The organism is Sulfobacillus harzensis, from assembly GCF_012933365.1.
Lineage (GTDB): Bacteria > Bacillota > Sulfobacillia > Sulfobacillales > Sulfobacillaceae > Sulfobacillus_B > Sulfobacillus_B harzensis.
On sequence record NZ_JABBVZ010000010.1, the window covers coordinates 1 to 57278 of the forward strand.

Annotated in this window: 58 protein-coding genes and 1 tRNA gene (1 of these 59 running past the window's edge); 47 read left to right on the forward strand and 12 right to left on the reverse strand. The window is 58.3% G+C overall.

Annotated elements, in window-relative coordinates; translation table 11 throughout:
- Positions 1–95 precede the first annotated feature (95 nt).
- From HIJ39_RS04430 to HIJ39_RS04440, 3 genes are read right to left on the reverse strand one after another with little or no spacing between them, the layout of a single operon-like run.
- Positions 96–1961, reverse strand: coding sequence for a cytochrome c oxidase subunit I (locus HIJ39_RS04430; RefSeq protein ID WP_207711471.1), 1866 nt, complete (start codon positions 1959–1961; stop codon positions 96–98).
- Positions 1962–1984: 23 nt separating this feature from the next.
- Entirely contained in the window at positions 1985–2788 is an 804-nt protein-coding gene (locus HIJ39_RS04435) for a cytochrome c oxidase subunit II (RefSeq protein ID WP_169097132.1), read from the reverse strand.
- 28 nt (positions 2789–2816) lie between these two features.
- Entirely contained in the window at positions 2817–3449 is a 633-nt protein-coding gene (locus HIJ39_RS04440; RefSeq protein WP_338055073.1) for a cupredoxin domain-containing protein, read from the reverse strand.
- 153 nt (positions 3450–3602) lie between these two features.
- Here HIJ39_RS04440 and HIJ39_RS04445 point away from each other — a divergent pair, with 153 nt between their 5' ends.
- On the forward strand, positions 3603–3776 hold the full coding sequence (locus tag HIJ39_RS04445; protein WP_169097134.1) for a hypothetical protein: 174 nt from the start codon (positions 3603–3605) through the stop codon (positions 3774–3776).
- A gap of 54 nt (positions 3777–3830) precedes the next feature.
- Here HIJ39_RS04445 and HIJ39_RS04450 read toward each other — a convergent pair.
- Positions 3831–3906, reverse strand: a tRNA-Ala gene (locus tag HIJ39_RS04450).
- A gap of 326 nt (positions 3907–4232) precedes the next feature.
- Here HIJ39_RS04450 and mraZ point away from each other — a divergent pair.
- The 18 genes from mraZ to sigE all read left to right on the forward strand — a co-directional run bounded on the left by mraZ (position 4233) and on the right by sigE (position 23670).
- A complete protein-coding gene (mraZ, locus tag HIJ39_RS04455; RefSeq protein ID WP_169097136.1) occupies positions 4233–4664 on the forward strand; it encodes a division/cell wall cluster transcriptional repressor MraZ in 432 nt (143 codons plus the stop codon).
- Between the two features lie 17 nt (positions 4665–4681).
- Positions 4682–5578: a 16S rRNA (cytosine(1402)-N(4))-methyltransferase RsmH gene (rsmH, locus tag HIJ39_RS04460; RefSeq protein WP_169097255.1), complete on the forward strand. Its 897-nt coding sequence runs from the start codon at positions 4682–4684 to the stop codon at positions 5576–5578.
- 100 nt (positions 5579–5678) lie between these two features.
- The gene (locus HIJ39_RS04465) at positions 5679–6155 is read left to right on the forward strand and encodes a hypothetical protein (RefSeq protein ID WP_169097138.1); all 477 of its coding nucleotides are present in this window, start codon (positions 5679–5681) and stop codon (positions 6153–6155) included.
- The gene (locus HIJ39_RS04470) at positions 6152–7879 is read left to right on the forward strand and encodes a peptidoglycan D,D-transpeptidase FtsI family protein (protein ID WP_169097140.1); all 1728 of its coding nucleotides are present in this window, start codon (positions 6152–6154) and stop codon (positions 7877–7879) included. The genes HIJ39_RS04465 and HIJ39_RS04470 overlap by 4 nt, the downstream gene beginning before the upstream one ends.
- 81 nt (positions 7880–7960) lie before the next feature.
- Positions 7961–10057, forward strand: a complete 2097-nt coding sequence (locus HIJ39_RS04475; RefSeq protein ID WP_169097142.1) for a penicillin-binding transpeptidase domain-containing protein — start codon at positions 7961–7963, stop codon at positions 10055–10057.
- A gap of 25 nt (positions 10058–10082) precedes the next feature.
- The gene (locus HIJ39_RS04480) at positions 10083–11564 is read left to right on the forward strand and encodes a UDP-N-acetylmuramoyl-L-alanyl-D-glutamate--2,6-diaminopimelate ligase (protein WP_169097144.1); all 1482 of its coding nucleotides are present in this window, start codon (positions 10083–10085) and stop codon (positions 11562–11564) included.
- Positions 11561–12922: a UDP-N-acetylmuramoyl-tripeptide--D-alanyl-D-alanine ligase gene (locus tag HIJ39_RS04485; RefSeq protein WP_169097146.1), complete on the forward strand. Its 1362-nt coding sequence runs from the start codon at positions 11561–11563 to the stop codon at positions 12920–12922. The genes HIJ39_RS04480 and HIJ39_RS04485 overlap by 4 nt, the downstream gene beginning before the upstream one ends.
- Positions 12919–13857, forward strand: coding sequence for a phospho-N-acetylmuramoyl-pentapeptide-transferase (mraY, locus tag HIJ39_RS04490; protein ID WP_169097148.1), 939 nt, complete (start codon positions 12919–12921; stop codon positions 13855–13857). Before HIJ39_RS04485 ends, mraY begins: the two co-directional genes overlap by 4 nt.
- A 26-nt stretch (positions 13858–13883) precedes the next feature.
- Positions 13884–14981 (forward strand): putative lipid II flippase FtsW, encoded by a 1098-nt coding sequence (ftsW, locus tag HIJ39_RS04495; RefSeq protein ID WP_169097150.1) that lies wholly within the window; start codon positions 13884–13886, stop codon positions 14979–14981.
- A 70-nt stretch (positions 14982–15051) separates the two neighbouring features.
- Positions 15052–16176, forward strand: coding sequence for an undecaprenyldiphospho-muramoylpentapeptide beta-N-acetylglucosaminyltransferase (gene murG / locus HIJ39_RS04500; protein ID WP_243239343.1), 1125 nt, complete (start codon positions 15052–15054; stop codon positions 16174–16176).
- Entirely contained in the window at positions 16173–17153 is a 981-nt protein-coding gene (gene murB / locus HIJ39_RS04505; protein WP_243239344.1) for a UDP-N-acetylmuramate dehydrogenase, read from the forward strand. Before murG ends, murB begins: the two co-directional genes overlap by 4 nt.
- Complete coding sequence (gene murA / locus HIJ39_RS04510) at positions 17105–18358, forward strand: UDP-N-acetylglucosamine 1-carboxyvinyltransferase (protein WP_169097153.1); 1254 nt, start codon at positions 17105–17107, stop codon at positions 18356–18358. Before murB ends, murA begins: the two co-directional genes overlap by 49 nt.
- A gap of 38 nt (positions 18359–18396) precedes the next feature.
- A complete protein-coding gene (locus tag HIJ39_RS04515; protein WP_169097155.1) occupies positions 18397–19095 on the forward strand; it encodes a DUF881 domain-containing protein in 699 nt (232 codons plus the stop codon).
- A gap of 23 nt (positions 19096–19118) precedes the next feature.
- Complete coding sequence (locus HIJ39_RS04520; protein ID WP_169097157.1) at positions 19119–19487, forward strand: small basic family protein; 369 nt, start codon at positions 19119–19121, stop codon at positions 19485–19487.
- A gap of 68 nt (positions 19488–19555) precedes the next feature.
- Complete coding sequence (gene ftsA, locus HIJ39_RS04525) at positions 19556–20752, forward strand: cell division protein FtsA (RefSeq protein ID WP_169097159.1); 1197 nt, start codon at positions 19556–19558, stop codon at positions 20750–20752.
- 30 nt (positions 20753–20782) lie between these two features.
- Complete coding sequence (ftsZ, locus tag HIJ39_RS04530; protein WP_169097161.1) at positions 20783–21847, forward strand: cell division protein FtsZ; 1065 nt, start codon at positions 20783–20785, stop codon at positions 21845–21847.
- A gap of 198 nt (positions 21848–22045) precedes the next feature.
- Positions 22046–22927, forward strand: coding sequence for a sigma-E processing peptidase SpoIIGA (locus HIJ39_RS04535; RefSeq protein WP_169097163.1), 882 nt, complete (start codon positions 22046–22048; stop codon positions 22925–22927).
- Entirely contained in the window at positions 22924–23670 is a 747-nt protein-coding gene (sigE, locus tag HIJ39_RS04540) for an RNA polymerase sporulation sigma factor SigE (protein ID WP_169097165.1), read from the forward strand. Before HIJ39_RS04535 ends, sigE begins: the two co-directional genes overlap by 4 nt.
- A gap of 95 nt (positions 23671–23765) precedes the next feature.
- Here sigE and HIJ39_RS04545 read toward each other — a convergent pair whose 3' ends face one another.
- Together HIJ39_RS04545 and HIJ39_RS04550 are read right to left on the reverse strand one after the other, a co-directional pair.
- On the reverse strand, positions 23766–24314 hold the full coding sequence (locus tag HIJ39_RS04545) for a sulfocyanin-like copper-binding protein (RefSeq protein ID WP_169097167.1): 549 nt from the start codon (positions 24312–24314) through the stop codon (positions 23766–23768).
- A gap of 13 nt (positions 24315–24327) precedes the next feature.
- Positions 24328–25281 (reverse strand): multicopper oxidase domain-containing protein, encoded by a 954-nt coding sequence (locus HIJ39_RS04550; protein ID WP_169097169.1) that lies wholly within the window; start codon positions 25279–25281, stop codon positions 24328–24330.
- 406 nt (positions 25282–25687) lie between these two features.
- Between HIJ39_RS04550 and HIJ39_RS04555 the strand changes: the two genes are divergently transcribed.
- The 13 genes from HIJ39_RS04555 to HIJ39_RS04615 all read left to right on the forward strand — a co-directional run bounded on the left by HIJ39_RS04555 (position 25688) and on the right by HIJ39_RS04615 (position 37743).
- The gene (locus HIJ39_RS04555) at positions 25688–26950 is read left to right on the forward strand and encodes an NRAMP family divalent metal transporter (protein WP_169097170.1); all 1263 of its coding nucleotides are present in this window, start codon (positions 25688–25690) and stop codon (positions 26948–26950) included.
- A 213-nt stretch (positions 26951–27163) separates the two neighbouring features.
- Complete coding sequence (sigG, locus tag HIJ39_RS04560) at positions 27164–27937, forward strand: RNA polymerase sporulation sigma factor SigG (RefSeq protein ID WP_169097172.1); 774 nt, start codon at positions 27164–27166, stop codon at positions 27935–27937.
- The gene (spoIIR, locus tag HIJ39_RS04565) at positions 27937–28638 is read left to right on the forward strand and encodes a stage II sporulation protein R (protein WP_169097174.1); all 702 of its coding nucleotides are present in this window, start codon (positions 27937–27939) and stop codon (positions 28636–28638) included. The genes sigG and spoIIR overlap by 1 nt, the downstream gene beginning before the upstream one ends.
- A 48-nt stretch (positions 28639–28686) precedes the next feature.
- Positions 28687–28950 carry a YlmC/YmxH family sporulation protein gene (locus tag HIJ39_RS04570; RefSeq protein ID WP_169097176.1) on the forward strand — a complete coding sequence of 88 codons (264 nt, stop codon included), beginning with the start codon at positions 28687–28689 and terminating at the stop codon, positions 28948–28950.
- Positions 28951–29074: 124 nt separating this feature from the next.
- Positions 29075–30403 carry an MFS transporter gene (locus HIJ39_RS04575; protein ID WP_169097178.1) on the forward strand — a complete coding sequence of 443 codons (1329 nt, stop codon included), beginning with the start codon at positions 29075–29077 and terminating at the stop codon, positions 30401–30403.
- Positions 30404–30526: 123 nt separating this feature from the next.
- On the forward strand, positions 30527–31318 hold the full coding sequence (pgeF, locus tag HIJ39_RS04580) for a peptidoglycan editing factor PgeF (protein WP_243239345.1): 792 nt from the start codon (positions 30527–30529) through the stop codon (positions 31316–31318).
- On the forward strand, positions 31303–31989 hold the full coding sequence (locus HIJ39_RS04585; RefSeq protein WP_169097180.1) for a YggS family pyridoxal phosphate-dependent enzyme: 687 nt from the start codon (positions 31303–31305) through the stop codon (positions 31987–31989). Before pgeF ends, HIJ39_RS04585 begins: the two co-directional genes overlap by 16 nt.
- A gap of 37 nt (positions 31990–32026) precedes the next feature.
- Positions 32027–32470: a cell division protein SepF gene (locus HIJ39_RS04590; RefSeq protein WP_169097182.1), complete on the forward strand. Its 444-nt coding sequence runs from the start codon at positions 32027–32029 to the stop codon at positions 32468–32470.
- Positions 32467–32778: a YggT family protein gene (locus tag HIJ39_RS04595; RefSeq protein ID WP_338055074.1), complete on the forward strand. Its 312-nt coding sequence runs from the start codon at positions 32467–32469 to the stop codon at positions 32776–32778. The genes HIJ39_RS04590 and HIJ39_RS04595 overlap by 4 nt, the downstream gene beginning before the upstream one ends.
- 14 nt (positions 32779–32792) lie before the next feature.
- Positions 32793–33299 (forward strand): DivIVA domain-containing protein, encoded by a 507-nt coding sequence (locus HIJ39_RS04600; protein ID WP_169097184.1) that lies wholly within the window; start codon positions 32793–32795, stop codon positions 33297–33299.
- Between the two features lie 265 nt (positions 33300–33564).
- Complete coding sequence (ileS, locus tag HIJ39_RS04605; RefSeq protein ID WP_169097187.1) at positions 33565–36297, forward strand: isoleucine--tRNA ligase; 2733 nt, start codon at positions 33565–33567, stop codon at positions 36295–36297.
- Positions 36297–36767, forward strand: coding sequence for a signal peptidase II (gene lspA, locus HIJ39_RS04610; protein ID WP_169097189.1), 471 nt, complete (start codon positions 36297–36299; stop codon positions 36765–36767). Before ileS ends, lspA begins: the two co-directional genes overlap by 1 nt.
- Positions 36748–37743, forward strand: coding sequence for an RluA family pseudouridine synthase (locus HIJ39_RS04615; RefSeq protein ID WP_338055075.1), 996 nt, complete (start codon positions 36748–36750; stop codon positions 37741–37743). Before lspA ends, HIJ39_RS04615 begins: the two co-directional genes overlap by 20 nt.
- On the opposite strand, the gene HIJ39_RS04620 is transcribed toward HIJ39_RS04615, so the two are convergent.
- Together HIJ39_RS04620 and HIJ39_RS04625 are read right to left on the reverse strand one after the other, a co-directional pair.
- A complete protein-coding gene (locus HIJ39_RS04620) occupies positions 37707–38588 on the reverse strand; it encodes a mechanosensitive ion channel family protein (protein WP_169097191.1) in 882 nt (293 codons plus the stop codon). The genes HIJ39_RS04615 and HIJ39_RS04620 overlap by 37 nt on opposite strands.
- A 12-nt stretch (positions 38589–38600) precedes the next feature.
- Positions 38601–39491, reverse strand: a complete 891-nt coding sequence (locus HIJ39_RS04625) for a mechanosensitive ion channel family protein (RefSeq protein ID WP_169097193.1) — start codon at positions 39489–39491, stop codon at positions 38601–38603.
- 51 nt (positions 39492–39542) lie between these two features.
- Here HIJ39_RS04625 and HIJ39_RS04630 point away from each other — a divergent pair, with 51 nt between their 5' ends.
- The 10 genes from HIJ39_RS04630 to pyrE all read left to right on the forward strand — a co-directional run bounded on the left by HIJ39_RS04630 (position 39543) and on the right by pyrE (position 50002).
- Positions 39543–39839: a (2Fe-2S) ferredoxin domain-containing protein gene (locus tag HIJ39_RS04630; protein ID WP_169097195.1), complete on the forward strand. Its 297-nt coding sequence runs from the start codon at positions 39543–39545 to the stop codon at positions 39837–39839.
- A gap of 169 nt (positions 39840–40008) precedes the next feature.
- A complete protein-coding gene (gene pyrR, locus HIJ39_RS04635) occupies positions 40009–40539 on the forward strand; it encodes a bifunctional pyr operon transcriptional regulator/uracil phosphoribosyltransferase PyrR (protein ID WP_420824559.1) in 531 nt (176 codons plus the stop codon).
- A 13-nt stretch (positions 40540–40552) separates the two neighbouring features.
- Positions 40553–41455: an aspartate carbamoyltransferase catalytic subunit gene (locus HIJ39_RS04640; protein ID WP_207711477.1), complete on the forward strand. Its 903-nt coding sequence runs from the start codon at positions 40553–40555 to the stop codon at positions 41453–41455.
- Complete coding sequence (locus HIJ39_RS04645; protein WP_169097199.1) at positions 41445–42770, forward strand: dihydroorotase; 1326 nt, start codon at positions 41445–41447, stop codon at positions 42768–42770. The genes HIJ39_RS04640 and HIJ39_RS04645 overlap by 11 nt, the downstream gene beginning before the upstream one ends.
- Complete coding sequence (locus HIJ39_RS04650; RefSeq protein WP_169097201.1) at positions 42745–43824, forward strand: carbamoyl phosphate synthase small subunit; 1080 nt, start codon at positions 42745–42747, stop codon at positions 43822–43824. The genes HIJ39_RS04645 and HIJ39_RS04650 overlap by 26 nt, the downstream gene beginning before the upstream one ends.
- Complete coding sequence (gene carB, locus HIJ39_RS04655; protein ID WP_169097203.1) at positions 43817–47038, forward strand: carbamoyl-phosphate synthase large subunit; 3222 nt, start codon at positions 43817–43819, stop codon at positions 47036–47038. The genes HIJ39_RS04650 and carB overlap by 8 nt, the downstream gene beginning before the upstream one ends.
- On the forward strand, positions 47022–47801 hold the full coding sequence (locus tag HIJ39_RS04660; RefSeq protein ID WP_169097205.1) for a dihydroorotate dehydrogenase electron transfer subunit: 780 nt from the start codon (positions 47022–47024) through the stop codon (positions 47799–47801). Before carB ends, HIJ39_RS04660 begins: the two co-directional genes overlap by 17 nt.
- Complete coding sequence (locus HIJ39_RS04665) at positions 47801–48730, forward strand: dihydroorotate dehydrogenase (RefSeq protein ID WP_169097207.1); 930 nt, start codon at positions 47801–47803, stop codon at positions 48728–48730. The genes HIJ39_RS04660 and HIJ39_RS04665 overlap by 1 nt, the downstream gene beginning before the upstream one ends.
- Complete coding sequence (gene pyrF, locus HIJ39_RS04670) at positions 48727–49401, forward strand: orotidine-5'-phosphate decarboxylase (protein WP_169097209.1); 675 nt, start codon at positions 48727–48729, stop codon at positions 49399–49401. Before HIJ39_RS04665 ends, pyrF begins: the two co-directional genes overlap by 4 nt.
- Positions 49402–49417: 16 nt before the next feature.
- The gene (pyrE, locus tag HIJ39_RS04675) at positions 49418–50002 is read left to right on the forward strand and encodes an orotate phosphoribosyltransferase (RefSeq protein ID WP_169097211.1); all 585 of its coding nucleotides are present in this window, start codon (positions 49418–49420) and stop codon (positions 50000–50002) included.
- A 102-nt stretch (positions 50003–50104) separates the two neighbouring features.
- Here the strand turns inward: pyrE and HIJ39_RS04680 are convergent, their stop codons facing one another.
- The 4 genes from HIJ39_RS04680 to HIJ39_RS04695 form a co-directional block, all read right to left on the reverse strand.
- Positions 50105–50683 (reverse strand): DoxX family protein, encoded by a 579-nt coding sequence (locus HIJ39_RS04680; protein WP_169097213.1) that lies wholly within the window; start codon positions 50681–50683, stop codon positions 50105–50107.
- 237 nt (positions 50684–50920) lie between these two features.
- Complete coding sequence (locus HIJ39_RS04685; protein WP_169097215.1) at positions 50921–51436, reverse strand: GNAT family N-acetyltransferase; 516 nt, start codon at positions 51434–51436, stop codon at positions 50921–50923.
- A 284-nt stretch (positions 51437–51720) separates the two neighbouring features.
- Positions 51721–52455, reverse strand: coding sequence for an enoyl-CoA hydratase-related protein (locus HIJ39_RS04690; protein ID WP_169097217.1), 735 nt, complete (start codon positions 52453–52455; stop codon positions 51721–51723).
- Between the two features lie 44 nt (positions 52456–52499).
- Positions 52500–54086: an Rqc2 family fibronectin-binding protein gene (locus HIJ39_RS04695; RefSeq protein ID WP_169097219.1), complete on the reverse strand. Its 1587-nt coding sequence runs from the start codon at positions 54084–54086 to the stop codon at positions 52500–52502.
- 197 nt (positions 54087–54283) lie between these two features.
- On the opposite strand from HIJ39_RS04695, the gene HIJ39_RS04700 reads away from it, so the two are divergent.
- From HIJ39_RS04700 to trmL, 5 genes are all read left to right on the forward strand, one after another.
- Positions 54284–55789, forward strand: coding sequence for a DHA2 family efflux MFS transporter permease subunit (locus HIJ39_RS04700; protein WP_169097221.1), 1506 nt, complete (start codon positions 54284–54286; stop codon positions 55787–55789).
- Positions 55790–55892: 103 nt separating this feature from the next.
- Positions 55893–56093, forward strand: a complete 201-nt coding sequence (locus HIJ39_RS04705) for a hypothetical protein (protein ID WP_169097223.1) — start codon at positions 55893–55895, stop codon at positions 56091–56093.
- Between the two features lie 30 nt (positions 56094–56123).
- Positions 56124–56963, forward strand: coding sequence for an aminotransferase class IV (locus HIJ39_RS04710; RefSeq protein WP_169097225.1), 840 nt, complete (start codon positions 56124–56126; stop codon positions 56961–56963).
- A gap of 43 nt (positions 56964–57006) precedes the next feature.
- Positions 57007–57159, forward strand: coding sequence for a hypothetical protein (locus HIJ39_RS04715; protein WP_169097227.1), 153 nt, complete (start codon positions 57007–57009; stop codon positions 57157–57159).
- Between the two features lie 39 nt (positions 57160–57198).
- Positions 57199–57278, forward strand: partial view of a tRNA (uridine(34)/cytosine(34)/5-carboxymethylaminomethyluridine(34)-2'-O)-methyltransferase TrmL gene (gene trmL, locus HIJ39_RS04720; RefSeq protein WP_169097229.1) — the 5' portion only. 382 nt of this gene lie beyond the right edge of the window; only the first 80 of its 462 coding nucleotides appear in the window; the start codon lies at positions 57199–57201; its stop codon lies off the right edge, out of view.

The following is a 57278-nucleotide window of genomic DNA, read 5'->3' on the forward strand; positions in this document are numbered from 1 at the left end:
GGACGGTTTAGTTCAGCCTGGCTTTTCCCGGCTGTCCCGTGAGAAAAATGGATCTTGACATTTAACCGCGGGACTTATCTCAGGGATCGATGAGCCTATGACTCGGGTTGTGGCTCTACGTCGGCCAAGTTTGCCACCACGGGGCCGGCTTTTTCGCCGTAGTTGTAGAAGCCGTCAATGACTTCTGGGATTTCGCGAAAGTTGTTGTCTGGCGGTGGGGAGGAGGTCATCCACTCCAGCGTGCGACCATTCCAGGGATTGTGGGAAGCTTTCGGCCCCTTGCGCCATGCCCAGACAATGTGCACGCCATGCAGCACGAAACCGACCCCCAATGTCCATGCGGCAATCGAGATGACCAAATTCAGGGGGTGCAGATACGGTGGGTAGGTCGGTACCCAGCGGTTCATTCCTTCCAGACCCACCAGGAACATGGTGCTGAAGGCGGTGTTAAAGGCGAGGAAAATCCAGATGGAGAGAAACTTGCCCCAGAATTCGCTGTACATCCGGCCGGTAATCTTCGGCAGCCAATAGTACGTGGCTGCAATCCAACTGAACACCATGCCGCCGATGATGGTGTAATGGAAGTGGGCTACGACGAACATGGTGTCGTGGACCTGCAGGTTGATTGGCGGGTCCGCGAGATACACGCCGGTAATGCCTCCGTGCAGGAAGTTGAACATGCTCATCAAGATCAAGAGACCGGGCGTCGTCAACCGGTAGCGTGATTTCCACATGGTGCCCAGGGCTGCCATGAACGCGAACCCGGTGGGAATGGAAATCATCTCCGTGAAAAAGGAGAAGGGAAACATCTCCGAGTTGCGCATGTTGGTGAACATGTGGTGAGCCCAAACCAATCCGGACAGCATCATCACAAAGATAAGCCCGATGACCGCCCAGGATCGGGCGAAGAGGGACTTTTGCGCCATGACGGGGATGATTTCGTTCCAGAGCGCAAACGCCGGCACGACCACAATGTACACCTCAGGATGGCCAAAGAGCCAAAATAGCTCCAACTCGGCCAACACCTGCCCGGCGGCGTTGAAGAGATTCAATGGGACGATGCGGTCGAGCAGCTGCAAAATGAACGTCATCTGAATTTCCGGAAGCCAGATCAGATTCAAAATGGAGACCGTGGTGATGCCCCAGACGAACATCGGCAATCGTGCCCACGTGACGCCGGGCGCCCGGTTGAAGACAATGGTGGCCACCAGGTTGAGCGACACAATAATTGACGACATGGTTAATGCCGCCACGCCGAGGTAGTAGAAAATAATCCCGGCTGCCCCTTGGCTTCCGAGGGGCTCATAGCCACGCCAACCAGTGGTCCAATATCCCAAGAGGGGACTCATCGCAACGGTCAGCACGCCGGCCGGGATAAGCCACTGCCCCAGGCCCGAGAGGCGGGAAAAGACCGTGGTACGGGCGCCAATCATGAGCGGGACGATGTAGTTCCCCAGTCCGCCGACCAACGCCACCGTAGCGACGGAAAACATCATGATGGTTCCATGGGCGCCGACGGCCGACAAGTACTGATTGGCATACGTAAAGAAGTACATGCCGGAGGCCGCGAGTTCGATGCGCATGGCCATCGCGATCCCGCCGGCGAGAATGAACGCGCAAGCAGATGACGTCATATATTGAATGCCGACGACTTTATGGTCGGTGGCAAACGCGAAGTATCGACGCCAGTCGGTGGCTTCACCGACCCGTGGGGTGACGCCAAAGAGCGGTAGCACCATGCCTTCATAGGCCCCCACGCCCAAAAGCCAGCCGATCACAGCTCCGACCCACCCAATGGTGATGGATACTTCCGTAAAGAACGGATGTCCGTAATGGGGGGCGATGGCGGCGGTTAGGCTATTCAGCAGTACGAAGGCAATCCCAGCCCACAAAAATCCGCGCAACATGGGCGGCATGACGTGCACTTTCGCGGATGGGGTTGTTACAACATTTTGAGCCATCACGAATCCTCCAATCTAAGCGCTTATGAGCTTTGCAGCTTTTGCTGCTTGGCGATCCAGGCCTTGAACTGCGAAGCCGTTACAATCTTGAGCGGCGACTCCATCCAAGGATGTCCCGGCCCGCAAACTTCGGCGCACTGCACGCGGACTTCGGGGTTGGTTTGATAGGTGGCGGTCCGATTGGCGACGATGTATTCGTAGCGGGTTTCACCCGGAATCACGTCCTCTTTAATCCCGAACGCCGGCACCCAGAACGAATGGATGACACCCGCCTCCACGTCGTAGGTGTGGAACGGGTCATAGGACCGGAGCACAAACTCGATCTTCTTATGGGCGGGTATGACCAGCTCGTCCTGTCCATTGGCGTTCACGGTCTGGGAGAGGTGATATTGCGGATAGCTGAAAATCCACTCCCACTGCCGGGCGGTCACATCCACAATCAGATCGTTCTTTTGATGGCTGGGCAACTGGGTAGCGAACATTTGCTCTAAGTCGGCCGCTGTCGGGTGAAGCCAGAACAGCAGGTTGAGCACGATGGAGCCCAAAATCCAAATGGTTGTGAAGAGGCCATTCTTGGTGACTTGAATACGGCTTTGCTTCGGTTCGGGGCTGTCTGCATGGTAACGGAACGCCGTCCAGACCAGCCACCAAATGACGAGCAGAAATACCGGCGCCAGCATCGTGGTCAGGAAGTTAAAGGCGTGCAAGGCGATATTGCCTTGATTGGTCAATAAGAAATACATTTGGCTGCTGCCGATGCGGTGTAGAAACCACTCGCCCAGCGCGCTAATGATAATCCAGACCACGCCGAAAATCACAATGTCCATGGTTGTCGTTCCTTTCTCCGGGGGCCGGTTAGTCGCGCACGATGTTTATCACGCCACGCATGCCGGTCCGCCAGTGGATGAACTGCTGCACAAAGCAGCCGTAATGCCAGATGCCGGGCTTGTCTGGGACAGTAAAAGACAGGTGAAGGGTCCCACCAGGCTGAAGCGTGGGGCTAAAGTCGCCGCCGCTGGAAATCTGATAGGGGCCTTTGGGTCCTACATAAGTCACCTTGGCTTTATGGGGAACAAAGTTGTCCACGCCCACCGGGTCACTAAGGGTGACGGCTACCCCATCCCAGAAGTCATGCACCCAGCCGTCGGCGTTCAGCACGCCGAATGCTTGGAAATACTGCATGTTGGGGTGCGGACGGCCAATGGTCCACTCATGCCAGTGCGTGGGGCTCTGATTATGAAAGATGACCTCCATCTTGTCGCCCACGCGCCAGGTCATATAGTTTGGCACGAAGTAGTAGTCGAGCGCATACAGGTGGATCTGACCGCTAGAAACGGGCGAGCCGAAAATGTCACGAGCGGCGGTGACTATCGGCCACTTGCCAAACATGGTGATGGCGCCGGCTATACCCAAGCCGGTCAATCCTGTAATAAGTTGTCGGCGGCTCCAAGTCGGTTCTGCCGGCATATGTTCGTTTTCTTGCTCCACGTCCAAAACCTCCTTGGTTCTCCGTAACTGTGAGGCCGATGCAGGAATGGCGACAGTACTCAAATTTCCCAGCCGTTGTCCGTTTTATCGAAGCGCTGGAGTGTTAGTTATCACCAGAGGTGGGGAATGCTGGAAAAAAATGGGGATCATACGATGAATCCTATCTGGCTGGCGATCCCATTTCTGTTAGCCAGCTTTGTCCTCTGGGCATGGGTGTGGCACATGGCGCGGGAATGGGATCGGGACTCTCCGGGGGGCGGAAAATTGGGCCGGGTACTATCCTTGCGGGCCTACCGCCGGAAGAAGACCACGGATATGAAGTCGTGACATATTGCGCAAAATAAAAACACCCGCCATCCCTTTGGATGCGGGTTACAAGTTTGGTGGAGACGAGGGGAGTCGAACCCCTGACCTCTAGAGTGCGATTCTAGCGCTCTCCCAACTGAGCTACGCCCCCACGACGCTTACTGATTATATAAACTGCACCGTTCGCTGTCAATACAATGGCCATCGCGCTTTGTCCGTAAAATGTGCCAGAGTCTCCAATTAACCCACACAATTCTGCGCTTCATGGGATGCCCTGTACTTTTCACACGGATTTTCGCCATGGTCGACAGTTTCTCACAGAAGTTACATGGCATTGTGGCGGAACGGTTCGGGGAAGCTCAAATTCATCAGGAATTTGTCCATTAAAACTTTAGACCTGGCGGCAGGAATGTTAGGATGAGGGGCGAATAAGTGGAGGAAAGTGGAGCCAAGTGGGACAGATGGGGGTGATGCGGGGTGATGATGGGAGAGTATTCCCACGCACTGGACGATAAGGGCCGCATCGTCATCCCGGCTCGCTTGCGCGATGACTTGGACAACCACTTTGTGATGACCAAGGGTTTAGATGGCTGTCTCTTTCTCTATCCCATGGAGGAGTGGAGAAAGATGGAAGAACGCTTGAAGGCGCTGCCCATGACCAATGCCAGTGCGCGAGCCTTTCAAAGGCTTTTTTTGGCCGGGGCGCAAGACGTCGAAGTCGACCGCCAATTTCGGGTAACCATCCCCCCGCGACTTAGGGAATACGCGGGTGTCATTAAGGATGTCGTGCTGGTAGGGGTCTCGAGCCGCGTTGAGTTGTGGGCGCAGGAGAAGTGGCAGGCCTATCAGGCGGAGGCGCAGGACGGTTACGAGGACGTCGCCGAGAAGATGGTGGACTTCGGGTTTTAAGGCGAGGAGCAGCGATGGTGAGGTTCGAACACGAAAGCGTCATGCCGCGGGAAGTGTTGGAGCTCTTGGTGACCAACCGCCAAGGGATTTATGTGGATGCCACCTTGGGCGGTGCTGGTCATACCGTTCGGTTGCTGGAGTCCTACCCCGATATTCGCATCATCGGAATTGACCAGGATGATCAGGCGCTGGATTACGCGCGGAGCAAAATCGAGCCCTTTCAGGATCGGGCACAAGCAGTCAAGGGCAATTTCCGCTATCTGACCGAGCTTTTAGCTTCGATGGGCTTGGAGCAGGTGGATGGTGTGCTCTTTGATCTGGGCGTCTCCTCGCCGCAGTTGGATCGGGCAGAACGCGGGTTTTCGTATCAACATGAAGACGCGCCCTTGGATATGCGGATGGACTCCGATAATCCTGTCACGGCCTTTCGACTGGTGAACACCAAGTCGGAGCAGGAAATTGCCCAAGCCATTCGCACATGGGGAGAGGAGCGTTGGGCCTCGCGTATCGCCGCGTTTATTGTCAATGCGCGCAAGACTGAGCCGATTCGCACCACGGGTCAGTTGGTGGACGTCATACGAGCCGCCATTCCGGCGGCAGCCCGTCGACAGGGAGGCCATCCCGCCAGAAGAACGTTTCAGGCGCTTCGAATTTGGGTCAACGACGAAATGGGCGCCTTACAGGATGGCGTTCAGGAGGCCTGGCGGGTGTTGGCACCGGGTGGGCGCATCGCCGTGATTTCGTTTCATTCGTTAGAAGACCGGATTGTGAAGCACCAGTTTCGCGATTGGCATAATCAGCATCTGGCCCGCCTCATTACGAAGCATCCCCTGACTGCGGATGCTGCGGAATTGGACGGGAACCCACGGGCACGCTCGGCGAAGCTGCGCGTCGTGGAAAAGCTCGCAAGCTAGGGGTTGTCGATGCGAAGGGAGTCCTTTGCTCACGGTGTCGACAAAATCCCCGCCGTCAACTCATAACTCGTCACGATTCGCATACTTTGGGAGGATTATCATGGTTGAAGAGCGCACATGGCAAGTCGAGAACGAAGGCAATCTAGCCCGCACGTGGGAACAGCGGCTTCGGCCCAAAGTTTCCCCACAACCGCAGCGTCGTCGACGGATCGCGGCGCGTTGGGTACGGCCCGCAGCGTGGATTGGAGCGCTTTGGGGCGGTGCCGTGGTGGCAAGCTTTCTTGCCATCCAGGTCATGACCATGTCCTATCATTATGACCAAACGAACCAACAATATGCGGCGCTCACGCGGCAGAATCAGTCGTTGAATGTGACACTGGCGGCTCTTACCTCAACCCAGGCTTTGTCCCGTGACGCGGCCCGCCTTAAAGTGACTATGGTGGAGCCCGCCTCAGCCCTCCAAACCCCTGTGAAACATGGGACATCTAAGCCGGTTGCCGCTCCTACGGTTCAGCCTTCGGCTCTTGGCCGGGTGACCCGCTGGATGCAGAATCTTAGCCAAAGTCTCGGACAATGAAGGCGCGCATACGGAACCTAACCCGCTGGCGCGTGTTGTGGCTGACGCTCGGCATGGCCGGGTTTATGGCTTTTCTGGTGGGGCGTCTCGTCGTTATTCAAGTTGCCGACAAGTCGTTCCTGGATAACTATGAGGCATCCTTCCAGGTTAAGCACATCACCATCCCGGCCCAGCGGGGCGAAATTATCGACCGCAATGGGACGGTCTTAGCTATGGATGTTCCGCGCGACCAGGTCATTGCTGCGCCGCGCTATATTCATCATCCGGCCCAAGAGGCGGGTGTGTTGGCCAAGTATTTGCCCTTTAAGGCCAAAGTCTTGCGCCGCGTGCTGTCTAACAAATCGTGGTATGCCCTGTTGGACAACTCGGTCAGTCCAGCGGTGGCCAATAAGATCAACCGCCTGCAGCTCACCGGCATCGCCACCGTGCCGGTGACGGGGCGCGAGTACCCCAACGGCACGCTGGCTTCCCAAGTGCTCGGTATGGTTGGGTCTAATGGCCAGGGGTTAGCCGGGATTGAATACGCCGACAACAAGCTGTTGTCCGGGACGCCAGGGCATTGGACGGTGCGTGAGGATGCCTATGGCAACCCGATGTTGCAATGGCAGCAGGCCTACACTCCGCCTAAGCCCGGCGATACCGTCCAATTGACCATCGACGCCAACGTGGAAGCCCAAGCGCAGAAGTGGCTCAAGTGGGGAATTAAGCGGGCCCATGCGAAAAACGGCACCGTCATCATCATGAACGTCAAGACCGGCGGGATCGTTGCTTTGGCGAATTGGCCCAACTACAACCCCAACAACTTGGCCACCGTCACGTCCGAGAATCAGAGCGACTTCGGGGTGCAATATCTGTTCCCCCCAGGCTCAATTTTCAAGCCTGTCACGACGGCGGCAGCCCTTTCGCTGGGACTCTTTACGCCCAATAGCCTTTTCTATACGGATGGCTATAAAATTGTCGACGGCGTCCGCATCAATGACTGGAATCCCAAGGGCTGGGGATGGATTACGCTGACCCGGGGTTTGGAGGTGTCCTCAGACCAAGTCTTCATGGACGTTGCCTTGAAGCTGGGCGTCAGCGGGTTGTATCAGTTTGTGCACGCTTTTGGGCTTGATCATGCCGTCAATGTGGGGCTGCCGGGTTCCGCCTCACCCCTTTGGATTCCTAAATCGCAGGTTAACCCGGTGGATTTGGCCACGGAAGGATTCGGGCAGGGGTTTGCGACCACGGCCATGGAGATTATTGCCGCGGACGATGCCATCGCCAACAATGGCACGCTGGTGCAGCCGCACATTGTCAAGGACATCATTAGTCCCAGCGGCAAGGTGACCCCAACCAAAGTGACGGTCGAGGGGAAGCCCGTGACACCGCAAGTGGCTTTAGAAATCCAGCACATGATGACCTTGGAAGCCACCAAAGGAACCGGCGTGCCGGCACAGGTTCCCGGCTATATCATCGCTGGGAAGACGGGGACGGCGCAGAAGATTGTGAACGGCCACACCTCCAATTCCAACTTTGTGGCTTCTTATTTGGGGTATGGCCCGATGCCGCACCCTAAGTTCATCATGCTGGTGTCCATCAATCACCCGGTAGGGAGTCTCTTTTACGGGGACCAGGTCTCGGCTCCGGTGTGGAAGCACATCGCGACCTATCTCTTTAAGTACTGGAACATCAAACCGTACGCCGGACCCGACAACGGGTCCAAACCGGGGCCGATTCCCTAAAGTTCTCGGGTGGGCGTGACTGTCATAGAAATGGGGAGTAACCAGCCCGTCCTTGTCACGACGGGTAGGGGGGTCTCTCTGATGAATGACCGTCCACCGCTGATGTTAAAGCGGCGCAATTTTGTCGCCATGATAGGCTTCGGCTTGTTTGATCTGCTGATTGGAAGTCGGCTCGTGACCATTCAAACTTTAGACGCGCCTAAGCTGAAGAAGCTGGCGGACAGCATTCATTTCCGATCGGTGCCGTTGGCGCCGTTTCGGGGCAATATCACCGATCGCCATGGACGGCTGTTGGCAGGATCACACCATGCCTTTTCCGCCTATGCCATTCCGGCGCAAACAAAGTCGCGTAAGACAGAGAGCATTCTGCTGGCCGACATCCTGGACATGGAACAAAGTCGGCTCTTGCGCCGACTGTCCCGCCATCAAGGCTTTGTTTGGCTGAAGCGGCGGCTGACGCCAAAGGAGCTGGCGACCTTGAAAAGTCAGTTGGCCGCTTTGCCGGGCATCCATTTGGTGACGGAAACCGCCCGCTATTATCCTGAAGGCGAGTTGGCCGCTGGGGTGTTGGGATTTACGGGCATCGACAATCAGGGGCTGGCTGGCCTAGAGATGGTGTACGACAAGTACCTTAAGGGAGAACGGGGCGCGCTTCAGGAAGAATTCACCGCCTATGGAGAAAACATGCCGTTTGCCCGTCAACGCATTGTCCCCTCTCGGCAAGGCGATACCCTGGAGCTCAGCATCGATGAGAATATCCAGTGGATGGCGGAGCGTGCCTGTGAACATGCCATGATTGCGACCGGCGGCCGGGCGGTGATGATTACGGTGATGCATCCAAAGACCGGCGGAGTTCTAGCCATGGCGCAGCGGCCCACTTTTAACCCCAATCACTTTAAAGATTTTCCGGCGAAGAACTACCGCGAGCTGGCCGTGACGGATGCCATCCCGCCCGGATCGATTTTTAAGCCGGTCACCTTGGCGTCGGCCTTGGAAGCCGGAACGACCAATCCGGGGGCCGGATTTTTTTGTCCCGGGTTCAAAGTGGTGTTGGGGCGGCGGGTCAATTGCTGGCGGCCATCGGGTCACGGCGCTGAGTCTCTGGCGGATATTGTCAAAAACTCCTGCAACGTAGGTTTCATGGAGTTGGGTCTCGGGATGGGGGTGGATCGGTTTTACGAGTCCGTCGGCCACTTTGGCTTGATGCATCGGACGGGCATCGATCTTCCCGGAGAAGCTTTGGGCCTCTTCCCGCGCAAGGCACGTGTGACGGCTCTGGACCTGGCGATTATGGCATTCGGGCAGACCCTCACCGTAACCCCCATTGGACTGATTACGGCCATCAGCGCGATTGCCAACGGCGGCGAGTTATTAAAGCCGCACGTGGCACGGGCCATTAAGACGCCGGACGGCCAACTGGTCAGAAGTTTTGATGGCCAGCGGGTCCGCCGGGTGGTGTCGTCAGAGGTGGCCTCACTTGTTCAGCGCATGATGATTGGCGTGGTCGACAAAGGAAGTGGCAAGCTCGCCCAAGTTCCTGGCTACAAAGTGGCGGGGAAGACGGGGACAGCACAGAAGGTCATTAACGGGCGAACCGAAAAGGGGATCTATATTGCTTCATTCATCGGCTTTGCTCCGGTGCCGAATCCCGCCGCTGTCATTCTCATTTCCGTTGACGAGCCGCAAGGCGCATTCTATGGTGGGCAAGTAGCCGCTCCGGTATTTGGGCGCCTCATGCGGGATATTCTTCGCTACATGAAAATTCCGCCCACGGAGCCGATCAAAAAGCCGCGAGTCGGGGAGGCGGCGATGGTGCCCGATTTAGTGGATTTGTCGCCGGAAGTTGCCTATCAGGATGCCGCGGTGTTTGGTTTTCCGGTACAATTCAAAGGACAGGGCAAAATTGTGGTGGACCAGTCGGTGACCTACGGAGGCTATCGGCCCGCCGGCACGCTGTTGACCTTGACGCTGGGCGATCATCCCCGCGATTATTTGCAGTGGGTTACGGTGCCCAATTTTCGGAGGTTGACGGTCGCTTCCGCCCACCAACTGGCCTTTGAGCTTGGACTTAACACGGCAGTCCGGCACAACGGAGGGCATGGGCAGGTGGTGCACCAATCCATCAGCCCGGGGACACAGGTCAAATCCGGAACCACGGTTGTGCTTGATTTGGCCTAGGGGAGCCGTGAAAGTGGGGAATGTCATGACGGTTGAACAACTGGTAAAACTCATGGGGCTGGGCCGCGTGTTTGGCAATGGCAACGCGGAAATTACCGGCATTCAACATGACTCGCGGCAGGTGACGGCCGGTGATCTCTTTTGTGCCATTCCGGGGTTTCGCACCGACGGCCACCTGTATTGTACGGAGGCATATGCCCGCGGGGCGGCCGGTTTCCTAGTGGAACGCGAGGATGCCATTCCATCCGGCGCCAGCGGGATTGTGGTGGACAATGCGCGCTTAGCCCTGGCCGGTGCGGCTGATGTTTTTTACGGCCATCCCTCAGGCCGTTTGTGGATGGTCGGGGTGACGGGGACCAACGGCAAAACCACCACGACTCATTTGGTGCGGGCGGTGATGGAGGGTAGCGATGTCCCGTGCGGGTTGACGGGAACCCTGCACACGCTGATTGGCGCCGAAAGTTTTAAGGTGGTGCGAACGACACCCGAGGCTCCGGATTTGCAGCGCATTTTACGCCATATGGCCGATCGGGGCATGAAAGCGGCTGTGATGGAAGTATCATCGCATGCGCTGGCGTTATCGCGGGTCGACCATGTGGACTATGATGTGGGCGTTTTTACCAATCTGACCCAGGATCATCTTGACTTCCACAAGGATTTTGAAAGCTATTTTCGGGCCAAGGCGCTCTTGTTTGAGCGTCTCGGGCAAGGGACAGAAAAGGGACCTCGGGCCGCCATTATCAATGGCGACGATCCGTATGCACCGCGTTTGGTGGCGCTGACGCACGTTCCGGTGTTGACGTATGGGTTAAGCAACAAAAACGACCTCCGGGCGACGCAAGTCCGGGTGACCAGTCGGGGGGTGCAATTTCTCGCGCATTTCCCTTCCGGCGTGCAGCAGCCGGTGGAGTTTGGCATGCCCGGCGGCTTCAATGTGCTTAATGCCTTGGCGGCCATGGGCGTCGGTTACGTATACGGATTGGCGCCGGAGCAGATGGCGGAGGCCTTGGCCCGCTATAAAGGCGTCCCCGGGCGCTTTGAGCGTATCGACGAAGGCCAGCCCTTCAGCGTCATCGTGGACTACGCTCATACGCCCGATGGGTTGGAAAACGCCTTGAACACCGCCCGGGAGTTTGCGATGGGCAAGATTGGGGTGGTCTTTGGGGCCGGTGGTGATCGGGATCGGGGCAAACGTCCCCTGATGGGAGAGGTTGCAGGCCGCTTGGCCGACTTTACGGTCTTGACAGCAGACAATCCGCGCTCGGAGGATCCCATGGAGATCATCCATGAAATTGAGCCGGGCATCAAAAAAGTTCACGGGCAGTGGCAAGTGGAGTTGGATCGAGAGCGTGCCATTAAGCTGGCGATTTCTCAGGCACAGCCCGGGGACGTGATTCTCATTGTTGGCAAGGGACATGAAACCTACCAAATTTACCGCGATGGCACAATCCACTTTGATGACCGCGAGGTGGCCCGCCAGGTGCTAAGGGAGCTCAAGCGATCATGATTTCACTGAGGTTGGAGGATGTACGGCGCTGGACGGGCGGAGAAGTCACAAATCTGGACGTCGGCGGGGTGGTGAACAAGCTTTCCATTGACAGTCGGGAAGCAGCTCCTGGCGTCCTATTCATTGCCTTGCCGGGCTCCAATACCGACGGTCATGCGTTTGTCCAAGATGTGTGGCGTGCGGGTGGGGTGGCCATGGTGCGGCGCGACTTCCCCGACACGGATGGTCCCACGGTGCGGGTTGACTCGCCGCTGGAGGCGATGGGACAACTATTGCGGGGTTATCTGGCGTCGCGTCAGGTGACGGTTGTTGGGGTTACGGGCAGTGTCGGCAAAACCAGCGTCAAGGAGCTGACGGCGGCCGTCTTGCGTCAAAAATTTTCTACGTCCTTCTCTTTGGGCAACTACAATACCGCCATCGGGCTGCCGTTGTCCTTTTTTGCTGGGCCTGCCAACACCACCCATTTTGTGGCCGAAATGGGGATGAGCGCGCCGGGGGAAATTCGCCGGCTGACAGAAATCGCCCCGCCCGATGTGGCAGTCATTTCCACGATTGGACCGAGCCACTTGGAGAAGCTGGGGTCCATGGAGGCCATTCAGGCAGCCAAAGGGGAGATATTGGAGGGACTGAAGCCGGAGGGACTCGCGGTCTTGAACCATGACAACCATTGGGTGCGGGAATTGGGTGAAAGAACGCCGCGCCGGGTGCAATGGTTCGGCACGAGTTCGGGTTTAGCTGGCCGTGTGCTGTCCTCCGAGGTCCAAGCCGACCACACCTTAATGGTCTTAGAAATTCTGGGTCAAAAGGCGACCATTCGGCTTCCCTGGCTCGGCGCCCACCAAGCGCACAACGTGGCCGCCGCATTGTTAATCGGCCGCCATCTGGGGCTTGCGTTGGACGAGGCCGTGGCTGGGGTCGAGGCTGTGGACGCCAACCGGTCCCGCATTCGAGTGGTTTCGACCGGCTGCTGGACACTCTTAGCGGATGTGTATAATGCGAGCCCACTGTCGACTCAAGCCGCCCTCGATGTGCTGAAGAGCCGCCCGGGCCGTCATGTGGCGGTCATTGGCGACATGCTGGAGCTGGGGTCGGAAGAGATTCGGGGCCATCGGCAGGTGGGTGTCTATGCTCTGGGGCGTGCGGATGTGCTGCTGGGAGTCGGTGCTCGGGCCAGGCACGTGGTTGAGGCGGCCCAGTCCACTGGGGTGCAGGCCGAATGGGTAGCCACCCGCGATGAAGCGCTTGACTGGCTTCTTCAGCGCCTCCAGGATGGCGACGTAGTGCTGCTGAAGGCGTCGCGGGGAATGCAGTTTGAGTGGCTAGCCCACAAACTGGAAGAACGGGGGCGACGTTCGTGACCCTCGCTTTGGCCGGCGTAATTGGGCTTGTTGTCTCTTTGCTGATGGGGCCGTTGGTGATTCCCGTGCTAAGACGGCTAAAATTCGGGCAACAAATTCGCGAAGTGGGTCCTGAAGCTCATTTGAAGAAACAGGGTACCCCGACCATGGGAGGCGTCATTTTTCTGGCGTCGGTACCCATCACGGTTGCGATTTTGGATCCAACCAGCGCACGAGCTTGGGCGCTCTCTTTGCTCACCTTAGGCTTTGGACTCATCGGCTTTGCCGACGATTTTCTGAAGGTCGCACTCAAGCGGCCGTTGGGGCTGAAAGCCCGGGAGAAGTTGCTGTTGCAAGTGGTGTTGGCAGTGGCTTTCACCTGGTATGTATACCGGTACCTGCCGCCAACGGGATATGTGCTGCCCTTCCACCTGGGCCATTTAGTCTTGGGGTGGTGGTATGGCCCGATTAGTGTGCTAGCTATTTTAGGAGCGGCCAACGCGGTGAATTTGACCGATGGATTGGACGGATTGGCCGCGGGGTCATCGGTCGCGGCGTTCGCCTTTTTCGCACTGTGGGCGTTGCGGGCTAAGGACGATCCGGTTGCCGTGTTTGCGCTGGCTCTGGTGGGCGGACTGGTCGGGTTCTTGCGGGTGAATCTTCATCCGGCGCGCGTCTTTATGGGTGATACGGGCTCCTTGGCCTTGGGGGCGGGCTTGGCGGGCGCGGCGATTGTGACCGGGTCCCCCTTTTTGCTGCCCATCGTCGGCATCCTCTTCGTCGTCGAGACCCTGTCGGTCATCATCCAGGTGATAAGTTTCCGGCTGACGGGTCGGCGGGTGTTTCGCATGAGTCCGCTCCATCACCATTTTGAGTTAGGCGGCTGGTCGGAAGAGCGCGTGGTAACGGTTTTTTGGATTGTCTCGGCCTTGGGTGCGGTGTTGGCATGGTGGTAAATCAGTCAGAGACGAGGAGGCAGCCGATGGAAAAGCAAACCGGGCATTTTGATTATTTGTTGCTGTTTTCCGTGCTGGGGCTGTTAGCCATCGGCACCGTAGTGGTGTTCTCGGCCAGCGCCTCCATCGCCTATCACACCGTGGGGAACCCATACTACTACTTGGAACGCCAAATCATGTGGGCTATTTTGGGATTAATCGTGATGGCCATTGCCTCCCGTTATGATTATTGGCGTTACCAAAAATGGGCTTTGCCGTTATTTATCATAGCCGTGGTATTATTGGGGCTGGTACTTGTCCCGCACGTGGGCATTTCCATTAATGGATCGCGTCGCTGGCTGGGAGCAGGGCCGCTGCAATTGCAACCTTCGGAACTGGCCAAAATCGGTATGATCTTTCTCTTTGCGCGGCTTTTTAGCTTGCATCAAGATCAATTATCCGATTTTTGGCGGGGCATCGTCCCGCATCTGGCGATTGCGGTCGTGGTGTTCGCATTGGTGATTTTGGAACCGGACCTGGGAACGACCTTGGCGATTGCGGGAACATTTTTCGTCATGCTGTTCGTAGCCGGCGCCAGAAAACGTCACATGGGCTTTTTGCTTGGATCGGGGCTTCCGGTGTTGGGGGCGGTCATTGCATTTGAGCCCTATCGGCTGCAGCGGATTGTGGCGTTTACCGACCCTTGGAAGCATCCCTTGGGTGAAGGGTTTCACACCATCCAGGCGCTGTTGGCACTGGGTTCGGGCGGCGTGTTGGGGCTAGGTTTAGGATATACTCGACAAGCCCTGGGATTTCTCCCCGAGTCGTTTACGGACTTTATCTTTGCCGTCTTGGGAGAAGAACTGGGGCTGGTTGGAACGCTCACGGTGGTTATTTTGTTTATGCTGGTGGCGTGGCGCGGTTACCGCATCGCGATGCGGGCGCCGGATGCGTTTGCCAGTCTGTTGGCGACAGGCTTCACCACCATGATCGCCATTCAGGCGGCCATCAACATGGGAGTGGTGACGGCCACTTTGCCGGTGACCGGGATCACCTTGCCTTTTATCAGTTACGGGGGATCGTCCTTGGTCCTCAGTTTGGCGGGGGTCGGAGTGCTGTTGAACATTTCAAGGCACACCTCCTAGCGTGGAGCATATGGTAGGGATTGCGCCTCTCAAATGCGCGGGGCGACAACAGAACGTTTAAGGGTGTCAGATGATGCGCGCAGTGCTCAGCGGGGGCGGCAGCGGGGGACACATTTACCCGGCGCTGGCGATATCCCGAGGATTGCTTCAAGTGGAGCCCGAAGCGGAGCTCTTATATCTAGGGACCAACCACGGACTGGAACGCGATTTGGTTCCACGCGAGAACATTCCGTTTCGCGCGATTCACGCCCAGGGACTCATGGGCCGCGGTTTAGGCGGAAAAGTTCGGGGTGTGGTGGCCTTGGTTCGCGGCGTCCATGACGCGTGGAGGATATTAAAGCGCTTTAAGCCCGATGTGGTGATTGGCACAGGCGGTTATGCTTCGGGGCCGGTCGGACTGGCAGCAAACCTTTTGCACGTGCCCTTGATTATTCAGGAGCAAAATGCCTTCCCAGGCTTAACCAATCGCAATTTGGCCAAGCGGGCGGCGGCGGTGTTCGTGCCGTTTGAAGAAGCGCGTCAATATTTTCCACCCTCGGCGCGGGTCATCATTGCTGGCAATCCGGTCTCTGTTGCGGGCGAGCGGCTGTCCAAGAAAGACGGGCGCAAGCGTCTGGGTCTAAAACCCGAGGTCCGTCTTCTGATGGCAACCGGCGGGAGTCAAGGCGCGCGGGCCATCAACGAGCTGATGCTAGACTTGCTCGGTGACGTTCACGCTGCCTCGGATCTGGGTATGATTTGGGCGACCGGCAAACGATACTACCGACAAGTGAAGGCGGCCATTCAAGAGCGGTTCCCGGACGGTCTGGACGAAAGTCGCGTGCAGGTTTTCGAATACTTTTACCAGATTCAAACCGTGTATCAGGCGGCGGATCTGTTTGTGGGCCGGGCCGGCATGGGAACCATCACCGATTGTGAAGCCTTCGGGGTGCCGGCCGTACTCATCCCCTCACCCAACGTGAGCGAGGATCATCAAACGAAAAACGCCCAGGTGATCGAGACGCGGGGCGCGGGGATGTTGATTCGCGAGACCGACTTGGCGCGCGACGGCGCTCGAGTGCTGGAACTCTTGCGAGATACGGAGCGCACCGGCCGGATGGCCGAGAATATGCGCGCCCTATTTGATGCTGACGCGGTGGATCGGATTGTCCGTACCGTGGTGGAAGCGTCCCGGGCGTCCAAGGGGAGATTATGATGGACGTGGCACGCGTTGCCGAGGCTTTACGTAGCATGGGGGTAGGAACGGTCCGGGAACAGGAACCGCTCAGCCGCCATACGTCGTTTCGCATCGGCGGACCGGCCAGCGTCTTTGTGGATCCGGACCATCTGGACGGCGTGGTCAAGGTCCTCGATTGGGTCCGCGACCAAGGCTTGCCCTACTTCATCATAGGGCAAGGCACCAACATTTTGGTGTCGGACCGCGGTGTCGAAGCGGTGGTTATTTCGACCGTCCGAGGACTTCGAGACTTTCGGGTGGAGCCGCCGGTGATTACGGCCGGCTCGGGAGTGCTGTTGACCAAACTCTGTCGATTGGCAGAGAAGGCTGGTCTGACAGGGTTGGAGTTCGCCATCAGCATCCCTGGAACCTTGGGTGGCGCTTTGGTGATGAACGCCGGCGCTCATGGTGGTGAAATGGTGGAAGTGGTGGAGAGCGTGTTGGTTTGGGATGCCGTCAAGGGCGTGCACCGCATTGACGCCGCCGAGGCTCAGTTCCAATATCGCCAGAGCCGCTTCATGAAGAATCCTTGGATTGCCTTGGAGGCCGTCTTGCGGCTCAAACCGGGAGACCCCGCGGAAACTCGGGAGAAAATGCGGCACAACATGGAGTATCGGAAAAAGAGCCAACCGGTGGGGGAACCCAATGCGGGCAGCATTTTCAAAAATCCGCTGCCGCATTACGCAGGTCGGCTGATTGAACAGATTGGCGCCAAGGGGTGGCGCGAAGGCGACGCAATGGTTTCCGATTTGCACGCCAACTTTATTGTCAATGCCGGTTCCGCGACCGCGCGCGATGTGCTGGAGCTCATGCGGCGCATCCGTCGGACCGTCTATCGGGAGACAGGAATCGTTTTGAAGCCAGAGGTTCGTTGGATTGGACCGGGAGAGGGAGGAGCCGAGGCAACATGGGAGAATTTGTGGTACGCGGAGGGCGGCGGCTTGACGGAACCGTGAGGATTCACGGGGCCAAGAACGCTGCTTTACCGATAATGGCCGCGTCGGTGCTCGCCTCGAGTCCGGTCACGTTGGAGGGAGTGCCGCGGCTGCGCGATGTCGATGTCATGATCCAAGTTTTGACCGCTTTGGGCGCCGAAGTGGCCTGGCAGGGCCGCACTCTTGTGATTGATCCGCGTGGTATTAATCAATATGTCATTCCGCAGGAACTCATGCAGAAAATGCGCGCCTCCATCTTCGTGATTGGACCTTTGCTGGCACGTTTGGGGCATGCCGTGGCCGTGCAGCCGGGCGGCTGTTCTATCGGCGATCGGCCGATCGATATCCACATTTACGGCTTTAGCCAAATGGGCGCCGAGGTTGAGGAGAGCGACATGGGCACCCGGTTGGACGGCCAGCTGAAGCCCGCCAGCATCCATCTCATCTATCCGTCCGTGGGGGCCACGGAGAATCTGATGATGGCCGCGGCTCGAACGCCGGGCGAGACTCGCATTCGCAATGCTGCAATGGAGCCGGAGATTGTGGATTTGGCGCAGTTTCTGGAAAAGATGGGGGCGACAGTCCGCGGTGCGGGGACGTCGGACATTCGCATTGTCGGAAAACCAGAGCTCGAGGGCGTCACGCATACCATCATTCCCGACCGCATCGAGGCAGCCACATTCGCGCTGGCGGCTGCCGCCACCGGCGGGCACGTTGTCTTGCAAAACTGCATCGCTGAGCATCTCCCGGGGCTTGTCGGGCGGTTGCGCGATGTCGGGGTAGAGGTGGTCGAGAAGGAGGGCGATGTACTGGAGGTGACGGCGCCCGAAAAGTATCGGGCCACGCCGATCTCGCTCCACACCGGGCCGTATCCGGGCTTTGCCACCGATATGCAGGCCCAGTTCATGGCCTTTTTGCTGAGAGTGCCCGGGGTGCACATTATTTCCGAGCGGGTATTTGAAAATCGGCTCGGCCATGCGCGGGAATTGCGCCGCATGGGTGCACAAATCGTGGCGGATCAGCGGGTGGCGCTAATCTATGGCGGAAAGCCCTTGTTCGGCGGCGAGGTGCGGGCGTTGGATCTCAGAGCGGGAGCAGCGCTGGTCATTGCCGGATTATTTGCCCAAGGCGAGACCGTTATTCACGACCGTGAGGTGATTGAGCGCGGCTACGAGGATTTGGACGGTCGGCTGCGCGTCGTGGGAGCGGACATCCAGCCTCGGTAACGGTATACTGAGGGCAATATCACGGGAGGCTTGGTCCCATGGCTCAGCGTTTGGTAGCTCTTTTGGCCGCCATAGCCGCCGTCGCCGGCTTTCTCATAACCCAACAAATCCGGACTGTGAGTGCGCTTAATCGGACGGCCGCCATCCAACAGGGGAAGACGCTCGAGTACTTAGTCACCAAGGCGGACCAGTTCAATGTGGTGCAAGAGCATCGCATCAGCCGATTGGCGGAGCGTCTTAAGGCGGAGCCGCCGGCTCCGTCCTTGGGGCCGATTGAAGCGCGGCTGTCGAGTACCGGCCCTCTGGCGGCGCTTACACCGGTTTCGGGCGCCGGCGTCACGGTACTCATGCACGACGCGACCCACGCCGCCTTTCCCGGCGAGCCGAACATGCTGCGCCTGGTCCACGATCAGTATGTTTTGCGGGTAATCGCTTTGATGTCGGCGGCGGGTGCCCGCGCCATCAGCATTGATGGGCAGCGTTTTACCGCCATCACCTCGATCTTTTGCGCCGGCCCCACCATTCGCATTAATGGGATCCCTTATGCCTCCCCTTACCGTATTGAGGCTGTAGGCCCGCGAGCGGCAATGTTGAAGGCCTTGAACAGCGATCCCGACATTCAGGGATGGGCTCAGCTGGTATCCATTAAGTACCACCCTGAATCTCATCTGGAAATTGCCCCCTATCGCGGCCCTGTGCAGTTTTCCCTGGCTAAACCTGTTAAGATAGGGGAGTAGAACCAGAAAGGGGAAATTCCTCCTTGTGGATTGTCGTTGTCGGTCTGGCAATGGGGATTCTCATCGGCTTGTCCTTCCCCAATGTCCTGCCGGTATCGTTCGCCAACTACTTGTCGATAGCCCTATTGGCTGCCATGGACTCGGCCTTTGGGGGCATTCGGGCCAGCCTGGAAGGCAAGTTTATTCCCCTGACTTTTGTTAGCGGGTTGGTGTCCAATGCCGTGCTGGCGGCACTTTTGACCTACCTCGGCAACAAAATGGGGGTTCCCTTATTTGACGCGGCGTTGTTTGCGTTCGGGTTCCGCATTTTCCAAAACCTCGGGGCCATTCGTCATGCGCTCATCGACCGTTGGCAGAAATCGCGGGTAAAATTGCATCATGAGTCGGTTTAAATGCAGGAAAAATGCGATTCAGGGAGAAGTTCATCCGAGAGCGATTTTCTCCCGCTGGAGGTGTCGAATTGGCCAAACGCCCATTAATCTTGGCAGTGGACGTGGGAACCACGAAAGTCTCGGCGCTAGTGGGCGAGGCACGTTCTGACGGGGAATTGACGGTATTGGGGATTGCCGCCACACCAGTGGCCGGCATGCGCCGAGGGCTTGTCTATGAGGTGGAACGGGTGGCGCTGGCTATTCGCGACGCCGTCAACCGTGCCAACAGCATGGCAGGCACCGATTTGAAGGAAGCGGCCGTGGCGGTGAATGGCGATCACTTGGCTGTTTTGGAAGGACAAGCCCGCATCGGCCTCAAAACCGGGACGGTTCGGGAAGAGGATGTTGAGCACGCCACCCACAAGGCGGCTCAAGTTGCTCACGATACCGATCGCGAAACGGTGCAAGTGATTCGCCGGGGATTGGCCGTGGACGGCTTTCGCGGTGTGGTGGACCCGGTCGGCATGGTGGCTCATCAGTTGGATGCTGAGGTGTTGGTGGTGACGGGAGTGGCCACTGTCCTCAAAAATCTCAAGCGGGTGGTCACGATGGCCGGACTGCATCCGATTCTGTGGGTTCCAGCTCCCCGTGCTTCGGCTGATGGTGTCTTGGCCGACGACGAAAAGCAGATTGGCGTGGTTCACCTCGACGTAGGCGGCGGGACTACAGGCGTCACCGTGCACCGTGGCGGGCACATTCAATATCTGGGCGTCGTGCCGCTGGGAGGCGAGTCGATTACCTCGGACCTTAGCGTGGGGTTGGGGGTGGTATCGACTCAGGCAGAGCGCTTGAAGTTGGAATATGCTGCAGTGGGTGCCGAACGGGATGGGACCCTAGAGGTGCGCGCTGTGAGCGGCCAGTCGGTGAAGCTAATCGCCGTGAAGGAACTTGAGGAGATAGTTGAGGCGCGCGTCGACGAATGGGCCTCAATGGTCGAGCAGCACTTGAGCCGCATTGAGTGGCCCAAAGGCCCCGCAGCGGGTGTGGTGATGACGGGTGGCGGGTCGCTCTTGAAGGGACTGCCGTCCTACCTCGAAAACCGTTGGGGATGGCCCGTGCGTCTGGGCGTGCCGATTGGACTCGGCGGCCTCTCCGATTTGTCGCGCAGTCCCGGCTACTCGGTGGCGGTCGGCGTGGCCCGCGCCGCCAAATCTCTTGGGTTTCGACCCCAGAGCGAGTCGTGGATTCAGCGCCTCTTGCAGTTTTGGATGACGTTATGGAACTAGTTGAACGACCCCAATGAGGGAGGAAACAGGATGTTAGATTTTGACCAGGCGGCAGAAAACTTTGCGGTAATTAAGGTGGTGGGCGTGGGCGGTGGCGGCACCAATGCCGTCAACCGCATGATTCAGGCCGGCCTGAAGGGCGTGGAGTTTATTGCTGTCAACACTGATGCCCAGGCGTTGGCGTTGTCCATGGCGCCCACGCGTCTGCAAGTCGGTGGCAAGCTCACCAAGGGATTGGGCGCCGGCGCCAATCCGGAGATCGGCCAAAAGGCCGCTGAAGAGAGCCGCGAACAGATTGCGGATGCATTAAAGGGTGCCGATATGGTCTTCATTACCGCTGGTATGGGCGGCGGAACGGGGACCGGGGCTGCGCCGGTGGTGGCAGAAGTGGCCAAGGAAGTCGGAGCCTTGGCGGTTGGCGTGGTGACCAAACCCTTCACTTTTGAAGGGCGCCGTCGTCAGACCTTTGCGGAAAAAGGCGCCAACAACCTGAAGTCGAAGGTGGATACGCTCATCACCATTCCCAACGACCGGTTGCTTCAGGTGGTGGAGAAGAAGACCTCAATTGTAGAGGCTTTCCGTATCGCTGACGACGTACTCCGACAGGGCGTTCAGGGCATTTCCGACCTCATTGCAGTTCCGGGCCTCATCAATTTGGACTTTGCCGACGTGAAGACCATCATGTCGGAAATGGGTTCAGCCCTCATGGGCGTGGGCGTGAGCCAAGGCGAAAACCGGGCCGCCGCAGCCGCCAAAGCGGCCATCTCCAGCCCGTTGCTGGAGACCAGCATCGACGGTGCCCGCGGAGTGCTGCTCAACATTACCGGCGGTGGGGACTTGGCGCTGTTTGAGGTCAACGAAGCGGCGGAAATTGTCATTCAGGCGGCCGATCCGGAAGCCAACATCATTTTCGGTGCTGTCATTGACGAGAGCTTGCGCGACGAGGTGCGGGTGACCGTCATTGCCACAGGATTTACTGGGGAACGGTCCCGCCGAGCCGACGCGGAGACGGCACAACCCCAGCAGGAAGTGGAGATTAAGCCTTTCTCCAATGACGATTTGGACATTCCCGCGTTTCTTCGCCGGCGCTCCTAGCATTCGCAGGAAAAACCCGCTTCCTTTCGGGAAGCGGGTTTTTTGTCGGCAATTTGAATGAGCGCCCTCCGCTGATTGACAGACTTCTTTGCCCTCCCTTCCTACAATAGGCGGTGTCGGGAGACATACCACGGTGTGGACTCCCATATGCATATTCTGACCCCTTGGGTCTGGTCAAGCGTGGAGGAGGGAGCTCTGGTGGTCAACGGCATTAGTACCCTCTTATTCAGTCTGGAAATGGACTGGGTGCTCGTATGGTTAACGGCGAAGCTTTTAGGCCATCGCACCACCACCCTTCGCATCACCCTAGCCGCTAGCGTTGGTCTTCTACCCACCCTATGGGTATTGCTGAGGCAAAACCTTTATGCCGTTCCGTGGGAATTAGGACTTGTGTGGCCTCTGGTCATGATGGCAGTGGCCTTTAAGGGACTGGCGCGCCGATTTTGGCTAAAGGGCTTGGTGCTGTTTTACGCCATGTCTCTTTTGGCAGGGGGCTTGATGAACGCTGGCTTGTCGTGGCTTCGGTTGTATTCGCCGGGATTCCCCGGTTGGGTGGACTGGGCCCTGTTGGCCCCCGCAGCGCTCATCGTGCTGGGCCTTTGGATGCCGACACGCCGTGTGCGGCAGCTGGTAGGGCGTGAAGCCTACGGGGAGATCGAATTGGAGCTGCAAAAGCGGGTGCTGCGGCTGCCGGTTCTCTGGGACTCGGGCAACGAATTGACTGATGCGAAGACGCGCCGGCCGGTAGTTATTGTCGAGATGGCTGCTGCGCTTGACTGGATCCCCGGAGACCTTCTGCCCTGGATTCTGGCTGTGCATCGCCAAGAGACGGATGTGCGGCCCCCCGAGCTGTGGCAGGATCGGGCTTCAGGGGTGCCATTTCACACCATCAATGGGCAAGGGGTGCTGCCCGCGGTGCCAGTGGACCGGGCCCGCGGCCAGTATAACGATCGCTGGCATGCCATGGTTCCGCAGATGGTGGCTTTTGCGCCCGGGCGCATCACCCGCGACCATAGTTATCATGCCCTAGCAACGCCTAAGAGTTTGATCCACTATCCGAATGAAAGGGTGGGAGCATGATCGAGACGGCGAATTGGGTATGGGATCAGGAGAGCAACTGGTGGCATCGTCTCGGACAGTCGCTGAAGGAGCTGTTCGGCGTCGTGGATCTGACCGATGTCCACTACGTGGGTTCCAGCGAAGCTCTGCCGCCACCTTTAACCGGTGATGAGGAAGCTCTCCTCTTAATGGACTTATCCGCAGGACAGATGACAGCCCGTGCGACGCTTATTGAGCGCAATCTCAGGCTGGTGGTCTACATCGCCCGCAAATTCGAAAATACCGGCGTGGGCATCGAAGACTTGGTCTCCATTGGGACCATTGGACTCATCAAAGCGGTCAATACCTTCAATGTGGAGAAGAAGATCAAGCTGGCCACCTACGCCTCAAAGTGCATCGAGAACGAGATACTGATGTATTTGCGCCGCAATTCCCGTACCCGCTCGGAAGTTTCCTTTGACGAGCCTCTGAATGTCGATTGGGATGGCAACGAGTTATTGCTGTCAGATGTGATGGGGACTGAGACCGATTTAATCTCGCGGCCCTTGGAAGAAGAGGTGGACCGGGTACTCCTCAAACGGGCCCTGGCAAAATTGTCGCCGCGGGAGCGGCGCATCATGGAATTGCGCTTTGGCCTCATGGATGGGCTGGAACGCACGCAAAAAGAGGTGGCTGATTCGCTCGGCATTAGCCAATCATACATCTCGCGGTTGGAAAAGCGGATTATCAAACGGCTCAGAAAAGAGTTCCGACGCATGGAATAACGGCGCGCTTGGGAGGCTGTCCCTAAAGAGGGCAGCCTCCCTTTCGCAGTTCGGGCGAGTCTTCCGAGAAACAGGGCTGACGGGGCAGCCCGTTCTTACGGATGGGTGTAAATCTTTACCGATGCGTGGGCGGCGGTTGGAGAAATCACCAAGGTATCCCACATACCCATGGCGGCGTGACCGGGGATGCCACACACCAAGGCAAAAGTACCGGATTTGTTCGCCGCAAAGTGAAAGGATTGCTGCACGCCGTAGGTCGATCCCATCGTGGGGTTCGGTGTCGAGGCATGAGAGAAAGCTAGGGCGCTCGCCGGTATTTCCGTATTGGTGTGGAATTTGAGCGGCACGATCATGGCGGAGTGGGCCTGTGCGTTGTCGACATTCTCGAACCTTACCGATACCTTCCAGCCCGTTGGCACGGTCAGCACCATTTGGCCATTGCCGTATCCGTTAAACGTCATCCGATTGCCTTCCCCGGCGTAGAGGTGAAAGGTCACACGCTTTTGCGCGCTGTTTTGCGTGACCCACTGGGCCGGATTGAAGGGTGGACTGACTGCGACATGAGATGGAGCCGCGCCGCATGCTGCCAACATTCCGGTGAGTGCCAGGGAGGCGGTCCAAGCTGGCACAATAAAGCGCTTCATGACAAGACTCCTCCTATTGGGCTTGCCGCTTTACGTCAAATATACCCGCCGCGCCGCGGTCAAACTGATTCATCGCGTGCGAGACAAACGAATAACTGCCTGGCTGTGTGAATTCCAGATGAATCAAAGCTCCGCCACCCGGCGGGATGGTAATGGTCTGCACGTCATAGAGGTGGTTTTGCGGATTCCCGGTATCCTGGACGTCGCGCAAAATACTGCCGACGACGTGAAAGGCGGATATTTCATTGGGCCCGGCATTGACCACGGCGATCGTAAACGGCTTGTCCAGGGGCGCTGGAAGCGGATTCTGGACGTACCGATCGGCAGACCCATTGAAGACCACATACCGCGGTTGTGCCGTCAAGACGGCATTTAAATTGTTAGGCTTGTAGAATTCGCTTTGCACCAGGGTATATAAGGGCGGCTTTTGTCCGGGGGGCGTCACGATTGCCATCCCGTACATGCCCTGTGCTATATGAAGTGGCATCGGTGAGGACTCACAGTGGTACATGAAAACCCCGGGAACGCTGGCGACAAAGTGAATGGTTTTACTTTGCCCTGGGAGCACCGGCGTGAAATTCTGGTTGGGCGCCACCAGCGCAGCGTGCAAGTCAATCGAATGTGGCATGCGGGGGTCGAGATTGTGCAAGGTGAGGCTGACATCATCTCCCTGCTTAAGGTAGATGACAGGCCCGGGGACAGTGCCATCGAAGGTCCATGCCGGAAAGGTCACGCCCGGCGCGATTTGAACCTTGGTTTCCTCCGCGTACATAGTAATCGTGACCTTCCTGCCATGCCGCACCAAGGTCATGGGCCGCGGGGGCTGGTTTAAAGGCTTCTCAGCGGTGGTTTTGGGAGCGCTCGCTGGGGGGTTGGGATGGCTCCCGCAAGCCCCTAGCAGCGCAGCCAGGGCAGCTACAGCTAACCCGATCAAACGACGTCGAATAGACTTGGTCTTGGCTGTCATGGAAAGCCCCTTTCCAATGCTGTTCTGTCAACGGTCTCTATCGGACAAGTCGTTTCCCCTGCTAGTGTGGCGGCCCGCCAGTTTTTCACTGTGACCCCTATCACACTTACGCCGTTGAATTCAAAAATCTCATAGCCAGGTGACCGCCGGGACGCAGACCCACACCGGGACAATACCGCGGCCATCATCACTGGCTGCGTGCCATCTTTCGAAACGCTGGCGTCGTTAACGCCCAAAGCGTTCGTTTCGAGCGAAGGGAAAGGGGCTACCTGAGACTCGCGTAACTCTTTCGGGACGCCCATTCATCCGGGTCCTTACAGCGCTGGCAACATTCGGGCTCTTGCGCTGTTGACGGGGTTATCCTAAGCTAACGAATATTAGCATAGGATAACTTGCGAGGCTGCCCATGATTTTACCGCAACGCGTGAAGCGCACGAATTCATCGGAGACTCGATGGTCTCGGCTATGGCCGCTGCTAGCGGCATTTGGACCGGGATTAATGGTGATGCTCGCCGATACGGATGTGGGTAGCATGGTGACGGCGGCTCAATCCGGAGCGGAGTGGCGTTATGCCATGGTTCTCCCGCAGCTTATCCTGATACCCATGGTGTACCTCGTGCAAGAAATTACAATCCGATTGGGACTCGTGACAGGGAAGGGCCATGGCGAACTCATCCGCGAACGCTTCGGAAAGCGCTGGGCCATTTTGTCGGTTAGCACCCTATTCTTATCGGGGATGGGCGCCCTGGTCACCGAGTTTACCGGCGTGGCGGGTGTCGGCCTCTTATTCGGCGTGAGTCCGCGTATCAGTGTGTCCATTGCGACCGTGCTTTTAATTGCGCTTGGGACGACAGGCAGCTATCGGAAGATTGAGCGTATCGGCATTGCGGTGGGCTTGCTGGAACTGATGGTGATCCCCGCTGCGATTATGGCCCACCCGCAGGCTTCGCAGATATGGCAGGGCTTAACAACCATTCCCGTGCACAACGCGAATTATCTGCTCCTGTTGGCCGCCAATATTGGCGCCGTTATCATGCCCTGGATGATTTTCTACCAGCAATCCGCCGTGCTCGACAAAGGCCTCACGGTCGCTCGATCGCGGGCAGCACGATGGGATACCGCTATCGGCGCCGTGGTCACGCAGGTAGTCATGATTGCGGTCGTCGTGATGGTCGCAGCAACCATTGGGCGCACGAATCCCGGGCATCCGCTCAATACCGTGCAGCAGATTGCATCCGGTTTAATCCCCGCTCTCGGCACGTTTGGCGCGAAAATCGCATTTGGCATGGGCGTATTAGGAGCCTCTTTCATTGCGGCCTTAGTGGTTTCGTTGGCGGCCGCCTGGGGTGTGGGCGAAGTCTGGGGCTTCAACCACAGTCTTAATCACTCCGTTCGCGACGCCAAATGGTTTTACGGCATCTACACCATGGCTCATGTGGGCGGCGCCGTACTTGTTCTCAGCGGAATCAATTTGATTCGCATCGACGTGGACACCGAAGTGATGAACGCCATGCTGCTGCCCATCGTGCTAGGGTTCCTTTTGCTGCTGGAAGCCAAAGCGATTCCCGTTGACTGGCGCATGAAGCGCTTCCATAAGTGGCTGGTCTGGGTGATGTCTTCATTCATTATGGCCTTTGGTCTTTATATGGGATTCAGGCTCCTCTTGTAACGCGTATTGGGTGCCCCCCAAAGGTGCGAGCGTCAAAGCTTCTTACTTGCCGTTATTTCCATATAGGGCCCGTCAAAGTGATTGGTGACAATGCGTTGGCAGGACTCTTGTATTCCCCTAAACCACGTTTCGTATAGAGAGATCCTAATCTGGTGATACTTTCATTGGGACCGTTTTTACCGAAGGGCAATCCGGGAGGTAAACAGCAACGCTATGCCGATGAACAAAGTCGAGATTCCGGGCGTCAACACCGCCAAGTTGCCGGTCTTGACCAACACCAAGATGCGGGAGTTGTTTCGGGCCATGCAGGCGGGGGATCAGAGCGCCAGGGATGAGCTCATCAACGGCAATTTACGCTTGGTGTTGAGTGTGATTCAGCGGTTCCAAAACCGCGGCGAACACTCCGACGATTTGTTTCAAGTGGGCTGTATTGGTCTCATGAAAGCGATTGACAATTTTGATCTGGGGCAGAACGTCAAGTTCTCCACGTACGCCGTGCCAATGATTATCGGAGAAATTCGCCGTTATTTGCGTGACAACAATCCCATTCGCGTCAGCCGTTCGTTGCGGGATATCGCCTATAAAGCACTGCAGGTTCGCGATCATCTTGTCCATCGATTCTCCAAGGAGCCGACCATTAGCGAGATAGCCGAGGAGTTGGCGGTGCCTCGTGAAGAGGTGCTTTATGCGCTGGATGCCATACAAGAGCCGATGTCTCTGTTTGAGCCCATCTACCACGACAGCGGGGATCCCATCTTTGTTATGGATCAGATTTCGGACGAGAAGAATCAGGACAAGACCTGGCTTGAAGGGATCGCCATTCGCGAGGCTATGCGGCGGCTGTCGGACCGGGAAAAGATGATTTTGACGATGCGCTTTTTCGACGGAAAGACGCAGATGGAAGTGGCCGACGAGATTGGTATTAGCCAGGCCCAGGTGTCCCGGCTCGAAAAGGCCGCGCTACACCACATGAGGAAGCATATGTAATGATGATGCTGAAATACTGGTTGGTGGCCTTCTTGGGCATGGCGGTGATTTGGGGGATGGCGCCGGCGGCCCAGAACACCCAGTCGCCCAAGCCCGACATAACCACCCCGCACGTGATTCGTTTTCGGGTTATCGCCAATTCGGACAACCCCGTGGATCAGGCCTTGAAGCTGGACGTGCGCGATGCCGTGCTGGAGAAGATGGATCCTGTCTTGAACGGAGTGAAAAGCCGGCAACTTGCGGCCGCCCGCATCAAAGCCATGGAGCCGGCATTGAGCCGTATTGCCAATCAGGTGCTAAAGAGCCATCACGTGGCTTATCGAGCGCGGGTGGAGTGGACTAAGACGGAATTTCCGACCAAAGCCTACGGCAGTTGGGTGCTGCCTGCCGGCCGTTATCAAGCGCTCCTGATTGTTTTGGGGCATGGGGCCGGGCACAACTGGTGGTGCGTATTGTTCCCGTCACTGTGCTTCATCGACATGGGAAACGCATTGGCCGTTCCGCAAAGCAGTGCCGCCCCGGCATCCACGGAGGCGACGGCGCCGACCCCCGGCGTGGCTCCGGCCACGGCCAGCCCGTCACCCGCGCCGACAACCAGCGTTTCCCATTCCCATCACCCATCGAGGACGCCGGGGGCCATTCAGGTCAAGTGGCAAACGCCCCACTTTTTAATCTCCCTCTTGGCCATTTTAGCGCGATAGTTGTATGGGTGGCGGACCCCACATACATATCAGGTGGGGGGATGCCGAATGGTGAAAACCTCCGAGCTTCGGATGAAGGATGTCATCAATGTGGTGGATGGCCGTCGACTCGGGCTGATCGGCGATCTGGAGCTTGATCTGGAACATGGCCGTATCAAGTCGCTGGTAGTGCCCGGGGCCAGCCGGTTTCTGGGACTCTTTGGTCGGGATCGCGATACGGTTATCGATTGGCGCCAGATCCAAAAAATTGGCCAGGATGTTATTTTGGTCGAGATTACCGGAAGCTACGAACAAACGCCCACCCAATCCTAGCGGCGCCCCCCGGGGCGCCATTTTTCCCATCGACGTCGCAATTTTCGGCTAACCTGTAGCTTTTATACCAGCTTCCCGTGTATGATGAGGCCGTGCCTCAACATTCACGCAAGGGGGGCTAGACTTGGCAACAGTCAACATCGAACAATTGGGCGAGGCCCGCTGGACCGGACGGACCACCTGGATGTTTATTTCCTTCGTCCTTGGTCTCGCCTTGGAGTCATACGTCTTTTCCTTACCGTCAATTGCGACCCTCTGGGTAAGCAACATGCCGAAATCGCTGGGACATCTGCTATTGGCCTGGGCACCCATCTGGCTAATCATTGGCATCATTTTAGCGGGACCCTTTTCCGACAAGTACGGGCGCAAGGTTACCCTCTATGTAACGTTGGGACTTTACGCCATTGGGGGCGCCGTACTCTTCTTCAGCAACTCCTACATTTTGATTCTTATCTCCCTGGCACTCATGCTGATGGCCGGAGGCGGCGAAATGAACTCCATCATGGTGGCCAGCCACGAGCTCATGCCGCGAAAGCATCGGGGCAAGGCGACCATGATGATTATCAATGGCATCAATTTTGGCGGTTTAGTGCTGGCAATTCTTGCGCTTGCCACTGCGGCATTGAAAGGGAGCGCCGCCATCGGCGCCCAGCGTACGGTTGTGGCGGTCGCCGTGCTGGTGGTGGTCGCCATTTTGTTCGCGACCCGCGCTAGCATGCCGGAATCCTTTCTCTGGCTGCAGAAGCGTGGACGCACGGCCGAGTTGGAGAAGACCGTTCAAGCCTATTTTGGACCAGAAGTGTCGGCCGCGGCGGTGATTCAGGACACCGTCGGATCGAGTCAGCCCCGGGTGGAAAAGAAACCCTCTGCCGGCTACGTGTGGTTTACCATGATTATCATGATCCTTATTGCTGCCGCCAACACCATTGGCTTTGGGCTCATGGCCTATTCTCTGGCCTATGATTTCTTCCCCAACTTGCAGCCGGTCATCCTGGCCGTGTTTGAGGGAGCGGGCTTCGCCATTGGTTTCATCGGACTCATCGCCGACCGCGTCTCACGCAAGAAGTTTCTCTTCTGGAGTTTCCTCGGGACCTTCGTCATGACCGCCATTGTGGGACTTACGACCAAAACCTGGCAGCACAATATGGCGATCTTTTGGATTTTCCTCGTCGTTTTGGCCGGGGTCAACTCCCTTTGCTACCTCACCGAAGACACGGTGAAAGCTGAGGTATGGCCGACCTTGCAGCGCGGCACCCTCACGGCAGTGGCCCGTTTTGTCTCCATCGGCCTCTACATTCCTGCCTTGTATTTCGCTCCCACGAAGCCTGGCGCGTACATCCTGTTCAACGCCGTCATTTGGTTCGTCGGGCTTCTGGCCGCAGCGGCATGGTACATCTGGGGCCGCGAAACAGGTCGCGGGCTCAGCATTCAGGAAGCGTCGGGGGAAGCCTAAGACAGCGGATCCAAGCCTCGGAGAGACCCTCCGGGGCTTTTTTCATGCTCTGGAAAAAATGGAGTTTGGATTCAAGGACAATGGACGATGAGGATTGATAAGATAGCGGTATGAAGCGGAGGGATGATGGTGGAGTTTCGGCTGGAAGGCAATCGGGTGGTCTTTGATGTTCATCCTCGGGTGCAAGCGTGGTTTTCCACCCGGCGGGGCGGGGTGAGCCTCCCTCCCTTTGACACGTTGAATCTGTCTTTCGGGGTGGGGGATCTGAAGGCTGCCGTCACGGAAAATCGCCGTCGGATGGCGGCCTGGGGAGGTCGCGAGCTCGACCAGCTGGTGATGCCGGCGCAGGTGCATGGAAACCACATTGAGTGGGTTACCCGCCTGCACGCGGGACGCGGCGCCCGCGGCGCCCATCCCATTCCCGACACCGATGGCTTCTTGACCGAGGATCCCGAGGTGTTGCTGGGGCTAGGATTCGCCGATTGCACGCCCATTTTCGTTGCCGATGTGAACGCTCGCGTGGTGGGACTGTGGCATGCGGGCTGGCGCGGCACCGTGAAGGGGATTCAGCGGGTGGGTGTCGAGATGCTGGCTCAGCGCGGCATTCCCCCCGAAGATCTCCTGATTGGCTTGGGCCCCGCCATTGGTCCCTGCTGTTACGAAGTGGATGAGCCGGTAGTCCGCGAGGTGCGTCGGGTGGCGGATGATGCGGTGCTCGAGCCGGTGGACGCAAGCCATTCGCGGCTGGATGTGAGGGCGTTGAACCGCCGATTGCTGGAACAGGCTGGGGTGCGTCCTGAGCATATTGCCGAGGCGCCCTTTTGCACCGGATGCCGATCGGATTTGTTCTTTTCATACCGCGTGCAAGGCCGGTTGACGGGACGCATGGGAGGATACATATGTCTAAAACCCTGATTGCCGAGCGCGTGGCCGAGATTAAGGAGAAACTCCGGGAACTGGCTCCGGATCGGCGGGTGTCGCTGATGGCAGTCACGAAATATCGTACGCGCGAGGAGGCGCTGGCGGCTGTGGCCGCCGGGGTCGACATTCTTGGGGAAAACCGTATTCAGGAAGCGGTACAAAAATGGGGCGATGAGAAGCCGTCTGTCGCTCTTCATATGATTGGACATGTCCAGACAAACAAGGTAAAATATGGAATCAATCTCTTTGACTCCTTCGACAGTGTGGACAGCGATCGGCTTGCGGAGATGCTGAATCACCGTGCCAGTGGCCTGGTAAGGGTGATGATTGAGGTGAACGTCGGGCGGGAGACAAGCAAGTCGGGGCTGATGCCAGAGGAGACGCTCCCTTTCTTAGCGTCATTCGAGCGTTGGCCGAAACTTCAGGTAACGGGTCTGATGACCGTGTTGCCGGCACGACAAGAGAATTCTGTCGAAGAAAGCCGAAGAATTCGGCGTCATATGCAGGAAATGGTAGATTTGTGGCGAATGTGTCGGAGTGAAGGATTTCCCTGGGCCCCGATGACTGAGTTGTCAATGGGAATGACTGGGGACTGGGAATGGGCCGTGGAGGCGGGTTCCACCATTATTCGGCTGGGCACGTTTCTGTTTGGTCCGCGTCTATGAGGAATGAGGGTATCTGCATCCGGGGGAGGATACGAAAATGGCTGGCATGATGGGAAAATTTCTTAACTTTGTGGGGTTGGAAGAGGTCGAGGAGGACGAGTTCGAGACCGAGGTGGATGAGCCCTCGCAGTCGGTCTCAGATTGGGAGGACGAGGTGCCGAAGCGCAAGCGGAGCGGCGTGGTGAGCTTACCCACGTCACGGAACATGAGGGTGGTTGTCATGCACCCCCGGACCTTAGAGGAAGGACAGGCTATCGCCGATCAGGTGAAGGGCCGCCGTCCGGTCATTGTCAATCTGGATTTGGCCGAAGAGCGGGCTGGCCAGCGGCTCTTGAACTTTCTTTCCGGTGTAGCCTATGCGTTAGACGGTGGTCTGCGCAAAGTGGGGGACAATATTTTCTTGATTACGCCTAGTAATGTAGAAGTAGCCAGCGAAGACCAAGACGATCAGGCATCATGGCGAGGTGGCCTTTCTAAGTGACCACGTGGGGCCAATGGGTCAGCATCATCGCTGTGCATCTAGCAGAAACAGTTTTGCTGTTGACGCGGATCTTCTATGTGGTGCTGATGGTTCGCATTGTGGCCTCGTTCTTTCCACCCCGCACTGACGGGTTGTGGAGCCGTGTGGCGGGATTTTCCGTGCGGGTGACGGAGCCGGTCTTGGCCCCCATCCGGCGGAGAATCCCGCTTATGGGTATGATGGACCTGTCGCCTTTAATCGCGTTTTTTCTCGTGGATATCGCGGGAACCCTTCTGTACAAACTATTGTTGTATTTGGCGCGAGTTTAAAAGGGGGTTTGGCCATGCCATTAACGGTATTAGATATTCAAAACAAGGAGTTTAAAACCAGCATCCGCGGGTACAACCAGGATGAAGTGGATGAATTTCTGGATGAGGTCATGAAGGACTACGACGCCCTCATTCGGGAAAACGAGGAGCTCCGGCACAACACCTCGGGTATGGGAGAAAAGCTGGAACAATATCGGCAGTTGGAGCGCACCTTGCAGAATACCCTGGTGGTGGCGCAGTCCACGGCGGACGAAATGAAGCAAGCGGCCCGCAAGGAAGCGGAATTGGTGGTCAGGGAAGCTGAAGCCCGAGCCCGGGAGCTGATGCAAAAGGCGGAGTCTGAAGTGGGGCGTCAACATGAGAAGCTGGAGCAGCTGCGACGCGAAACGGAGCAATTTCGGGCCCGCGTCAAGAGTCTCCTGGAGTCCCAAATTGCGCTTCTAAACCAGGCGGATTTAACCTTGCCCGCCGTCCGCGACAGCCAGACGCTGGAAACGGCCCGCGAGCACGTTACACCTTGACATTTTGGCTATAATAAAGTGGAAGAAATCGATGACTGGGACGGTCGGTGGAAGAGGAGCCTAGAGAGTTGACGGTTGGTGCAAGTCAACCTCCTGTCTGCCAGCACTATCACCCAGGAGAGCGACGTGAACGATAGTAGCGAAGCCGGGTACGCCCGTTAGCGCGTCTTTCGAGTGCTGCAGATGCTGCAGAACTAGGGTGGTACCACGCCAACGCGCCCCTTGCTGATGCAAGGGTTTTTTTGATCGCCACGAAGGAGGAAGCATGGATTACCGCGAGACGCTCAATTTGCCGAAAACGAATTTTCCCATGAAGGCCAACTTACCTGTCAAGGAGCCTTCACGGCTGGAAGAATGGGAGAGTGTGAACCTCTATCAGACCCAGCGCAAGCTCCGCCAGGGGGCGCCTAAATTTGTTCTGCACGATGGACCGCCCTACGCTAATGGCGACATTCATGCCGGTACGGCGTTGAACAAAATTTTGAAGGACATGATTAACCGATACTGGACTTTGGCCGGCTACGACGTGGTCTATGTCCCAGGATGGGATACGCATGGGCTGCCCATCGAGATGCGCGCCTTAAAGAAGCTGGGTGTCTCCCAGCACCAGATTGACCCCCTGACCTTGCGCCGGGAGTGCGAGGCCGTGGCCCGCCACTATATCGGGGTGATGACCGAAGAATTCCAGCGTCTCGGGGTGATGGGGGCCTGGCAAGACCCCTATATCACCCTGACGCCGCAATATGAAGCGGCTGAGCTCAGGGTGTTTGCCGATCTGGTGGACAATGGGTTAATCTATCGAGATCTAAAAGCGGTGTATTGGTGCCCGCATTGTGAAACGGCGCTCGCGGAAGGCGAGATTGAGTACAAGACGCACCGTTCACCGTCAATTTACGTGGCTTTCCCGGTGGTGGACGATCAGGGGCTTGGATTGCCCGACGGGACGCGGGCTGTCATTTGGACCACGACGCCCTGGACGATTCCCGCCAACGTGGCCATCGCGCTGCATCCTGAGTTGCACTATGACCTGGTGGACACCCCAGAGGGGCCGCTGCTCGTGGCCCATGATTTGGTCGAGCGCGTCCTGACGGTTTTGGGTGTGGAAAATCGGGGCACCCTGAAGACCTTTGTTGGCCATGACTTAGAAGGGGTGGTGGCCCGCCATCCCTATTTGGATCGCCAATCTCCCTTTGTTTTGGGCGGGCATGTCACTGCCGAAAGCGGTACCGGACTGGTGCATACGGCGCCGGGCCACGGCGTCGAGGACTTTGAGGTGGGGCGCCAGTATGGGCTCCCCGTCATCCAGCCCTTGGATGATCGCGGACGTTACTTCAAAGATACCCCGGTGGTGGCGGGGTTGTTCTATGCCGACGCCAACCCCGTCGTGCTGAAAACGCTGCAAACATCCGGGGCGCTGTTGCACGCTCAGGATTACGATCACCAATATGCGTACTGCTGGCGGTGCAAGAACCCGGTCATCTATCGCGCCACCTCGCAGTGGTTTTTATCCATCGACCGCATTCGCGAAACGCTCATCGAAAAAACTTACGGAGTCAACTGGGATCCGGCCTGGGGCGGCGACCGCATGCGCTCCATGGTCTCGGATCGCAACGACTGGTGCTTGTCTCGCCAGCGCGTTTGGGGGCTGCCTATTCCCGCCTTCTATTGTGAAGACTGCGGCCATCCGGTCTTGGACGCCGAATTGGTACGGCGGGTAGCGGACATTATCGGCCGGGAGGGCAGCAACGCTTGGTGGTCGGAGCCGGCTGCACACTTTTTGCCGGACGGGTACTCGTGCTCTTCGTGTGGGTCGACATCCTTCCGCCAGGAAAAGGATATCTTTGATGTCTGGATGGATTCGGGCTCCAGCCAAGCGGCCGTGTTGGCCGAGCGCGAAGGGCTGAAGTGGCCGGCCGATCTGGTTTTGGAGGGAAACGACCAGTATCGCGGGTGGTTCCAAAGCCTACTGACCACCGGGGTGGCCACTCGCGGCGGTGCCCCCTATCAGATGGTATTGACCCACGGGATGGTGTTGGACAAATCCGGGCAGGAGATGCACAAGTCGTTGGGCAACACCATCGATCCGTTAGATATTGTCAACCAGTACGGCAGCGACATTCTCCGGCTGTGGGTGGCCACCTCGGACTTCCGCGGCGATGTGCGCATCTCCGATGAAATTTTGCGCCAGCTATCCGAGAGCTACCGCAAGATCCGCAACACATTTCGGTTTCTTTTGGGGAACCTGCACGGGTTTGATCCGGCCCATGCAACGCGCGGTACCGTGTCCGATCCCTTGAACCGCTGGGCGTTGGATCGGGTCAACCGCTGGCTTGAAGAGGCCCGCGAAGCCTATCGTCAATATCATTTTCACACCATGGTGCATGGCTTGCTGCACCTTATGATTATTGATCTGTCGAGCTTCTATCTGGACGTAATTAAGGATCGCCTCTACACCTGGGCACCCTCCGATCCGGTGCGGGTCGAAACCCAGCGGGTTTTGTTCTACATTCTTGGGGCGCTCACCCGTGCCATTTCCCCGGTGCTGGTGTTCACGGCGGAGGAGGTATACCAAGAAATCCCCAGGCGGCCGGAGGATCCTTCGTCAGTGCATCTGACCACATGGATGGATCCTTGGGAAATTGGCTATACCGAGGAGGAGCATGGCCGGCTTGAGCGGCTCCTCGGTTATCGCGAGGTAATTTTGAAGGCCTTGGAGGATCTGCGGCAGCAAAAAGTGATTGGCAACAGTTTGGCCGGCGAGGTGCACCTCACCATTCCCGAGTCCGATCCGGCCTTAACCGAGGAGGATGTGGCGCTTTTGACGGAAATGGCCCTAGCCGCCAAAGTGACTTGGACCGCGGGACCGGAACTGGCGGCGGTGGCGCGGCCCACCGCGTATCTTCGCTGTGAGCGGTGCTGGCGCTATACGCCGGACGTGAATCAAGAGGGCGGATTGTGTGCGCGGTGCCAAGGCGTGCTGGTGGAGCTGCAAGGCTAATGGGGCGAAAAATTGGCGCGCTTATCCTAGCAGTTTTTGTATTCGGCCTCGACCGCTGGCTTCAGGTGCTAGTCGCGAGCCATATGGTGCTGGGGCAATCGATTCCCGTGCTGCCGCCGGTGTTGTGGATAACCTATATTACCAATACCGGGGCCGCCTTCAGCCTTTTCCGACGGGGCGGCGACCCGGTGTTCATTGTCATCGCGTTGGCCATATTAGTGGCGTTGGCCATCTTTATCATCCGCCAGCCGCGGCTTTCAACCCGCCTCAGTGTCGGGGCGGGGCTGTTGGCAGGCGGGACGGCTGGAAATCTCTGGGATCGACTGGTGAGTGGCCGGGTGGTCGACTATATTCACTTCCGTTTTTGGGCCATTTTCAATCTTGCCGACGCCGCCATCGTGGTAGGCATCATCCTGATTGTGTGGGAGTTTTGGAGAAAGGATCAGGAACGTGCCGGATACGACGCATAAGGTGCTGCCCGAACACAGCGGAATGCGGCTTGACCGCTTTTTACAATCCTTCGGGCCGGACCGGTCCCGCGCTTTTTGGCAGCGGCAGATCGAAGCGGGACGGGTCTTGGTCAACGGCCGGAGGGAAAAGGCGGGATACGTGCTGAAACCCGGGCAGACGGTGCAGGTGGAGCCGGTGAAGGAAATGCCGCCCGCTCTTAAAGCCGCTCAGGGCTCCGACGCAGGTCTGCCCGACTGGGTGGTTTACCTGGATGAGCATCTCATGGTGGTGAATAAGCCGCGCGGGTTGGTGGTGCATCCGTCCGCCGGGCATTGGCAAGACAGTCTGGTGCATCGCTTATTGCCTTGGCTTCCCCATGAAGAGGGTGAATGGCGTCCGGGCGTGGTGCATCGGTTGGATCGGGATACCAGCGGGTTGATGGTGTTGGCGCGCCATCAGAAGGCGCGGGAAGCGTTGTCCGTTGCCATTCAGGCGCGCCAGGTGACCCGTCAATATGTGGCTGTGGCCCGTGGACGGCTGGCACCCGAAAAGGGGGTGATTGATGCCCCGTTGGGCCGCGATCCCCGCCAGCGGCTGCGTATGGCGGTGGTTTATGGCGGACGGGAGGCGCGCACCCATTATCGCACCGTGGCGCGGTGGCCGGGCATGAGTTTGCTGGCGCTCACGCTGGAGACGGGCCGTACCCATCAAATCCGCGTCCACCTGGCCTCGCTGGGGCATCCGGTGGTTGGAGACCCCCTCTATGGCGGGCGCCTTGAGCCCTTTCGGCACGGGCAGCTTTTGCATGCGGGCCGTCTGGCCTTTGAGCATCCGGTGAGCAAGAAGCGGCTGGCCTTTACGGCGCTGCCGCCGTCCGACTGGGCCCAGTTGGCCCAATTCGGGGCACCGGAGATCGCGGCGCCGTATGTCTATGCCGAGGGTGTAGAACCGACAACCCCTCAGTGGCTCTCGGCACTTTCCATTCCAACGCTGTAGCGCATGTCGCGCACGATGGGCAACAACTGTTCCAGCACCTCGTGCCGGAGATTATCTTCGCGTTTGCCCTGAGCCTCCATCCGCACCACAATCCCGTATTGGGCGACTCCGACATCCGCCAAGCCGACGTCCGCGGTCGGCAATCGTTTGCGAAGGCGGTCGATGAGCTCGCCCGCATCCAGTTCAAGATCTAGGTCGAAGCGCATGCGCACCTGATACCGACTGCGCCGCTGGTGATTCTGAATCGCCGCCTGCATCATAATCCCATTGGGAACTTCGAGCGGCACGCCCTCATCGGTAATGAGGGTGGTGTACGCGAGATTAATGTCGCTCACCCGCCCGCTGTAGGTCGGCTTCATGGCTTCGTGGGCAAATGAGGGCATGAGTACGGAGAATTGCCAAGTGACAAATTGAATCCGGTCTCCGACTTCAAAGGGACGAAAAATGATGAGGCCAATACCGGCAATGAGGTTGGCCAAGAAATTTTGCCCGGCAAGGCCTAAAATGACGCTCAAGAAGGCGGAGCCAAACACGGCTGACGATAGGCCGACGCCCAAGGCCGCCAATACGCCCAGCGCGATGGCCAGATACAGCACCAACCGCCCCAGAAACCGCAGCGACGTTGCCGACCGAGACCCGATGCGGTCAGAGGACAGGCGCCGGAGCCAACGCTCCACCACAAAGGAAATGGCGGCACCAATCAGCACCACAATGCTGGCACGGAAAAAATCGCCGTAATGATGGGCAACCGGATGGGGCAAGTGCGCCAAGACAATTTTGAGGCCCAAAGCTAGGGCCACCATAAGAACGATGGGCCAATAGTTTTTCAGTTCTCGAAATGTCATGGAGTCCTCCCGTCATTGCGACTTGGTTGGAGCGGCTTTTCGCAGCTGTTGCACCAGCGGCACTAACGCGTTCAAGACCTGGTGGCGAATGGCGTCTTCACTGCCGCCGCGGGCCTTTGCGACCACGCGGAGACCAAAGGTGGCCGGGCCCACATCCGCCAATTGCACCTCAACGGTCATCGGCAGCGCCTGAAGGGCCTCTTGAAGTTTTCCGATTAGCTGGGATGGATCCAGACTAAGATCGAGGTCAAAGCGCAGGCGCACGGTCTGGCTTTGACGTCGCTGATAATTGTGAACGGCGGCCTGAATCAAAACACCGTTGGGAACCTGCAATGGGACCCCTTCGTCCGTCATTAGCGTGGTATAGGCGAGATTGATGTCCGTGACCACGCCACGATAGGCGGGGACCGTGGTGTCGTGGGCGAAGGACGGCATCAATAGGGGATATTGCCACGCGACGAAGGCGATGCGGTCTCCGACCTCGAAAGGATGAAAAATCACCAGCCCTATGCCCGCGATGAGATTGGAAAAGAAGCTTTGGCCCGCGAGTCCTAAAATGACCGTCAGAAAGGCCGAGCCAAATACGACCGAGGACAGGCCGACTCCGAAGGCGGCCAGCAAGGCCAGCGCGATGGCGAGATAAAGCACCAAGCGGGCCATGAATCGAAGCGATGTGGCGCGGCGGGAGCCGATGCGCTCAGCCGACAAATTCTTCAGCCAGCGCTCCACAAGCCAGGAAATGGCGCCGCCATCCAACAGCACGATTAAGGCGCGGATGAGATCGCCATAATGATGTTGGAAGGAATGTGGCAGATGTTTCAAGGCCACTTCCAGTCCAATGCCGATGAGGAGCACCAGGATAATGATCCACCCGGTTCGGGTTCGCTTCGGTTGATTGTTCATACCGACCTCCTGGCAATAGGGTACCATGCGGGTCAAAGAAAGGGGACTGCCATGCACTGGGAGTATGACGGGGAGGGCAGGGCGCGCCGCCTTGTGGTGTGCGCCGGGCTTCGCTGCCGGTGGAAGGGGTCCCGCGCCTTGGCCCGCCGCGCCAAGGCTTCGGCAGCGGTGGTGGAGAGCCAGTGTCTCGGTCTTTGCCCCAAGGCCCCGGTGGTGGTGCTCTATCCGCGAGGCCTATGGCTGGGATGCATGACGCGGGAAGCCCTGGATCTGCTCATGGAGGGAACGGTTGACCCAAGATTGCGGGCCAAACTCCTTGGGGATTTGAGGAACGGATACGAGGGCTGAAAAAAACCGGCGCTGGATCTTTACCCAAGCCCTCGAGTGATCTACACTAGCTTCGGGAACACTGACCTTTAAACTAGTTCTGCGAGACTGGTAAGGAGCAGGGAGTCGCTCTAACCATATGCGGGTTGGGGCGTTTTTTATGGGATTTTTTGAGGAAGGGCGGGCGAACGTGGCATTATTGTTGGACGCCGAGAGCTTAGCGCGGGTGTTGATGCGTATGGCGCATCAAATCGCGGAAAAGAATGCCAACATGGAGGACGTGGTGCTGGCGGGGATCCGCACGCGCGGAGTGCCGCTGGCGGAGCGCATTGCCGCCAACCTCGGGCGGATTGAAGGCGTAAGGCCGCCCGTCATCGCGATCGATATTGAGCCGTACCGCGACGATCGCGAACATCCGAAACGGCGCGCCAGTTGGATTAGTGAAATCACGTTGGCCGATCGCGTGGTGGTGCTGGTGGATGACGTGTTGTATACCGGACGGACGGTCCGGGCGGCTTTAGATGCCACCGTGGATCAAGGGAGGCCGCGAGCGGTGCAATTGGCGGTGTTGGTCGACCGAGGACACCGGGAATTGCCCATTCGCGCCGATTTTGTCGGCAAAAATATACCCACCGCTCGCAGTGAAATCGTTCGGGTGAATTTGATGGAAGTCGATGGTGTGGACGCGGTGACGCTGGAGAAAGAGGGGACCGAGGATTAACAATCTCTTAGCACTGGAGGGCCTCGCTAAAGCGGACCTCGAGCAGTTGTTGGAGGGCGCCGCGAGATTCCGCCGCGATGTCGTCGACACGCCGGTGAAAAAGAGCGCGCGGCTTCGCGGGCGGGCCTGTGTCAATCTCTTCTTCGAAGCGAGCACGCGTACCAAGACCTCCTTTGAACTGGCGGGCAAATATTTGGGAGCCGATGTCATCAATTTTCAAAGCCGGGGTTCCAGTGTGGAAAAGGGCGAGACTCTCTATGATACGGCTCTTAATGTTGAGGCCATGGCCGCCGACGTACTGGTGGTGCGCCACAGCGCCTCGGGGGTGCCCGCCGAACTGCAGCGGCATCTGGATATCCCAGTTGTCAATGCGGGTGACGGACATCATGAACATCCCACCCAAGGTCTGCTGGACTTGAAAACGGTCTGGGATGCCAAGGGACATTTGGACAACCTTTCCGTGGTGATTGTCGGGGACATTTTACATAGCCGGGTGGCGCGTTCAGACTTGTGGGGCTTTTTGACCATGGGATCGCACGTGACGTTGGTGGGCCCGCCGATTATGCAGCCCTTGGGTCTGGTAAACGAGCGGGTGCGGGTGACGTCGGATATGGACGCGGCCATCCAAGACGCGGATGTTGTGCAGGTTTTGCGGATCCAAAAAGAGCGGCAAGCGATGGTTGGCATGCCCTCCGAGGAGGAGTATCGGGAGCGCTGGGGCTTGACTGCGGCACGTGCTGGGGCGCTTCGCCCGGACGCGGTGATATTGCATCCTGGCCCTCAAAACCGCGGGGTGGAGATTGACTCTCTGGTGATGGACGACCCTCGCGCAAAGATTTTGACCCAAGTGCGAAACGGCGTGGCGGTCCGCATGGCGGTGTTGGATCAATTGATAGGGGGACAGGATGACAACTGAGGCCATCAGAATTCGCGGGGGGCGCATCATCGATCCCTATCGGGGTCTGGATCATGCCGGTGAGGATATCCTCATTGTCGATGGTCGGTTTGCGACCGGAACGGAGGCCGGGAAGAGGCCCGTCCGCATCATTGACGCCCAAGGGCTTTGGGTGGTGCCCCGGATTGTGGATATGCATGTGCACCTCCGTGAACCAGGACAGACGCACAAAGAAACCATTGAAAGCGGCAGCCGGGCCGCGGCCCGCGGCGGAGTCGCGGTCGTGGGGGCCATGCCTAATACCACCCCCGTGATGGACACGCCGGAGCTCGTGCAATGGGTCCAGTGGAAGGGGGATGCGATCGGACTGACGCGTGTGTGGCCGATTGGGGCCGTCAGCCGAGACAGCGCCAGCGAGGAGTTGGCCGATTTATACCGCATGCAGGAAGCGGGGGCGGTGGCCTTTTCCGATGACGGCAGGCCGGTGGGCTCGAGTCGTCTGATGCGGGCCGCTCTTTCTTACTCCGCAACGCTGAGGACTCCCATCATCAACCATGCGCAGGATCCGTCGCTCTCGGCTGGGGCAGTCGTCAACGAGGGGCCCATAGGCGGGAAGATGGGGCTGGCGGGGATGCCGGAGGCGGCGGAGTCGGTGATGGTGTGGCGGGACGTACTGCTGGCGGGGCTCACCGGCGGGCGTCTGCATGTGGCCCACGTGACCGCACCAGAAAGTCTTGAGGCGCTTTCATACGCACGCTCGCACCATTTTCTTGTCAGTGCCGAGGCGACTCCCCATCATTTGCTGTTGAGCGAAGATGCGCTCCAAGAGTGGGGTTACGATCCCGTGACCAAAGTGAACCCGCCGCTGCGTACTGTGAGCTCGCGCCGGGCGCTCATCCTTGCTATGACCCAGGGCCTGGTTGAGGTGGTGGCCAGCGACCACGCGCCGCATCATGCCGACGAGAAGGCAAGGCCCTATGGGGACGCGCCCTTTGGCATCAGCGGGCTTGAAACATTGGTGGCAGGTGTGATTACGGCTCTGGTGCAGCCGGGTCACATGACACCGCTTCAAGCCATGGCGCTCTTGACCCGGGGGCCGCATCAGGCGCTGAATCAACCGTATGCCGGAATTTCCCCCGGCGAAGTGGCGGACGTGACCTTGATTGATCCGCAAAAAAGCTGGGTGGTCGATCCGGCGCGGTTCTATTCTCAAGGGAAAAACACCCCCTTTGCGGGACACACCTTGGTAGGAGACGCGGTTTATACCATTGTCGGGGGTCAGATTGTGATGGAAGAAGGGGAGGTGCTTCATGCAGGGCTATCTAATCTTCGCTGACGGCACCCGTTTTGACGGGACCTATGTAGGCTCGGAGGATTGGGCTGGTCGCGGCGAGGTGGTGTTTAACACGGCCATGACCGGCTATCAGGAGATTCTGACCGATCCGTCGTATTTTGGGCAAATTGTGGTGTTGACCTACCCTCTAATTGGGAATTACGGCACCTTCGCTGAGGCGGCTGAATCCTTGTATCCCTGGGTGGAAGGGTTGGTCGTGCATCGGCTGGAATCTCAACCATCCCATCACCCTGAGGCGCACCCCTTGGCCGAGTATCTGTCCGCCTATCAGAAACCGCTCTTAACCGATGTAGACACCCGCGCCTTGACCCGCTATCTTCGTGAGCACGGTACGGAGCGGGCGGTCATGGTGCCGGCCAGCATTGGCCCAGATGAGGCACTGGCGCGCTTGGCCGATTACGATTTAAGAGATGCGGTCTTCAAAGTGACCACGCCCGCCCCTTATGAGATTGGAGGACCGGGTCCTCGGATTACGGTCATGGACTATGGGGTCAAGAATTCCATTCTGACCGAACTGACCAAACGCGGCGCGGCCATCACGGTACTGCCGGCAGGAGCTTCGCCGGAGGATTTGGCGAAAACGCGGCCGGACGGCGTGGTGCTCTCCAACGGACCGGGCGATCCGGCGACCATCCCCGAGGTGCTGCCCACCGTCCGCTACGCTCTGGAACACTATCCCACCTTTGGCATTTGTCTGGGCCATCAATTAATTGGTCTAGCGGAGGGGGCCCGCACCTACCCGTTAAAGTTTGGGCATCACGGGGCCAACCATCCCCTCTTTGACCATCGGGCCGGCCGGGTGCTGATTACCAGCCAAAATCATGGCTATGCGGTGGATGCCGCGACGCTCAAGGATCGCTACGAGGTGCGTCTGACTCATCTGCATGACCAGACGGTGGAGGGGATTCGTCACCGGGAACGGCCCATTTTGTCCGTGCAGCACCATCCCGAGGCCGGACCCGGTCCCTCCGACTCACTCTATTTGTTCGATGAATTTCTTAAGACGGTAACTGGCGAGGAGGGTGGCCATGCCTAAGCGGCCGGAATTAAAGCGGGTGCTGGTGATTGGGTCGGGTCCGATTGTCATTGGCCAAGCGGCCGAGTTTGACTACGCGGGAACCCAGGCCTGCCGGGCCCTCAAAGAAGAGGGGGTTGAGGTCATCCTGGTGAACTCCAACCCGGCGACTATCATGACAGATTTATCGGTGGCCGATGTGGTCTATATCGAGCCCTTGACGGTTTCCTTCCTCGCTTATGTGCTGGGCAAGGAGCGTCCGGATGGGGTGCTGGCTACGCTGGGTGGACAGATGGGGCTGAACCTAGTGTCATCGCTGGCACGTGCCGGGGTCTTGACCGATTTGGGCATTGAGCTGTTGGGAACCCAATTAGGGGCGATTGAGATGGCGGAAGATCGCGAAGCCTTCCGCAGTCTCATGATGCGGCTTGGCCATCCCATTTCCCAATCGCAGACAGTTACCACCGTGGAAGACGGACTCAAGTTTGCCGCCCAAATTGGGTACCCGGTGGTGTTGCGTCCTGCCTATACCTTGGGAGGGAGCGGTGGAGGATTTGCCCACAGCGAAGAGGAGTTGCTGGAGCGGCTGCCCCACGCCTTAGCGGCTAGCCCGATAGGCCAGGTGTTGGTTGAGGAATCCATTGCCGGATGGAAAGAAGTGGAGTATGAGGTCGTCCGGGACAGCGCCGGCAACGCTGTGGTCATCTGCAACATGGAGAATTTTGATCCGGTCGGTGTGCATACCGGCGACTCCATTGTGGTGGCGCCATCCCAAACCTTGACGGATCGGGAATATCACATGCTGCGCCACGCCTCGTTGGATATTGTTCAGAATCTGGGCATCGAGGGCGGGTGCAACGTCCAGTTTGCGTTGTCCAAGACCGGCGAGTACCGGGTGATTGAGGTCAACCCCCGCGTATCCCGTTCCTCGGCTCTGGCGTCCAAAGCGACCGGCTATCCCATTGCCCGCATTGTGGCCAAAATTGGCCTGGGACTCACCCTGCCGGAGATAAAGAATCCGGTCACCGGGAAAACGTCCGCAGCGTTTGAGCCGGCACTGGACTACGTGGTGGTGAAAATTCCGCGCTGGCCGTTTGACAAGTTCCCAGAGGCCGATCGACAACTGGGCACGCAAATGAAGGCGACCGGCGAGGTCATGGCCATTGACCGCACGTATGAAGCGGCGTTGCAAAAAGCGGTGCGCTCGCTGGAGGTGGGGCGCATTGATGTCGCCGGAGGTCCGGAGACGGCGGCCGATGACGAGACCCTTTCCCGCTTGGCCTTGACTCCGACGGATCAGCGGCTCTTCTATCTCGCGGAAGCGTTGTGGCGGGGCCGGAGTGTACAAGAGCTAGCGGCAGGAACCGGCATCGATCCCTGGTTCCTTCAAGGGCTGTCCCACATCATCGAAGCGGAAAAAGGGCTGGCTGGCGCGCCGGACCAGTGGCGGGCGAAGCTTCCCGATCTAAAGGCGCTAGGGGTGGCGGATCGCCGCATTGCCGAGCTTGCGGGGACCAGCGAAGACGCCGTACGCGAAGAGCGCAAGACGCGAAATATTCGCCCCGGCTACCGCATGGTGGATACCAGTGCGGCGGAATTTCCAGCCGAAACGCCCTACTTTTATTCCGCCTACGATCGGGACAACGAAGCCACGCCTTTGCCGGGACGGAAAATGGTGGTGCTCGGCTCCGGACCCATTCGCATCGGGCAGGGAATCGAGTTTGACGCCGCGTCCGTGTACGCCTTGGAGTCCTTGCGAGCTCGCGGATACCGGGCCATTATGATTAACTCCAATCCGGAAACGGTCTCGACCGACTTCAATGCCTCTGACCGGCTCTACTTTGAGCCGCTCACATTAGAGGATGTGTTGAACATTGTGGATTTGGAGCAGCCCGACGGAGTTTTGGTGCAATTTGGGGGACAGACCGCCATCAACTTAGCCCAAGGCTTGGCGTCCCACGGAGTGCCGATTGTCGGTACCAGCCTTGAAGGCTTGATGCGGGCGGAAGATCGCCACCTGTTCGATCAACTGCTGGAAGAGCAGCACTTGCGCCGTCCGCCCGGTCTCACGGCCACCAACACCAGCGAAGCGTTGGAGGCGGCTGAAAAACTGGGTTTCCCCGTGTTGGTGCGGCCCTCCTTCGTGTTGGGCGGCCGGGCGATGCGCATCATTGACGACCACGAGGCCCTGCGCCAATATCTCTTGGTCAATCGCGAGATCGGTCGGGACCGCCCCTTGCTTCTGGACCGGTATATGAACGGCATCGAGTTGGAGGTTGATGCTGTCAGCGATGGCAAGCGCGTGGTGATTCCCGCCGTCATGGAGCATGTCGAGCGCGCCGGGGTGCATTCGGGCGATTCGGTGGCGGTGCTCCCGCCAGTGCGGGCCAGTCAGGCGGTGGTGGAAGAGGTAGTGCGCATCACCGAAATACTCTGCCGCAGCTTACAGGTCAAGGGGCTGCTTAACATCCAATTTGTGGTTGTGGATGGCACCGTCTACGTGATTGAGGCCAATCCGCGCTCGAGCCGCACCGTCCCCTTTCTCATCAAAGCCACCCATCTTCCCTTAGTCGATTTGGCCATTGAGGCAGCGGTCACCGGCAAACTGCCCGGTACCATAGGCGACGGGCTTCAGCAAGCACCGGAGTATTATGCGGTCAAAATGCCGGTCTTCTCCTTCTCCAAATTAGGGCAGGTCGATGCCGCGCTCGGCCCGGAAATGAAGTCCACCGGCGAGGTCATGGGAATTGACCAGGATTTGCCCCGCGCGCTGTATCGAGCGTTGGTTGCGGGGGGCTTCCGCTTGTCTCGGGGAGGCCGCATTCTCGCGACCATTGCCGATGCCGATAAAGAAGAGGCGTTGCCGCTGTTGCAGGAACTGGCGGACATGGGATATCGCCTGTATGCGACCAGTGGTACATGGGCGATGCTGTCCAGCCATGGGGTGGCCGCAACCCCCGTGTATCGCCTCGGCGAGCGCCGGCCCCACCTGGTCGACCTTATCCGCGAAGGCCAATTCGAGCTGGTGATTAATACCATCACGCATGGTGGACAGCGAGAACGCGAAGGGTTTCTGATTCGCCGTACGGCGGTGGAACGTGGTGTGCTGTGCATGACCTCTCTGGATACCGTTTCCGCAGCCATTGATGCATTGAAGGGTCGCAGCCAACGGCCTTTCGAAGTGCACTCGTTAAATGAGTGGAAAAAAGGAGAAACCCATGGCGCACGCGTTTAAGGCTCGTATTGTCGAGCGTCGGGAAACGGCGCCCGATCATGTGGAATTCATTCTTCAGAGTCCAGCATTGGCAGAGGCGCTGCCGGGACAGTTTTGTCACGTGCTTACGCCGGGCATGTTGCGTCGTCCCATCTCTTTTTCCCGCATTGACCGCGAGTCGGGAACAGTGGGCTTGCTGTTGCAGGTGGTGGGATCCGGCACCGCCTGGCTATATTCGCGTCAAGCAGGAGACTATCTCGATGTCTTGGGGCCGCTCGGGCGGGGTTTTGATCCACCCCGGCCCGATCGCCCCTGGATTCTTATTGGTGGGGGAGTAGGCATCCCGCCTATCTTCGCCGCCCTAAAAGCCTGGCAAGGGGCGGTCCGGGCGCCCATTCGCGTGGCGCTGGGAGCGCGAACCGCGGATTATCTGATTATGCGGCAAGACTTTCACGCGCACGGTCTTGACCCATGGCTTGCGACCGATGATGGGTCCCTGGGGCGGCAGGGATACGTGGTGTCCCCCCTGCCGGAATGGCTTCAAGAGTTTCCCCAAGCCGAGGTCATGGCCTGCGGACCGACGCCCATGTTGGCGGCTGTAAGCCGGATTGCCGCCGGTCGTCCGGCCCGGGTGCAACTTGCTCTCGAGCAGCGCATGGGATGCGGCATTGGGGCGTGTCTCGCGTGTGTTGTGGAGGCTCAACCGGTGGGGCCGGATGGCCCCCGCTATCGGCGGGTCTGCACCGATGGTCCGGTGTTCTTGCGGGAGGAGTTGGTTTTTTGATGGATTTAGCCGTTCAACTGCCACGTGGACTCCGATTGAGGAACCCCATTTTGGCGGCGTCGGGTACTTTTGGTTTTGGTCCGGAATATGCGGCCTATGTGGACTTGAATCGGCTTGGCGGCGTCAGCGTTAAAGGCATTTCGCCCGATCCCTGGCGGGGCAACCCGCCGCCTCGGGTATGGGAAACGGCGGAGGGACTGTTAAATTCCATCGGTTTACAGAATCCCGGCATGGAGGCCTTTCTTCAAGACGACATTCCCTTCTTAAAGACAGTGGATACCGCCGTGGTGGCCAATATTATCGGCCACACCACCGAGGAATATCAGCGCGTAGCGGCTCGCTTGGCGGAGGAGCCGCGCATCAATGCGTTCGAGATTAATATCTCCTGTCCCAACATCAAGGAAGGCGGCATCCAGTTTGGTCATGATCCAGAGCAGGCCTTTGCGGTCACCCGGGCCGTCCGCCAGGTGACTGACAAGCCGTTGATGGTCAAGGTGTCGCCGAATACGGCCGAGCCTTGGGTAATTGCCGAGGCCGCGGTGGCGGCGGGCGCGGACATGATTTCCGCGATTAACACTCTCGTGGGGATGGCCATCGATCTCAAAAACCGCCGTCCGGCGTTGGGGGGACGCACGGGGGGGCTTTCCGGACCCGCCATTAAGCCGGTTGCGGTCCGTATTGTCTATGAGTTGGCGTCCCGTTTGAGCGTCCCGATTATTGGCATGGGCGGCATCCAGTCGGTGGAGGACGTACTGGAGTTCTTGATGGCTGGAGCGTCGGCGGTGATGGTCGGCACGATTACCTTTCAACACCCGGAGCGCATGGTCGAGATTATTGAACAGTTGCCGAAGGTGCTGGCGGACTATGGCTTTGCCAGCGTGAGCGACGCCGTGGGAGCGGCGCTCCCGCCAAAGGAGGCGCAGGTATGACCAAGAGACTCTGGGTCGCGTTGGACGTCCCCCAGCGCGACCAGGCGGAAGCGATTTTAGAGCGCCTCGGATCCCATCGCCACATCAAGGTGGGGATGGAACTCTACTATCGCCTCGGTCCGGATTTTGTTCGCCAGCTAGTCGATCGAGGATATCATATCTTTTTGGACTTAAAGTGCCATGACATTCCCCGGACGGTGGGAAGGGCGGTGGCCGCAGTGCAGAGCCTGGGCGCCGAAGTTTTAACCGTCCACGCCCAAGGGGGCTTGGAAATGCTTGAAGCGGCCCGCCAGGAAGCGGGCACGATGTCGGTGGTGGCGGTCACCATGTTGACCAGTCTGGATCAAGCATTGCTGCAGGATCTGGGCATTTCGGTCCCTTTGCCCGAGCTGGTGGAGCGGGCAGCCGATCTTGCTCGCCGCGCAGGATTGGCTGGGGTGGTGGCAGCGAGTCCGGAAATAGGACGCATACACCATCGGTGGCCGGGAGCGCGCATCATCGTGCCCGGAATTCGTTTTCCAGGTCAGGATACGGGCGATCAGCGGCGCGTGGCCGGGCCGGCTGAGGCGGTGGCGGCGGGGGCGACGGATTTGGTCGTGGGCCGCCCCATTGTTGCCGCATCCGATCCCGCCGAGGCTTTGTCGCGATTCGTTGCGGCCATGTCACAATGAAATGAGAGGGGAACCCATGACCAGTACTTGGAACACGGAGCGCGGCTGGGAAAGTCTAAAACGCTCGGGCGCTCATTTGGAAGGCCATTTCTTGTTGACCACCGGTCGTCATTCGAACCAGTTCTTTCTTCTCGCCCGATTGACGGAGCATCCCGATTTGCTGGAACCCTGGGCCGAGGCCCTGGCAGAGCGGCTCAAACCGTATCAACCGCATGCGGTGGTGGGACCAGCAGTCGGAGGTATCATTCCCGCTTATGCGGTGGCTCATCATTTGCCGGGCACACGGGTGTTGTTTGCCGAAAAGAGCGAGGATGGCGGTATGAAGTTCAAGCGCGGGTTTCGACTCATGCCCGGCGAGCGCGTCGCGGTGGTGGAAGATGCGGTCACCACCGGGAGTTCCGTCGCCAAGGTGATCGATGCGGTGCGAGACGCCGGGGGCGTGCCGGTGGCAGTGGGGGCGCTGGTGGATCGCAGTCAATCCCCACTCCTGTTTCATGAGCCATTTGAGGCGCTACTGCGGGTCGCCAATATCCCCAACTGGGACCCGGCCGCGTGTCCCTTGTGTGCTCAAGGAGTCGCGTTGTCCCGCCCTAAATCTTGATGATTCGTGAGGCCGTCCAGTCTAACTAGGCGTCTCAGGGCGAAGAAGGAGCTCACAGCTAGAAAGCGCTGCTGAGGGCAGCGCTTTCTGAGGCTCTCGCGTTCAAGCTGTACGCCGAGGTGAACTAGGAGCTGGGATTTCTGGATGGGAATTTGCGGCCTTTGGAATGTTCGGTGCCGGATGAAACAGCAGCCGTCGGCCAGCCCAGTCGTGAAATGCCCAATGATCCAGACCCCAATAGGCGACAGCCGGCCCGATGGCCAGCATGATGACTTCGAGCGTGAACATAGCCGGATTCACCGTCGCCGATCCTGACAACATATAGGCTAAGTTCATCACCAGCGCACCGATTAAAGCGGTTCCGGTGAAAACGCCGAGGATGAGGCCAATGCCGCACGCCAACTCCCCGAACGTCACGACAATACTCCAGAACCCCGCGGTAGGCAGGAACAGCACGTGCACCAGCCATGCCCATTCGGCGGTAACCTGGGCGTGCGCCCCGGATGATTGCGCGAGTGCTCCCTGAAGATATCCGGTCACTGCGGTGCCAGCCTTGGCCCCGACGTACACCGGAAACGCGCCGAGCTTCTCCAAGGCTGCGTTCAGCCATATATAGCCAAGTCCAATTCGTAAGATCGCCCATACCGGCTTGACGTATGGATGCCTGAGTGCGTTGACCATGACTGCCACCCCCCTGCATGATCGGTTCGGCCCGCTGAGCGTGTCTCACGTAACCGTCCTGCACGTGGCGAACCGAATCTCTACCCTTAGTATCGCCTTGGTCAGGGGATGGAACCAGGATCGAATGGCCCCACCTGTGGGGGCTTCCGCTCCGCTTCAGTGTGCCCGATGGATCTGGCGCACCCTGCGCTTTTCATGCCACAGACAGGGCTTACAAGGAGTCCTGTCTGCGTATTATCAATCTTGTTCGGGTATCGGGAATTCCCAGTAGATGATGGTGCCGTGTTCTTCAATCCGTTGCATGCCCAGTTTCTCAAGAACCCGGATGGATGCCCAGTTGTCCGATAGACACTCCGCTGTAAGGTGGTGCACGGATGACTGTTGCTGCGCCCAGTTGACCAGTGCTCGGGCCATCTCGGTGGCATATCCCTGCCCCCGGTAAGACGGCACGATGTCGTATCCCATTTCGACTAGGCCATTTTCGTTGGGCGGGGACTTGAAGCCCATCGAGCCGATGACAACATTGTCCTCAACGTGGATAATCATTCCACTCCATTCGCCATCGGCGGGATTGTGTTGCAGCCGGACTCGCGTGGTCGGCAACACAAAGCGACGGACGGGGTCATTCGGAAAACCCTTGGCAATTGTCGCCCCCAACAAGGCTTCCAGCCGTGACGGATTGTCCAGGGCCGCGTCAACCAATTCTTGTGTCCAGGAAACCATCGACAGCCGTTCGGTACGTAATTGTGGCAATTGCGTTCGTCCCCTCATTGGTATCACTAGGGACGCTTTCGTCTCCCTCAGTGATTACGATTTTGTTTGGCGCATGGTTAGGTGGCGAACGTGGGCCGTCACAGGCATTCTCCTTTAAGGTGGATTGTGGCTACCATATCGAGGAAAGAGAAACCTGTCAACGAAAAAACGGGGGGCCAAGATGGGGCCGATCGCTCCCCGATCAGCCGTTTCCATTGCGCGCCCAAAATAGCTTGATCCATCCGACACATTCCGCCTGGCCGTCCATAACGTCGGCATAGCAATCATGATTGAGAGCGATCAAAGCGGCGGATGGCCTCAAAAAAGTCTGAGGCGTCGACAAAATAGGGATGGCCCTGCTCGGTCTTCGGCAAGACTTCGCTCACGGCGGCTTTGGCTTGACGGACAGCCCGTGGATAAAGACCGGCAATGTCCTTCAGCCATTGGTGGGCTAGTATTTCGAGATGCGCCCGATCGGGGGCGATGGCGTTCAAGATGCCAAGCGTTTTTCCCTCTTCAGCGCCAATGAGATGGCCGGTCAACAACACCTCCTTGGCCTTCCCCAAACCCATGACCTTGATGAGGCGCAAGGCAAAGGTGCGGCTTAACATGATGCCAATGCGGGCTACGGGGATGCCCATGGCGACGTCGGCGTCGCCGAGACGTAAATCCGCGGCCAACGCTAATTCAAACCCACCCCCGAGGCAATATCCGGATAGCAGGGCGATGACGGGTACGGGGAGCGCCTCGACGGCCGAAATGGCCCGTTCCATCAACGCGAATTCCCGGTTAACGGCCTCATAGTCGAGGCGATTTAATTCGCTGAGGTCAAAGCCGCTGGTGAAGTGGTCGCCTTGGCCGCGAATGATGACGGCGCGTACCGTGTCATTTTGGGATAAAGAGTGGGCATGCTGCTCCAACTCCGCCCACATGCTGTGTGTCATGCAATTGTGATAGCGGGGATTATCCAAGATTAACTCAGCGAACTCCCCTCGAAAGACGCAGTTGACCGATGCCACAAAAGCCCTCCTCATTGTTGCTGGCGTATATTCCTGCGATGCCGCTATCGATCATCGACCAGCTTCTCACTGACCGCACCTAACCGGCGCAGGCGGTCCGTGTTAGGCGTGATATAGAGTGTTTTTTCCCGCTGATAGAGCACCTGTCCGGGCTCGGCGTGGGGACGCTTCCGCACAAACTTGCGGCGGGTGTAGTCCACGGGTACGGTGGATGATCCTTGGGCCGAGGAAAAAAACACTGCCAGTTCGGCCGCATCCAGCAAATCCTCCAAATCCGGGGTCTTTTTGCCAGAGAAGAGCACCACATGCGACCCGGGGGCCTGTTTGGTATGCAACCATATATCATCGGGCCGGGCCTTCTGAAAGGTGAGCTTGGCATTTTCCTCCCGGTTTCGCCCCACCCAGATTTCCAGACCATGCAGACTGACAAAACGCCGAAAGGGTTCGCGGTCATTGTCTTGGCGCCGTCTTTCGGCTGCCTTCTTCAAATGGGATTGGAACCAACTCATGGGATGGGGTTTTTCTGCCTCCATCAGCAGCCGGTTGAGCGTTTCCACCTCGATCTCTAAGGCCGGAATCAACCGCTCCAATGCTTCGTGCCGAGCCTTGATTTTTTTGTAGCGCCGGTAATGGGCCCGAGCTCGATCGGCCGGACTTTCGCCGGGTTCCCGACATAGCTGTACGGGTTGTCCGTCAAATCCGGCAACGTCCAGTTGCAGCAACTGGGGATCGGCGGTAAAGGCATGCTGATAGGTGAGCCATAGGTCGCCCAGCTGTTTTTCGAACTCCCCGGTTTGTTCCCGGGCAACTTGGTACTCGGCGATCTTTTCCCGCAAATGGGTCCGGCGGCTCTGCCATTGGCTTATCAGTTGGGCCTTGAGATTGTTCTCGGCCAAACGGCGCTCGCGCTCGCGAAACACTTCATCGAGCGCCGCCTCAAAATCGGTTGCCGGCTTGGCTTCAAAACCCGGTTGGGGGTAAACCCACACCTCGTCCGTCTGTCGGTTGAAGAGGCGGAACCCCGTTTGGGGAAAGCCCGCGAGGTAATCCTCTCGCAGCGTCTCCCAGTGGCCGCCATCTTCCAGCCAGCGACGGGCCCAGGGCGGCAAATCCCGGGGGTCGCCTGTGACGAGCGGGTTTTTCAGGGGAGGCGGCGGCTCATAGAGCTTGGTCGGCCAGACCATGCGACCCGGGCGGCCGGGGGGGATTTTTCGCCACGCCTCCTTCACCAGCCCCTGGTCGTTCAGCAGAATGAGATTGGTCAGATGTCCGGCCAACTCCACCACCAAAGTCTCCTCGATCGGTTGTCCCCAATCATCGGGACGTTCAATCCCGATGTGCATAATCCGCTCAAACGGCGGCACGGCAATTCGCCGGATGGTAAATGGCACCAACCGTGCAAGCCAGGGAAAAGGCGGGCGCTGAGCGGCCTTCTTGGGCGCTTCTTGGGTCCGGTGCAGCCGTTGCATGCCCGGCTTTAAGACAATCAAAAGTTGTTCGGTTTCTCCGTCGGCGCGTTTTACGGTTAGCCACAAACGGTCGTTAGCCACCGCCAGGCGAATTGCCACGCCGCCCACAAGCCGCTGCCAGCGTGCTTCCATGGCCCGCATGGCCAACGCATCAAAAGGCATGATTCCTCCATCGCCAAACTAGGGTGTGATTAAGCGTATCGCGGATGCCAAGCGTGTGCAATGGTAAACGCGATGGCGGCTAGTAGAATACACGATAGCCGGTAGATTTCCCGGAACCTAGGTGGGATAATAGCGCCATAAGAGGAGGACCGGCATCGGACGGTTCCGCTATTTTATTGTGTTGGGGAGGGATCTAGATGTCGAGCGACGCCGCGCGGGGCGCCCGGGTGCGAGCAATATGGCAGTCGTTGCCATCGGCACGGTTTACAGCCCGCCCTAACTATATTTGGTGGGTTGTAGGCACGGTGTGTATTGGCGCTTTCATGGCGGCGGTGGACGCGAGCATTGTGAATGTCGCCATCCCTGATTTGGCGCATTACTACAATGCGACGGCGAGCATCACCGGCTGGGTGCTGATTTCGTATTTGCTGACGCTGGCCACCTTGCTCACCTTATTTGGCCGCTTGGCCGACATGTTGGGCCGACGGCCACTCTATACATTTGGGTTCTTGGTCTTCATTGTTGGATCGGCCGCTTGCGGTGCGGCACCTTCGCTGGGATTCCTGATTGTTGCACGGGTCTTCCAAGCAGCCGGAGCCGCCATGCTGCAGGCTAATTCGGTCGCGATTATCACCGCTACGGTACCCGCTACGGTTCGTGGAAAAGCGATTGGGTTCCAAGGGTCGGCTCAAGCGGTGGGACTGTCAGTGGGACCAGCGGTAGGGGGAGCGCTCATCGGCCTTTTTGGCTGGCGGGCGATTTTTTATGTCAACGTCCCCGTGGGAATTATTGGCACCCTGATGGCGGCCATGATTCTTCCCAAGGACAAGGTGACGCAGTCCAACACCACGTTCGACTGGTGGGGCGCACTGCTGTTCAGCCCCGCGCTGGTCGCAGTGATGTTGGCGGTGACCATTGCGCCGCATGTCGGCTGGACTTCTCCCGCGGTCCTGGGATTGTTTGTGGCCACCATTGTCTTGTTGGTCGCGTTCATCCGGCGCGAGACGAATTTTCGTGCTCCCTTGGTCGACGTCAAGCTCTTTAAGCTCAAGATTTTCACCATGGGTAACGTGACCGGCCTGTTAAGCTATTTGGTGATGTTTGGGGTGCTGTTCCTCATGCCCTTCTTCTTTGAACGGGTGGGCGGGTTCCCCTCCGCTATTGTGGGGCTTCTGTTGACGGCGGTGCCGATTGGGATGACCGTTGTCTCGCCGCAGGCGGGCGGTTTGGCGGACCGCTATGGATCTCGCCTCTTGACCACCGTTGGGATGGGGGTGAGCGCGCTGGGCGCGTTCATTCTGTCGTTAACGGTGGGACTCAATATTCACCTCATTATTCTCATCTTGGGACTGATTCTGGTGGGAATGGGGCTCGGGATGTTTACTCCGCCCAACAACAGTTCCGTCATGGGCGCGCTGCCGATTACGCGCCTTGGAGTGGGCGGCGGTATCTTGAATATGTCGCGAAGTCTCGGGATGGCATTTGGCACGGCCGTGTCCAGCACGCTGATGGCGGGATTTTTAGCGGCCTACGGTGGCAGACTGACGGGGGGACCCCGAGCGCCCTGGGTCCCGACGATGCGCTGGTCTATCGGGGTGCTGTGCGTCCTAGCGGTGGTGGCGTCGGTGTTATCATTGCTGAAGACAACTAGTGAAAATCGCCAGGAAAATGGCGAGCGCCCCGAGGTTCCCATGGAATTTTGAGAAAGTCCTGGTGAAAAGCAGGAAATTCTCGGGACAATCCATAACTCTCCCGGCAGTGTTGATAGCCAGCCAAGACCGGCCGGACTTAAAGGGGGACTTCACGATGTGGACAGTGGTCTACATTGCGCCAAGCGTGACCGTGGCGGAAAAGATTAAAGAGGTGCTCTCCACGGAAGGCTTGTTGGTGACCTTGAAGACGGTGGAAATGAACCAGGATGGCCGGGGCAGCGTCGAGGTGCGCGTCCCCGAGGGCGAAGCCGAAGAGGCTCATGAAATTCTCGCCGAGCATCTGGGACGGTTATAATCACGAGCGACGGGGAAGAGGGACAGCAGCGTGCAAGTGTACTTGAATGGCGAGTTTATGGCGGAAGAGGAAGCGCGTGTCTCCATCGATGATCGCGGCTTTCTGTTTGCGGACGGGGTGTACGAGGTGGTGCACCTCTATGAGGGACAGCCTTTTGAGTGGGACCGGCATATCGCCCGACTGACGCGGAGTCTCGATGGAGTGAATATCAGCGGCGTGGATGTGCAAACCTTGGTTCCCGTCCGAGACCGCTTGGCCGCGGATGTTCCCACTGGGGAGGCGGCGCTGTATATTCAAATCACACGGGGAACGGAGCGGCGAAAGCATGCGCCGCCTGCGCCCGGCACCATCTCGCCAACGGTGCTGATGTGGGTGCGGCCGGTCACGCCCATACCCGCCGAGACGATCGAGACGGGTGTGTCAGTGATTACCGTTCCCGATGATCGCTGGGCCAAGGTCTGGATTAAGACCATCGGCCTTTTGCCCAACGTACTGGCTAAAGGCAAGGCGGTGGAGCAGGGCGCCTTTGAGGCCATCTTCGTGCGCGACGGCATGGTGACCGAGGCCACCTCCGCCAATGTATTTCGCGTCAAAAACCAGGTGCTTCAGACCGCGCCGGTGACAAATTACATATTGCCGGGCATTACCCGCCAAGTGGTGATCGAATTGGCCCGCCAGGCAGGCTATCAGGTGATTGAGGAGCCGTTCTCGGCGGACGATCTCGGGACGTCGGATGAACTCTTTTTGTCAGGTACTCTGACCGAGGTATTGCCGATTACAGTCGTCGACGGAAAGCGGATTGGGGCGGCCTCGGGACCGGTGGCCCGTCATTTGCTGTCGTTGCTGCATCAACGGGCTGGCCGGGTTTGATCGGGTGAAACCCGGGTACACTCGCCTTTAGGAGGCGAGTGACTTGATTGACGATTTTGACACACTCCGCGACGAAGCCCAAGGGCATTTTCTTGCCTTGGCCGAGCTTTTGCGGGATATGGGATTTGACGATATTTTCAGCCGTCTGGCGGAACTATACTGCGATTTTCGCGACGAGCAGAGTCCCGGGCTGTAGCCGAGTCCGCCAGGCCGGCTGACTGGGGGAGAAGGTTTGTTGCACGTCGTTTTGGTGGAGCCGGAAATCCCGCCGAACACCGGGAATATTGCCCGTACCTGTGCTGCGACCCGCACCCA

Coding starts and splice junctions, on each gene's coding strand:
- HIJ39_RS04680 (WP_169097213.1), bottom strand. CDS start 50,683: ATGGTCAACGCACTCAGGCATCCATACGTCAAGCCGGTATGGGCGATC.
- ftsZ (WP_169097161.1), top strand. CDS start 20,783: ATGTTAGATTTTGACCAGGCGGCAGAAAACTTTGCGGTAATTAAGGTG.
- sigE (WP_169097165.1), top strand. CDS start 22,924: ATGATCGAGACGGCGAATTGGGTATGGGATCAGGAGAGCAACTGGTGG.
- murG (WP_243239343.1), top strand. CDS start 15,052: ATGATGCGCGCAGTGCTCAGCGGGGGCGGCAGCGGGGGACACATTTAC.
- carB (WP_169097203.1), top strand. CDS start 43,817: ATGCCTAAGCGGCCGGAATTAAAGCGGGTGCTGGTGATTGGGTCGGGT.
- pyrE (WP_169097211.1), top strand. CDS start 49,418: ATGACCAGTACTTGGAACACGGAGCGCGGCTGGGAAAGTCTAAAACGC.
- HIJ39_RS04480 (WP_169097144.1), top strand. CDS start 10,083: ATGACGGTTGAACAACTGGTAAAACTCATGGGGCTGGGCCGCGTGTTT.
- HIJ39_RS04545 (WP_169097167.1), bottom strand. CDS start 24,314: ATGAAGCGCTTTATTGTGCCAGCTTGGACCGCCTCCCTGGCACTCACC.
- HIJ39_RS04590 (WP_169097182.1), top strand. CDS start 32,027: ATGGCTGGCATGATGGGAAAATTTCTTAACTTTGTGGGGTTGGAAGAG.
- HIJ39_RS04485 (WP_169097146.1), top strand. CDS start 11,561: ATGATTTCACTGAGGTTGGAGGATGTACGGCGCTGGACGGGCGGAGAA.
- HIJ39_RS04435 (WP_169097132.1), bottom strand. CDS start 2,788: ATGGACATTGTGATTTTCGGCGTGGTCTGGATTATCATTAGCGCGCTG.
- HIJ39_RS04570 (WP_169097176.1), top strand. CDS start 28,687: ATGGTGAAAACCTCCGAGCTTCGGATGAAGGATGTCATCAATGTGGTG.
- HIJ39_RS04585 (WP_169097180.1), top strand. CDS start 31,303: ATGTCTAAAACCCTGATTGCCGAGCGCGTGGCCGAGATTAAGGAGAAA.
- HIJ39_RS04650 (WP_169097201.1), top strand. CDS start 42,745: ATGCAGGGCTATCTAATCTTCGCTGACGGCACCCGTTTTGACGGGACC.
- ftsW (WP_169097150.1), top strand. CDS start 13,884: ATGGAAAAGCAAACCGGGCATTTTGATTATTTGTTGCTGTTTTCCGTG.
- HIJ39_RS04645 (WP_169097199.1), top strand. CDS start 41,445: ATGACAACTGAGGCCATCAGAATTCGCGGGGGGCGCATCATCGATCCC.
- HIJ39_RS04600 (WP_169097184.1), top strand. CDS start 32,793: ATGCCATTAACGGTATTAGATATTCAAAACAAGGAGTTTAAAACCAGC.
- HIJ39_RS04465 (WP_169097138.1), top strand. CDS start 5,679: ATGGTTGAAGAGCGCACATGGCAAGTCGAGAACGAAGGCAATCTAGCC.
- HIJ39_RS04550 (WP_169097169.1), bottom strand. CDS start 25,281: ATGACAGCCAAGACCAAGTCTATTCGACGTCGTTTGATCGGGTTAGCT.
- murB (WP_243239344.1), top strand. CDS start 16,173: ATGATGGACGTGGCACGCGTTGCCGAGGCTTTACGTAGCATGGGGGTA.
- HIJ39_RS04665 (WP_169097207.1), top strand. CDS start 47,801: ATGGATTTAGCCGTTCAACTGCCACGTGGACTCCGATTGAGGAACCCC.
- HIJ39_RS04430 (WP_207711471.1), bottom strand. CDS start 1,961: ATGGCTCAAAATGTTGTAACAACCCCATCCGCGAAAGTGCACGTCATG.
- HIJ39_RS04700 (WP_169097221.1), top strand. CDS start 54,284: ATGTCGAGCGACGCCGCGCGGGGCGCCCGGGTGCGAGCAATATGGCAG.
- murA (WP_169097153.1), top strand. CDS start 17,105: ATGGGAGAATTTGTGGTACGCGGAGGGCGGCGGCTTGACGGAACCGTG.
- spoIIR (WP_169097174.1), top strand. CDS start 27,937: ATGATGATGCTGAAATACTGGTTGGTGGCCTTCTTGGGCATGGCGGTG.
- pyrF (WP_169097209.1), top strand. CDS start 48,727: ATGACCAAGAGACTCTGGGTCGCGTTGGACGTCCCCCAGCGCGACCAG.
- HIJ39_RS04695 (WP_169097219.1), bottom strand. CDS start 54,086: ATGCCTTTTGATGCGTTGGCCATGCGGGCCATGGAAGCACGCTGGCAG.
- HIJ39_RS04555 (WP_169097170.1), top strand. CDS start 25,688: ATGATTTTACCGCAACGCGTGAAGCGCACGAATTCATCGGAGACTCGA.
- HIJ39_RS04445 (WP_169097134.1), top strand. CDS start 3,603: ATGAATCCTATCTGGCTGGCGATCCCATTTCTGTTAGCCAGCTTTGTC.
- HIJ39_RS04625 (WP_169097193.1), bottom strand. CDS start 39,491: ATGAACAATCAACCGAAGCGAACCCGAACCGGGTGGATCATTATCCTG.
- HIJ39_RS04475 (WP_169097142.1), top strand. CDS start 7,961: ATGAATGACCGTCCACCGCTGATGTTAAAGCGGCGCAATTTTGTCGCC.
- HIJ39_RS04705 (WP_169097223.1), top strand. CDS start 55,893: ATGTGGACAGTGGTCTACATTGCGCCAAGCGTGACCGTGGCGGAAAAG.
- ileS (WP_169097187.1), top strand. CDS start 33,565: ATGGATTACCGCGAGACGCTCAATTTGCCGAAAACGAATTTTCCCATG.
- pgeF (WP_243239345.1), top strand. CDS start 30,527: ATGATGGTGGAGTTTCGGCTGGAAGGCAATCGGGTGGTCTTTGATGTT.
- HIJ39_RS04660 (WP_169097205.1), top strand. CDS start 47,022: ATGGCGCACGCGTTTAAGGCTCGTATTGTCGAGCGTCGGGAAACGGCG.
- HIJ39_RS04515 (WP_169097155.1), top strand. CDS start 18,397: ATGGCTCAGCGTTTGGTAGCTCTTTTGGCCGCCATAGCCGCCGTCGCC.
- HIJ39_RS04470 (WP_169097140.1), top strand. CDS start 6,152: ATGAAGGCGCGCATACGGAACCTAACCCGCTGGCGCGTGTTGTGGCTG.
- lspA (WP_169097189.1), top strand. CDS start 36,297: ATGGGGCGAAAAATTGGCGCGCTTATCCTAGCAGTTTTTGTATTCGGC.
- HIJ39_RS04620 (WP_169097191.1), bottom strand. CDS start 38,588: ATGACATTTCGAGAACTGAAAAACTATTGGCCCATCGTTCTTATGGTG.
- HIJ39_RS04630 (WP_169097195.1), top strand. CDS start 39,543: ATGCACTGGGAGTATGACGGGGAGGGCAGGGCGCGCCGCCTTGTGGTG.
- sigG (WP_169097172.1), top strand. CDS start 27,164: ATGCCGATGAACAAAGTCGAGATTCCGGGCGTCAACACCGCCAAGTTG.